Here is a 49,598-nt window from a genome sequence, read left to right on the forward strand (position 1 = left end):
CGGTTCGGATTCACACCGACCCCGGAGCACGTTGATGCTCTGAGTCTACTCAACGCAGCTGTCCGCGTTTCATTCCCCGTCATACGCCGAGACGGGCGGTCATTTGAGGAGGCGGGACAGCCGGCGGTCGGCGAGGGGCTTCCCGCCGGTCTGGCAGGTCGGGCAGTACTCCAGAGAGCGGTCGGCGAAGAAGACGCTGCGGATCGTGTCGCCGCACACCGGGCAGGCCTCGCCGCGGCGCGCATGCACCCGCATCCCGCGGCGCTTCGCGTCCTTGAGATCCGCGGGGGGCTTGCCCGCGGCCTCGGCGATGGCCTCGCGCAGCGTGGTCTGCATCGCCTCGTAGAGCCGGTCGACGTCGGCCTCGCCGAGGTTCGCCGCGGGCGCGTAGGGCGACATCCTCGCCGCATGGAGGATCTCGTCGGAGTAGGCGTTGCCGATCCCCGCGATCAGACCCTGGTCACGGAGCAGGCCCTTGATCTGCGTGCGACGCCCCGCGAGCAGCGCGGCGAGCGCGTCGCGGGTGAACGTCGGATCGAGGGGGTCGGGGCCGAGGCGGGCGATCCCCGGGACGTCCTGCGGATCGCGCACGACGTAGACCGCGAGCGACTTCTTGGTGCCGGCCTCGGTGAGATCGAAGCCGCTGCCGTCGTCGAGCGCGACGCGCAGGGCGATCGGGCTCTTCCCCGGCTTGATGAGGGTGCCGGGCAGCTCGTCGTACCAACGGAGCCACCCCGCCTTCGCGAGGTGGAACACGAGGTGCAGCTCGGCACCGCAGTCGAGCACGATGAACTTCCCCCGCCGGGAGGCGCCGGTGATCACGGCGCCGGTGAGCGCGGTCACCGGTGGATCGAAGGTCTTCAGGGCCGCGATCGCCCCCACCGCCGTGCGGGTGATCGTGCGCCCGACGGCGCGTTCGGCGAGGTGGCCGACGAGCCCCTGCACCTCCGGCATCTCAGGCATGCGTTCATCCTGCCATCGGGCGGGGACATCCGCACTCCCCGGGTGAGCGGGTGGACGACCGAGCCGGTCCTCATGCCTCCGGGTGGAGGACCGGCCAGGCGACCGGGGCGCGGTCGTCGGAGGCGAGGAGCCCGGCGAACCAGCCGTCGTCGCGTCCGCGGGGGCTCGTGAGCGCCAGGCGCGCCTCGCCCTCGTAGCGGAAGCCCAGTGCGCGGGCGGTGCGTGCGGACGGGACGTTGCCGGAGACCGCGCGCCACCCGATGCGCGCGAGTCCCAGCTCCGCGAATCCCCAGTCGACGACCGCGCGCCCGGCCTCGGTCATCAGGCCCTGGCCGCGGAAGTCCGCGACGCCCCAGAAGCCGATCTCCGCGTCCGCGCCGCCGGGGTGGTCGGCGATGTCGTGCAGCCCGATCATCCCGGCGAGCCCGCCGTCGCGCCGGATCGCCCAGACGGTCTCGGCGCGGTCGGCCCACCAGACGGCGACCTTCGCCACGAACTCCTCGGCGTCCTTGCGGGAGTAGGGGCTCGGCACCGTCGTCCAGCGGGGCACCTCGGGGTCCTGGCATGCCGCGGTGATCGCCTCCGCGTCGGCGGAGGTCGGGATGCTGAGGACGAGGCGCTCCGTGCGGAGGGTGACCGGTTCCATCCACCGATCGTAGGGGATCCCGGCGCGCTCATCCCCGGCGCAGACCGCGCAGCCCGAGCGAGATCGTGACGACCCCGACGCCCGCGAGCACCGCGATCCCCGCCGCCATCGTGGCGGACGAGCCCTCCGCGGCGGGGCCGCCCACCGCGACGAGCACGCCGACGAGCGCGGAGGAGATCGAGTTGGCGATGAGCTGCGCCGTGCTCACCCCCGCTGCGGCCTTGGCGCCCTCCGCCGGGTCGTCGGTGCTGCGCATCGCTCCGACGCTGACATGGGGGAACGCGAGCCCGATTCCCGTGCCGGCGAGCACGAGGGCGCCCGCCCAGGCCCAGACGAGGCCGGGCCCGGCGCCGGGCTGCTGGAGCACGGCGAAGAGGACGAGGCCGGCGGCGATGAGCACCGGGCCCAGGCGCATCATCCGCCGCACGACCCGCTCGTCGTCCACGCTCGCGCTGAGGATCTGCGTGCCGCTCCACCCCACCGAGATCGCGGCGCCGAACAGGCCCGCCAGCAGCGGGCCCATCCCGGCGAGCTCCTGACCGAAGCGGGGCAGGAAGATCTCCAGCATCCCTCCGGCGCTGAGGACGCCGATCGTGAGGTAGAACCACTTCAGCGGATTGCCGCGCCGATAGGTGATGTGCGGGAGGACGGACGATCCGGTGCGCCGGTCCACGGCGACGAATCCGGCCACCAAAAGCGTGCCCGCGCCGAGGCCGGCGGCCGTCGCGGGCCCCACCGGCGCGATCGAGGACAGGCTGAAGGCCGCCGCGGCGAGGACGAGCAGCAGGAGCGACCACACCGGGACCCTTCCGAGCGCGTGGTTCTCGCCGTCGTGGGCGGGGAGCCGTCGCACCGACAGCAGGCCGAGGAGCAGGGCGACGACGCCGATGAGCCCGAAGGCCCCGCGCCAGAACTGGAGCTGGGCGAACAGTCCTCCGAGGGCGGGACCGATGAGCGTGCCCACGCCCCACATCGCCGAGATCAGACCGGCGGCCCTCGTCCACAGCCGGACGGGGAGCGCGGTGCGGATCACGGCGTACCCCAGGCCGGCGAGCAGGCCCCCGCCGAGGCCCTGCAGCACCCGGGTCGCCAGCAGCACCTCCATCGAGGGGGCGAACGCGGCGCCGAAGGACCCCAGCGCGAAGACGAGGAAGGCGGAGAGATAGGCGCGTGCGGCGCCGAGCGCGCCGAGGAATCGGGTCACGAGCATCGACGCGAGCACGGAGGCGACGAGGTAGGCCGTGGTGACCCAGGCGTAGTACTGGCCGCCGCCGATGTCGTCGATGGCGGATGGGAGCACCGCGGAGGTGACGAACGTGTTCATCGCGTAGAGGGCGACGCCGCCCGCGAGCACGAGGGCGGCGGCGATGTGCCGGGCGCTGAAGAGCTCGCGCCAGCCGGCGGCGGGCACGGGGACGTCGCCGGTGTCCGGCGCGGAGGGGAGATCGGTCTCAGAGGTCACGTCGATCACCGTAGAACCTCAAGGATGCTTGAGGTCAAGCGCCTCCGTCGAGCCGATGTCGGATGCCCGCCATACAATCGACGGGTGACTGTTCCGGGGATTCTGCGCGCCTTGGAAGAGGCGAACCTGTACCGCGACGTGCTCGGCTGGTCGAGCACCGATGCCGACATCTCGCTCGTCGACGGGCTCGACGCCCCGGCGATCGCCGGACTGCTCGGGCGCCGCGCGTCCGCCGGGCATCCGGCATCCGTGCTGGTGGTGACCCCGACGGGACGCCGCGCCGAGTCGGTGGCTGCGGCTCTCGGCGCGTATCTCGACGACGCCGAGATCCTCACCTTCCCGGCCTGGGAGACGCTGCCGCATGAGCGGCTGAGCCCCAGCCCCGACACCGTGGGCAGACGGCTGGACACCCTGCGCCGGATCACCACCTGGTCGGGGGAGCGGCCCCTCGTCGTCGTGGCATCGGTGCGCGCCGCCCTGCAGCCTCTGGCTGCGAACCTCGGCGACGCCGCGCCCCTCGAACTGCGCGTCGGCGGTCGCGGGCTCGAGCTGGAGAACGCGGTCGAGCAGCTCATCGAGCGCGCCTACTCCCGGGTGGACATGGTCTCCCGGCGCGGAGAGTTCGCGGTGCGCGGCGGCATCCTCGACGTCTTCCCGCCGACCGCCGAGCATCCCTCCCGCGTGGAGTTCTTCGGCGACGAGGTCGACCAGATCCGGGCGTTCTCCGTCGCCGACCAGCGCTCGCTGCCGGGCGACGTGCCGGTGGTCCTGCTGCCGGCCAGCCGCGAGCTGCTGCTCACCGCCGACGTGCGTGAGAAGGCGCGGGGGCTCGTGGGCCAGTACCCGGCGATCTCGGCGATGCTCGAGAAGATGGGCGAGGGCATCCCCGTGGAGGGCATGGAGTCGCTGCTCCCCGCGGTCGCGGGCCCGCTCGTCACCCTCGCCGAGTACCTGCCGGAGGGATCGGCCGCGGCGGTCGTCGACCCCGAGCGGGCGAGCGCGCGGGCGCAGAACCTCGGCGAGACCAACCGGGAGTTCCTCGACGCCGCGTGGAGCGCGGCCACGTCGGGAGCCTCCGCGCCGATCGACCTCGGCGCCGGCGACTTCGTCTCGATCGCCCGGCTGCGCGAGATCGTCCGCGATCGCGGCGGCGTGTGGTGGCGGCTGAGCGCCTTCGCGGGCGACGACGCCGACGCCGCGAACATCGACGCCTCGATCATCCCCTCGTTCCACGGCAACGTCGACGGCGCGATCGCCTTCGTCGGCGATCGCCTGCAGGAGGGGTGGCGCGTGGTCGTCATCGCCTCCGGCCAGGGGCTCGTCGAGCGCGCGCGCGACGTCCTGAGCGACCGCGGCGTCGCCGCCCGCATCGTGGCCGACCTCCCCTCCGAGCCGGAGGCCGGGGTGGCGACGCTGGTGACGGGCGTCGTCGAGTCGGGCTTCCAGGTGCCCGAGGCCCGCATCGCGGTGCTCACCGACAACGAGTTCTACGGTCGCACGATCGGCGGCGACCAGCGCGTGGTGAAGAAGCTCGCCTCCCGACGGAAGAACGTCGTCGACCCGCTGCAGCTCAAGCCGGGCGACCACGTGGTGCACATGACCCACGGCATCGGCCGGTTCGTGGAGATGGCGAAGCGCGAGGTCTCCAGCGGCGGGCGCAACGCCACCAGGACCACTCGCGAGTACCTCGTGCTGGAGTACGCGCCCTCGAAGCGCGGCTTCCCCGGCGACAAGCTCTTCGTGCCGACCGATCAGCTCGATCTGCTCTCGAAGTACGTCGGAGGGGAGGCCCCCGCGCTGTCGAAGATGGGCGGGAGCGACTGGGCGGCCGCGAAGGGCAAGGCCCGCAAGGCCGTGCGCGACATCGCCGTGGAGCTGGTGAAGCTCTACTCCGCGCGGATGAGTGCAAAGGGGCACGCCTTCGCGCCCGACTCGCCGTGGCAGCGCGAGCTGGAGGAGGCGTTCCCGTTCGCGGAGACACCCGACCAGCTGCAGACGATCGATGAGATCAAGGCCGACATGGAGCGCCCGATCCCGATGGACAGGCTGCTGTCCGGCGACGTCGGCTTCGGGAAGACCGAGGTCGCCGTGCGCGCCGCCTTCAAGGCGATCCAGGACGGCAAGCAGGTCGCGATGCTCGTGCCCACGACGCTGCTCGTCAAACAGCACCTGGAGACCTTCGCGGAGCGGTTCGCCGGGTTCCCGGTGAAGGTGCGCCCGCTGTCGCGGTTCCAGACCGACAAAGAGGCCCGCCAGGTCATCGATGGGCTGCTCGACGGCTCGATCGACATGGTGATCGGCACGCACCGCATCCTCACCGAGCAGGTGCGGTTCAAGGACCTCGGACTCATGATCATCGACGAGGAGCAGCGCTTCGGCGTCGAGCACAAGGACGCGCTGAAGAAGCTCAAGACCAATGTCGACATCCTCGCCATGAGCGCGACCCCGATCCCGCGCACGCTGGAGATGGCGGTGACCGGCATCCGGGAGATGTCCACGCTGCAGACGCCGCCGGAGGACAGGCATCCGATCCTCTCGTTCGTCGGCGCCCGCAGCGACAAGCAGATCGCCGCCGCGATCCGCCGGGAGATCCTGCGCGAGGGACAGGTCTTCTTCGTGCACAACCGGGTCCAGTCGATCCAGCGGGTCGCCTCGGAGCTCGCCGAGCTCGTGCCCGAGGCCCGCATCGCGGTCGCGCACGGCAAGATGGGCGAGCACCAGCTGGAGCAGGTGGTCGACGACTTCTGGGAGCGCAAGTACGACGTGCTCGTCTCGACGACCATCATCGAGACCGGCCTCGACATCTCCAACGCGAACACGATCATCATCGACCGCGCCGACAAGTACGGCCTGTCCCAGCTGCACCAGCTGCGAGGGCGGGTCGGTCGCGGCCGCGAACGCGCCTACGCGTACTTCCTCTACGACGACCTGAAACCCCTCAGCGAGACCGCCGCCGACCGCCTGCAGACGATCGCCGTGAACAACGATCTCGGATCGGGCATGCAGGTCGCCCTGAAGGACCTCGAGCTCCGCGGCGCGGGCAATCTGCTCGGCGCGGAGCAGGCGGGGCACATCGCCGGCGTCGGGTTCGACCTCTACCTGCGCATGATCGGCGAGGCGGTCGCGACCTTCCGGGGCGAGGACACCTCGTCGGAGGTGGAACTGCGGCTCGAGCTGCCCGTGGACGCCCGGATCCCCGAGTTCTACATCGACAGCGAGCGGCTGCGGCTCGAGGCCTACCAGAAGCTCTCGGCCGCGGCGTCGGCGACGGCGTCCGACGACGCGATCGACCTGGTCGTGGAGGAGCTCGTCGACCGCTACGGCGCGCTGCCGGATGAGGTCGCCGGTCTCGTGGCCGTCGCCCGTCTGCGCCGCCGCGCCGCCCGCGCCGGTCTCAGCGACGTGGTGGCGATGGGGTCGAACCTGCGGATCGCGCCCGCGCGCCTGCCCGACTCGATGAAGGTGAGGCTGCAGCGGCTGTACCCGAAGGCGAAGCTCGTCGCCGGAGGGGAGGCGCTGCTGGTGCCGATGCCCGATCCCGAGGGGCCGGATCTCATGGAGTGGGTCGGCAGCCTCTTCACCGCGCTGTTCCCGGAGCCGGCCTCCGTCCCCGCTTCTTGACCGGCGCACGCGGTCAGCGCAGAGAGAACCCGCCGTCGGAGCTCAGCACCTGGCCGACCACCCAGGAGCCGGCGTCGGTGCACAGCCATCCGATGAGGCGGGCCGGGTCGTCGGGGCGTCCGAAGCGCCCGAACGGGGTCGATTCGAGGAACGCCGGCAGCCAGCTCAGGTCGCGGTCGGTCGTCTCCGGATCGAGGTAACCGGTGTCCACCGGGCCGGGATTGACCGTGTTGAGCACGATCCCCGCATCGAGCAGCTCGGCGGCGACGGTCTTCGTGACGCCGGCGAGGGCCGCCTTGCTCGTCGCGTAGGCGACCTCCCCGCGCATCGGCCCGTCGGCCTGACCGGAGGTCATCCAGACCACGTGGCCCGTGGGCTCCGCGAACGGGAGGCCCGAGGAGGACCGGTCGCCGGGCCGGGCGGCCGCGCCGCCGATGCCCAGGCCGGTCCGGCGGCGGCGGGCGAACCCCGCGGTGAGGAGCATCGTCGCCCGGGCGTTCGTCTGCCAGTGCGCGTCGAGGCTCTCGGCCGTCATGTCGAAGATGCTGCCGTCCCCGCCGCTCATCGCCTGATTGCACACCAGGATGTCGAGCGTGCCGGTGAGCGCGGCCGCCGCATCGAGCAGGGGCTCGATCGTCGACGGGTCGCGGAGGTCGGCGGCACGGTCGCCGGTCAGCGCCCCGGGGACGAGGGCGGAGGAAATCCCGGCGCGCACGGCGTCGAGGTCGTCTCCGCCCCAGGGCTGGTCGAGGTCATGCGGCCGGTGGTGGTGGAGGAAGACGTGCGCGCCGAGGGCGGCCAGGGTTGTGGCGACGGCGTATCCGATGCCCGCACGGCGCGAGACGCCGGTCACGAGGGCGGTCTTTCCGGAAAGGGGGAAGGTCATGGTGGTCTTTCGGTCGAGAGGGCCGGGGCGCGCTCGGCGGCGGCCGCGCGGCAGGGCGGGGGAAAGACTCACCGGCATTGCATGCCCCCACGGTAGCAGTCCGGGCGTCCGGTCCGAGGTGGGCGGAGGGCGGAGGGCAGGACGACGCGACGCGCCCCGGCGGGGATGCCGCGCGCTCGCGCCCGGGGACGACTAGTCTGACCGCATGATCTACGAGCACCTCGGGGCTCGGCCCCGGATCCACGACACCGCCGTCGTCGCACCCACCGCCGTGATCTCCGGCGATGTGGAGATCGGGCCGAACTGCCAGGTGCTGCACGGCGCCGTGATCACCGCCGAGGGCGGGCCGATCGTGCTCGGCGAGCACGTGATCGTGATGGAGAACGCGCTGATCAGGGCCACCGCCGCCGACGCCGTCCACATCGGCCGGCACACGCTGCTCGGCACCCTGTCCTCGGTGGCGGGCGCCGACATCGGCGCGGAGTCGTTCCTCGCCTCCGGCGCGCGGGTGTTCAACGGAGCGCGCGTCGGCGAGAACTGCGAGATCCGCGTGAACGCGATCGTGCATCGCCGCAGCGTGCTCCCCGAGGGTACCGTCGTGCCGATCGGCTGGGTCGCGGTGGGGGACCCGGCCCAACTGCTCTCGCCCGACCGCGACGTGGAGATCGCGGCGCTGCAGCCCGAGCTCGACTTCCCCGGCTACGTCTTCGGCGTCGACCGTGAGACCCCGGACCTGATGGTCCAGCTCACCGAGCGCTACGCCCGGTCGCTCGCCCGGCACGCCGACGACCTGCCGGCCGGCTGAGGACTCCGCCCGAGGACGCAGGACGGGGCGGGACGGAAGACCCGTCCCGCCCCGTCCTGCGTCTCAGGAGTCGATCAGATGACACCCTGTGCGAGCATCGCGTCGGCGACGCGCTCGAATCCGGCGATGTTGGCGCCCGCGACGTAGTCACCGGGGGTGCCGTAGCGCTCGGCGGCGCGGAACGAGGCGTCGTGGATGTCGGCCATGATGCCGCGCAGGCGCTGCTCGCTGTCGGCGAAGCTCCAGCGCTGACGGGCGGCGTTCTGGCTCATCTCGAGTGCGGAGGTCGCCACGCCGCCGGCGTTCGCGGCCTTGCCCGGCGCGAAGAGCACGCCGGCGTCCTGGAAGACGCCCACGGCCTCGGGGGTGCTCGGCATGTTCGCGCCCTCGGCGACGGCACGCACGCCGTTCGCGACCAGCGCGCGGGCCGAGTCCTCGTCGAGCTCGTTCTGCGTGGCGGACGGCACGGCGATGTCGACCGGGACCTCCCAGACGTTCCCGCCCTCGACGAAGCGTGCACCCGGCCGGCGGTTCGCGTACTCGACGATCCGGCCGCGCTCGACCTCCTTGATCTGGCGCAGCAGCCCGAGGTCGATGCCGGCCTCGTCGACCACGTATCCGGTGGAGTCGGACGCCGTGACCGCACGGGCCCCGAGCTGGGTCGCCTTCTCGATGGCGTAGATCGCGACGTTGCCCGAGCCCGAGACGGCGACGCGCTTGCCCTCGAGGTTCTCGTTGTGCACGGCGAGCATCTCCTGCACGAAGAACACCGCCCCGTAGCCGGTGGCCTCGGTGCGCACCTGCGCGCCGCCCCAGCCGATGCCCTTGCCGGTGAGGATGCCGGACTCGTGACGGTTGGTGATCTTGCGGTACATGCCGAACATGTAGCCGATCTCGCGGCCGCCGACCCCGATGTCGCCCGCGGGCACATCGGTGTGCTCGCCGATGTGGCGGTACAGCTCGCCCATGAACGACTGGCAGAAGCGCATGACCTCGGCGTCGCTCTTGCCGTGCGGGTCGAAGTTCGATCCGCCCTTGCCGCCGCCGATGCCCTGTCCGGTGAGCGCGTTCTTGAAGATCTGCTCGAAGCCCAGGAACTTGATGATCGAGATGTTCACCGACGGGTGGAAGCGCAGCCCGCCCTTGTACGGGCCGAGGGCCGAGGAGTACTGCACGCGGTATCCGCGGTTCACCTGGAGCCTGCCGGCGTCGTCGATCCACGGCACACGGAAGATGATCTGGCGCTCCGGCTCGACGAGACGCTCGAGCACGCCGTTGTCGATGTACTCGGGACGACGCTCGAGCACCGGCCCGATCGAGTGCAGCACCTCGTGGACTGCCTGGTGGAACTCCGGCTCGTTCGGGTTCAGCGTGCGCACCGCGTCGAAGACGGGCTGGGCGGCGGGAGCGAGCGGATGGAAGTCAGCGGCGGTGGTTTCGGTCACGCGGGTGCTTTCTGAAAAGGGATGGGGGATGCGAGCGATCGTGTCGCGTGATGCTTCGCCGGATCAGGCTGAGTTTTCACCTTACAACGCCCACTAGGGCGCCCTATCAACTCGTCCGGAGACCAGGCGTCACCCGGTGTTCTGCAGTCCGGCGGCCACTCCGCTCACCGAGAGCAGCAGCAGGCGCTGCAGATCCGGATCGTGCGGCGCGTTCTGCGGAGCCTCGCGCAGACCGCGCAGGGCGCGCAGCTGCAGCAGCGAGAGCGCGTCGACGTAGGGGCTCCGCAGCTGCACGGCGCGCTGGAGCACGGGCTTGCCGGCCAGCAGGCGCTCGCCGCCGGTCAGCCGGATCACCCAGGCGCGGGTGAGCGTGAGCTCGTCGAGCACCAGGGCCGCGAGGTCGTCGCGGTCGCCGAGGGCGAGGTACTCCCGCGCGATGCGCTCGTCGGTCTTCGCCAGGCTCATGGCGACGTTGTCGACCATGGTGCGCAGAAGCGGCCACTCGCGGTACGCCTCGGCGAGCCGCTCCTCGTCGCCGACGGCCTCGAGGGCCGAACCGAGGCCGAACCATCCGGCGAGGTTGATGCGGGCCTGGGTCCACGCGAACACCCACGGGATCGCCCGGAGGTCTTCGAGCGATTCGACCGAGAGCCCGCGGCGGGCCGGACGCGAGCCGAGCGCCAGCATCCCGATCTCCTCCTGCGGGGTGACCGTCGCGAACCAGGGCGCGAAGCCGTCGGCGGCGACGAGGGAGAAGAAGCGCTCGCGCGAGGCGGTGTCCATCACCGCCGCGACGTCGGCGAACCGGGCGGCGGCGCCGCTGGTGCGCTGCTCGACGGTCGGGGAGGAGGCCAGCAGGGTCGCCGCGGCGACCTGGTCGATGTGGCGCATCGCGATCGCCGGCTCGCCGTAGCGGGCGAAGATCACCTCGCCCTGCTCGGTGAGCTTGAACCTGCCGTCGACGGAGTGCGGCGGCTGGGCGAGGATCGCGGAGTTCGCAGGGCCGCCACCGCGGCCGAGCGCACCGCCCCGGCCGTGGAAGAGAGTGAGCTCGATGCCCTGGCCGAGCGCCCACTGCGCGATCTGCCGCTGCGCCTCGTAGAGCGCGAGGTTCGCGGCGACCGGGCCGACGTCCTTGGACGAGTCGGAGTAGCCGAGCATCACCTCGAGGCGGTTCCCGGTCGCGGCGAGGCGCTCCCGGAACTCCGGGGTCCCGACGGCCTCCGCGAGGATGGCGGGTGCGGCCTGCAGGTCGGCGAAGGTCTCGAAGAGCGGGACCACGTCGAGCACCGGGGCGGCGTCGCCCATCGCATACCGGGCGAGGCGGTGCACGGCCGCGAGGTCGGCGGCGGACTGCGTGAACGAGACGACGTAGCGGCCGGCCGCGCGCAGGCCGTGGCGGCGCTGGATGTCGGCGATCGCGCGGAACACCTCGAGCACCTCCTCGGTCTGCGCGCCGATCGGCTCGCCCGACTCGAGCTCGGCGAGGGCCTGGGCATGCACCTTGGAGTGCTGCCTGACCTCGAGCTCGGTCAGGTGGAAGCCGTAGGTCTCCACCTGCCAGATGAGGTGCTGCACGCCGCCGAAGGCATGGCGCCGGGCGCCGGCGTCCGCGAGGGACCGCTGAACCGCGCGGAGGTCCGTCAGCAGCTCGGCGGGGTCGCGGTATGCGTCCGCCGCATCGTGCCGGGTGGCACGCACTCGCCGCACCATCGCGAGCAGCGCGCGGCGGTGGGGCTCGGAGGGGGAGCGCGTGGCGATCTCGTCCGCGGCGCGGGGCTCGGACTCGGCGAACCGCCGCCAGATCTCCTGCACCTCGGCGCTGGGCGGGGTGTCCTCGGCGTCGAGGGTGAGGGTGCGCCCGATCCGCTCGATCGCGCGTTCCAGGCCGCGGAGCACGTGCTCGGAGGCGATCGCGGACGCCTCGCGGGTGACGCTCGCGGTGACGAAGGGATTGCCGTCGCGATCACCGCCCACCCACGAGCCGATCCGCACGAACGCGGGCACGACCGGGGCGGACGCGCCGGACTCCTCGCCGCGCAGGGCGTCGTCGATCCGGCGGTACACGTGCGGGACGGTGGTGAAGAGCGTCTCGTCGAAGACGCTCATCACGGTGCGCACCTCGTCGGTGGGCGTCGGCTTCTGCGACCGCAGCGGTGCGGTGCGCCAGAGCGTGTCGATCTCCTCCAGCATCCGCCGCAGCGCGCGGCGCTGCTCCGACCCGCCGTCGCTCGACGCGTCGTGCTGCGTGAGCAGCTCGGACAGGCGGCGGATGCTGCTGGAGACGGCGCGGCGGCGCGCCTCGGTCGGGTGCGCGGTGAACACCGGGTGGAAGCGCAGGCCGTCGAGGCGCTGCCGTGCGGCCTCCGCGCCGATCTCCTCGGAGAGCCGGGCGAAGGCGGTGGCGACGGTGTCGGCGGCGTCCTCCCGTCCAGGGCGTCCCGCCCTCTCACGCAGGACGCGCACCCGCTGGTGCTCCTCGGCGAGGTTGACCAGATGGAAGTAGCACGTGAAGGCGCGGGCGACCTCGTCGGCGCGCTCGATCGTGAACGAGTCGGCGATCTCGGCGGCGCGGCGGAAGGAGGCGTCGGTCTCCTCGTCGTAGGCCTGGATCGTCGCGAGGCGGAGGCGCTCGACGTCTTCGAACAGGCCGGGGGAGCCGGACTCCCTCAGCACCTGGCCGAGCAGACCGCCCAGCATGCGCACGTCGGCGCGCATCTCGTCGGGAATGCCGCTGGACGCCTCGAATCGGGAGATGACGCGGATGGCCTCGGTGTTCGTGGGCTCGGGGGACATCCTTCGAGCGTATCCCCGCCCGAGGACGGGTCCCGACCGCATGACGGGCACCCGCGATCGCGGTGCGGGGTGAGAGCATGGACGGGATGCGCATCTCGGTGAAGGCCCTCCGCGGCCAGCAGTTCCCGGCCGTCCTCCTGCTGATCGCGGCCGGTCTCGGTCTCCTGTTCGCGAACCTCCCCGCGCACGACTCGATCGCGGAGGTGCTCGATTTCCGCCTCGGCATCCCGGGCACCGCGGTCGACCATTCGATCGCGGACTGGATCGCCGACGGGCTGCTGGCGGTCTTCTTCCTCATGGTCGCGATCGAGCTGCGTCATGAGCTCACGCACGGCGAGTTGGACAGCCTGCACAAGGCCGCGCAGCCGGCGGTCGCGGCGGCCGGCGGCGTGCTCGTCCCGATCGCGGTGTACCTGCTCATCGCGGGGGGGCCCGAGACGGCCTCCGGGTGGCCGATCCCGACGGCCACCGACATCGCCTTCGCCCTCGGAGTGCTCGCGATGTTCGGGCGGGGACTGCCCTCGACCGTGCGCGTGTTCCTGCTCGCTCTCGCGATCCTCGACGACATCATCGGCATCGTCTTCATCGCGGTCCTGTTCGCCCACGACGTGCAGTGGGGTCTGCTCCTGCTGGCGGTCGTCGCGGTGGGGGCCTTCGCGATCCTGAGCCGGATGCTGGGCCGCAGCGGCCACTGGCTGATCGTCCTGCTCATGATCGTCGCCGGCGTGGCCGCCTGGGTGCTGGTCTCGGAGTCCGGCGTGCACGCCACGATCGCCGGCGTGATGCTGGGGCTCGTGATGTCGCCGGTGCCGGCGGAACGTACCAGGCACGCCCTGGAGCCCTGGGTGAACGGCATCATCCTGCCGATGTTCGCGTTCGCCGCCGCCTTCGTCGTCATCCCGCAGGTCGGCGGGGACGGGCTGTCCCCGGCCTTCTGGGCGATCCTCATCGCGCTGCCGGTGGGCAAGGTCATCGGCATCACTCTGTTCGGCTGGGCCGCGATGCAGGTCCGCCCGAAGGGCCAGCCTCCGGCGCTGGTGCTCCCCGACCTCCTCGCCGCCGGGGTGCTCGGCGGCATCGGGTTCACGGTGTCGCTGCTGCTGGCCAACCTCGCGTTCGACGCCGATCCGGGCATCCGCGACCAGGCGATCCTCGGCGTGCTGGGCGGCTCGCTCATCGCGCTCGCGCTCTCCGCCGTGGTCGTCGGGGCGCGGGCGCGGCACTACCGGTCTCTCGGGAAGGCGGCATCGTGACCGATCCTCTGGACATCGACGATCCGCTGCACGCCGCGGCGGAGACCATGCGCCGGGTGCGGGCGGAGTGCCCGTGGTCGCAGCGGATCTCGCACCGCGATCTCGTGCCGTACCTCATCGAGGAGGCGCACGAGGTCATCGACGCCGTCGAGGGCGGCACGCCGGAGGAGCTGCGTGAGGAGCTCGGCGACCTGCTCTGGCAGGTGCTGTTCCACGCCGCGATCGCGGCCGAGGTCTCCGAGTTCGACGTCGACGACGTCGCGCGCGGGCTCGCCGAGAAGATGGTGCGGCGTCATCCGCACGTGTTCGGCGATGCGGTCGCGACGACGCCGGAGGAGGTGCTCGTGCACTGGAACGCGGCGAAGGCGGCGGAGAAGCGCGAGCGGCGCAGCGTGCTCGACGGCGTCCCCCGCGGGATGCCGGCGCTCGCCCTCGCGCAGAAGATGCTCGGGCGCGCGGCCCCGGTCGTGCCGGCTCCCGGACGGGCGGACCCGGATCAGGGGCCGGCCTCCGAGGCCGAGCTCGGCGACGCCCTGCTCGCCCTCGTGGCGCACGCCCGTGCCAACGGCTGGGATGCGGAACGGGCCCTCCGCGAACGACTTCGCCTGCTCGAGGACGAGGTGCGCGCCGCCGAGCGCGCGTGAGAGCATCCCCGCGGACCTGGGAAGATGGATCCGTGGCAACCGTGAACCCGCCGCGCGGAATGCGCGACTTCCTCCCCGCTGACAAGTCCCGTCGCGAGCGCGTGCTCGCCGTCATCCGCGAGCGCTACCGGGCGCACGGCTTCGACGAGATCGAGACGCCCGTCGTCGAGGAGTACGACCGGCTGCACGCGGGCATCGGCGGCGACAACGAGAAGCTCTCGTACAACATCCTGCGCCGCGGGCTCGACGCCGACGGCATCCGTGCGGCGGCGGACGACCCGGCGGCCCTCTCCGACCTCGGGCTGCGCTATGACCTCACGGTGCCGCTCGCGCGCTTCTACGCGACCAACCGCGGTCAGCTCCCCGGCGTGTTCCGCTCGATCCAGATCGGGCCGGTCTGGCGCGCCGAGCGCCCGCAGAAGGGCCGCTACCGCCAGTTCGTGCAGTGCGACATCGACGTGATCGGCGACGACAGCGCGCGTGCGGAGGCCGAGCTCATCGCGGCGTCCCTCGACACGATCGACGCCCTCGGACTCGACGGGGGCACGGTGCGCGTGAACGACCGCCGCGCACTGGACTGGATGCTCGACTCCTTCGGCTTCGCCGAGGAGGAGCGCCCGGGGGTGCTCATCACGATCGACAAGCTCGACAAGATCGGTCCCGACGGCATCGTCGCCGAGCTGCGCGACCGCGGCGCGAAGGCGTCCGCGGTGGACGCCTTCGACGCGTTCCTCCGGCGCCCGCAGACCATGGAGTACACCCCCTACGGCGAGCGGCAGATCCGCAAGGCCCTCCCGGAGGGCGCCCCGGAGGAGATCGTGGCGCACCTCGTGGGGCTGGGCGAGGCCGTCGCGGCGTCGCGGAGCGCCGAGGGGGAGATCCCGCTGGTCTTCGACCCGTTCCTGGTGCGCGGCATGGGCTACTACACCGGCACGATCATGGAGCTGGCGCACCCCTCGGTGGACTACTCCCTCGGCGGCGGGGGTCGTTACGACGGCATGATCGGGCGCTTCGCCGGTCAGCAGGTGCCCGCCGTCGGCTTCTCGATCGGCTTCGAGCGGATCGTCGACCTCGTCGAGGCGCTGGACGCCGGCGCCGCGGAGGCCGTGGTGCTCGTGCACGACGCGGACGTGCCGCTCGCCGAGCTGCTCGCGCACAAGGCCGCCCTTCTGTCCCGGGCCGGCCGGGTGCGCCTCGAGCGCCGCACGAAGAACCTCAAGGCCCTCCTCGAGCGGGCGTCGGCGGATGGATACACGGGGTTCGCGAGCGTGCGCGCGGGAGAGTCGGCGGGATCCCTCGAGGTCAAGCCGCTCGGCTGACCCCGTTCACGCGGCGTTCACGTCGGCGCGATCGAATCGGGGCATGCACCGAGAGGACGAGCGCCGACGGACCACGGCGGTCGCGGTCGGGGGCGTACTCCTGACCGCGATCGCGCTGGCGATCACCGTGCGGACGGGTCTGTCCCGGCAGGCGGCGATCGCCCGGCGCCGCATCGGCAAACCGCTGGGCGAGGACGCACCGGGCGCGGACCGCGTCTGGCGCCGTCGTCTCGACGGCGAGCCGCTCGAGCTCCTGCTGCTCGGCGACTCCCTCGCCGCGGGGTTGGGGGCGGAACGCCGAAAGGACACCCTGGGCGGGCGTCTCGCGAAGGGGCTCGCCCGGTCGGTCCGCCGTCCGGTGCGTCTCCGCACCGCCGCCGTGGTCGGCTCCGAGTCGCCGGATCTCGATGCCCAGCTCGACGCGCTGCCCGAGGACTACGCCCCGCAGGTGGCCGTCATCGTGGTGGGAGGCAACGACGTGACGCACCGGCTCCCCACCGCCGTGTCCATCGGACATCTGAGCGCGGCGATCGCCCGGCTGCGGCAGCGCGGAGCGTGCGTGGTGGTGGGCACCTGCCCCGACCTCGGCGCGCTCCGGCCGGTGCCGCAACCGCTCCGCACGCTCGCCTCCGGTCTCTCCCGGCGGCTCGCCGAGGCGCAGGCGGCGGCGGCGCGGGACGCCGGGGCGGCTGCGATCGACCTGCGTCGCGCGGTGGGACCGATGTTCCTCGACGAGCCGGAGGAGATGTTCAGCCTCGACCGGTTCCACCCGAGCGCTCTCGGATACCGGCGCACCGCCGACGCGCTGCTGCCCGCGGTGACCGAGGCGGCCGAGGGGGCGCTCCGCGGATCAGCCCTCCGCTGACGCCGGCGGTGCGGAGAAGGAGGCCGCCCACTCGGCCACGCGCTGTGCGCTCTCCTCCTCGCTGAGGTCCTCCACCCGGGTCATGATCGACCAGCGGACGCCGAACGGATCGCGGATGCTGGCGAACCTATCGCCGGAGACGAAGGTCGACGGCGCCTCCCGCACGGTCGCGCCGGCGGCGATCGCCCGCTCGACCAGCGCGTCGACCTCGGGCACGTAGAGGCCGATCGAATAGCAATCGTCCTCGCCGGAGGGCGGCGGGACGAGGTGGTACTCGGCGCTCGGCTCGCCGATCTGGAGGATGCCCGCGCCGAAGTCGAGTCCCGCGTGCACGACCGCGCCGTCGAACTCGGTGGTGTCCGTCACGCGTGCGCCGAACACGTCGCGGTAGAACGTGAGCGCGCCCTTCGCGTCGGGGATCGCGAGGAAGGGCGTGAGCGAGGTGGCGCCGTGCGGGCGCCCGTCCGTGGTGTGCGCGCCGGTCACGCCGACGATGTTCTCGGTGGTCATGGCATCAGGCTAGAGACGGCGGCCGGCCGGCGCTTGTGGATTCGCGACAACCTCCTGAGGGAGGCCGGCGCGCGTACGCTGGGCGGATGGTCGACCCCACCCGCGGCGTGCTCTATCCGGCTCGTCTGCCGGACTTCCACCGGCTCGGCGCACCCGATCCGGAGCTCGCCGCCTGGTTCTGGATCCCCGAATGGGACATCGCACCCGGACGATCCTCCCGGCAGGACATCGTCGCGTACCCGGCCCTCAACCTCGTCGTCGAGCCGGAGGGCGTGATCCTCGCGGGGCCGACCACCCGGGTCTCGCATCGGGATCTGCGGGGATCGGGGTGGGCCGTCGGCGCGCTGCTCCAGCCCGCCGCCGTCGCCGCGCTCGCCGAGGATCCGGCGTCGTTGCGCGATCGGGCGCACCCGCTCGCCGAGCCCGGGCTGCAGCGGGACGTCGCCGCCGCCATGGCGTCGGGGGAGGGGCGCCGGGAGCGGGCCGTGGCGGTGCTCGCCGACTGGCTGTCCGCGAGGGCGGGCGAGATCGGGCCCGCCGCCCGGCAGGCGAACGCGATGTCCGCGCTCCTGATGTCGTCCGGGATCCGCACGCCGGAGGAGGCGGCCGGCCGTCTCGCCGTGTCGGTGCGCACGCTGCAGCGGATGGCGCACCGCTACGTGGGGCTCTCCCCGGCGGCGATGATCCGTCGTCGTCGCCTGCAGGAGGCCGCGGAGCGACTGAGATCCGGCGGTGGCGACCTCGCGGCGGTGGCCGCGGAGTTCGGGTATGCGGATCACGCCCACCTGAGCACGGAGTTCCGCGCGGTGCTGGGCTTCACGCCCTCGTCGTATCGCGCCGCGACCGCCGGGTGACGGCCCGGGTGATCAGACGCAGCAGCACGCCGAGCAGGACGACCGCGGTGCCGAGCAGCGACGCCTCGACGGGCAGGGCGGCGACCAGCACGAGACAGCCCAGCGCGCCGAGCACGGCCAGCAGGCGCGGATACCGGCGGGCCGTCACGGGCTGGCGGAGGGCCGATGCATTGGCGATCAGGTAGTAGAGCAGCACGCCGAAGGACGAGAAGCCGATGGCCCCGCGCAGATCCGCGGACAGCACGATGACCACGACCACCGCGCCGACCAGCAGCTCGGCGTTGCGCGGCACGTGTCGGCGGGGATCGACGCGGGCGAGCAGCCGGGGGAGCTCGCCGTCGCGCGCCATGGCGAACGTCGTGCGTCCGATCCCGGTGATCAGCGCCAGCAGCGCCCCCAGCGAGGCGGCGGCCGCCGCCACCCGGACCACGGGCACCAGCGCCTGCCACCCCGCCGCCGACACCACGTCGGTCAGCGGGGAGGCGGCCCCGGCGGCATCGGCGCCGAGGGTGAGCACCACCGCTCCGCCGATGAGCGCGTAGACGATCACGACGCCGGTCAGAGCGATCACGATCGCACGGGGGATGGTGCGCGCGGGGGCGACGACCTCCTCGCCCATCGTCGCGATGCGGGCGTAGCCGGCGAACGCGAAGAACAGCAGGCCCGCCCCCTGGAGCACCCCGTAGGCGGTGGCGTCGGGGAGCGGCGCGGGGGAGGCCGCGCCGGACGCCGACGCCCCGGCGGCGACCACGACGGCGAGGCCGAGCAGCGAGACGACGACCAGGATGCGGGTGGCGAGCGCCGTGCGGGTCACCCCGAGGCAGTTCACGGCCACGAGCGCGACGACGGCCGCGGCTGCGAGCGGCGTCCGCCACCCGGGAGGCGCCGCGTAGGCGGCGAACGTCATCGCCATCGCCGCGCAGCTCGCGATCTTCCCGACCACGAAGCACCACCCCGCGACGTATCCGGTCCACGGACCGATCTCGGCGCGCGCGTACGCGTAGGTGCCGCCCGCGACGGGATGCGCCGCAGCGAGCTGCGCCGACGAGGTCGCGTTGCAGAACGCGACGAACGCGGCGATGAGGAGCGCCGTCGGAAGGGCGGCGCCGGCGGCGCCGATCGCCGGTCCCCACACGGCGAACACCCCGGCGCCGATCATCGACCCGGCTCCGATCGCGACGGCGTCGGCGAGGGAGAGGCGGCGGCTCAGGGGCATCCGCTCATCGTGCCACCGGAGGGTGAACTCCGGGTGTCTCAGTCCACGACAGGCAGGCGGAGCAGCAGCGGGGCCTCACCGCCCAGGGACACCGTCTGCACGCTCGCGCGCAGACGCCGGAAGTCGCGCACGGGGTCGTCGGTGCCCGGATTGCGCAGCTGCACCGGATGCGCTCCGGACGACACCTGCAGCCGGAGCCGGTGGCCCGCCGCGAAGCGATGCGCGAGCGGGGCGAGGGAGATCCGCACCCGCCCGGTGCCGTCCGGGGCGGTGTCCGGCCCGAGCCGCAGGTAGCCGTCGGTGAGTCCCGTCGACGCCCCCTTCTCATCGACCTCGCACAGCCGCACGAAGACGTCGGCGCGCGGCAGCGACGACGACACGGTGAGCTCGACCTCGGCAGTCCCCATCGCCAGGAGATCCTCGTCCAGACGGGGACCGGTGAACACCAGGACGTCGTCGCGGCGCTCGCGCCGGCGCTGGTCGCGCCTGCCCGCGGTGAACGGGTTGAGGGAGCGCCCACCCGCGGCGGGCGTCGGATCGGCGGGGTCGTAGCGGTAGGTGAGGGCGGCAGCGGCGGTCGTCGACGAGGCGTCGTCGCGTCTCTCGACGAGCCCGCCGCCCGCGGTCGCCTCCCACGTCTGCGGTGCGCTCGGCGGCGGCCAGGCCTCGAGCTCGCGCCACCCGGCCCCGCCGCTGACCTCGACAGAGACGGCCGGGCCCGCGGTGGGGTCGTCGAACCCGCGCAACGCCTCGATCGCGCCCCGGCGGAGCACATCCGGCCCGCCGTGCCCCCAGTCGCCCACCACGAGTCGCACGGGCACCCCCGAGTCGACGAGGAAGCGATGGTCGTCCAGCTGCCCCTCCAGGAAGAAGTCCTGCCAGCCCGCCATGAGCACGGTCGGGGGGATGCGTGCGGGATCGTCGGCGAAGTGGAGCGGCTGCCACCACGGGTCGCCCGCGTCGCTGTGCTCGATCCAGTCCGTCACCCACCGCGGACTCCCGGCGCGGGCCGTGTGCGGCGCGTCGGTCGGCGGCACCGCGAACGACGCCCTCCGCAGACGCCGTGGCGATCGCAGCATCGCCCACAGTCGGGACAGCGGAGTGCGCTCCTGCAGGTCGAGGGCCACGGCCCAGGCCAGCACGGTGTCCATCGAGAACCCGCCGCCGCGGTAGAGGATCGCCTCGTCGAAGCGCCGGGCCGACACCGCGATGCCCATCGCATCGGGCAGCAGGGGGCCCTCGCACAGCGCCCACTGCGTCAGGCCGACGTAGCTGCCGCCCCAGGAGAGCACCGGGCCGGTCGCCCAGGGCTGCGCGCGGAGCCAGGCGAGCGTCGCCTGCCCGTCGGACGCCTCGTCGTGGAGGGGATCGAACGCGCCCTCGGAGCCGAACGTCCCGCGGCAGCTCTGCACCACGACGTGGTGGCCGCGTTCGGCGAAGAAACGGGCGACGCCCTCCATGTTCGCGCGTCCGTACGGTGTGCGCACGAGCAGCGTCGTGCCGCCCGCGCCCTCGGCGCGCCAATGGTCGGTGAGCAGTGCGGCGCCATCGGCCGCGGACACGCGGATGCCGCGTGTCACCCGTCCGCGACGGTGCGTGGCCGGCGGTGCGTCGGGGGCTCCGGACAGCTGCCGGTACTCGCCGCGGGCGGCGCGGTTGAGGCGGATGCGCGAGGTCATCGCACTCCTTTCACGCGGGTCACCGAGACCGCGGCGATGATCGCCATGACCACCGCGGCGATGTACAGGGCGACGAAGTTCTCCCCGGTCGGTGAGCCGATCCGGGTGAGGAAGAAGCCGAACACGGGCACGACGATACCCGGAAGGAGGTAGGCGAGCGCGACGATCCCGAGGTCCTTCCCGGCGTCCTCGGTCGAGGGCAGGCACTCGGTCATCAGCGCCACGTCGGCGGCGATGTAGGCGCCCTGACCCGCGCCCACGACCGCGATGCCCGCGAGGAAGAACCCGACGTCGCCGAACGACACCGCGAGCACCAGGCCCGCCGCGCTCAGCAGCGCCCCGATCACGACCGTCGGCTTCCGGCGCCCGGTCCGGTCGGAGATCACGCCGAAGACGAAGGCCATCAGCAGGTTCATCAGCGTGAAGGCGCCCGTCGCCTGCGTCTGCACGCCGGCGATCTCCGCAGGGTCCTCGAGGCCGAAGCGGCTGGAGATCGTGAGGTACAGATAGCTCGTCACCGTGATGATCGACGCGGTCATGAAGAAGCGGCACGCCCAGGCCCATGCGAAGTCGGGGTAGCGGCGGGGGCTCAGCCAGAAGGTCTCCAGCCAGCCCCTCCAGCGCAGCGGCTCGGCGGGCGCGGTGCGGTGGATGTCGCGGAGCGCGAAGAACAGCGTCAGCGAGAGGGCCACCGACAGACCGCCGGGGATGAGGAACATCCCGGCCTGGCCGAGCGAGGCGATCGCTCCGGTCAGGGCGACGCCGAGCAGCACGCCGATGGTCGAGGCCGCGCCGGTGACCGCGGACATGATCGCGCGGATGCGCCGGCGGATCTGGTCGGCGAAGAGGGTGTGGATCGTCATCGACACCGCGCCCATGCCGATCAGCACGAGGATCACCCCGAGGGCGAGGACCAGCATCGATCCGGCGACGGCCTGCACGAGGTAGCCGGCGAGGGCGATGAGCGAACCCGTGAGGATCCAGGGACGCCGGATCCCCAGGCGCGACATCGACCGGTCGCTGAGGCGACCGAACACCGGTGTGGTCACCAGGATCGCCGCGCCTCCGACCGTGAGGATCACGCTGAGGTTCCCGGTGGCCTGTGCCGGGTCCCACTCCTTGAGGAGCTGGGGCACGGCCACGCTCGCGATGCCCTGGGCGATGCCTCCGCCGAGCCACGTCAGGGTGAAGGCGACCCAGAACCACCAGGTCTGCCTGCTGCCGGGGACGTCGTCGGAGGCGAGGGGCAGGCCGGTGGGGGGAGCGGGTTCGAGGGCGGAAGCAGACATCGTCGTCTCCAGTGTCGGGGCGGAGGGTCAGGGGCGGTGGAGGATGCCGGTGCGGGCGACGTCGCCGAGCCAGCGCGCGCTGGGCTTCGGCGTGCGTGCGAACGTCTCGGGATCCCAGGAGATCAGCCCGAAGGTCGGCCGGTACGATCCCCATTCGTAGTTGTCGATCGCAGACCAGTGCAGGTAGCCGCGAACGTCGACGCCGTCGGACATCGCCGCGTGGAGTCCGCGCAGCGCCTCGTGCGTGTAGTCGATCCGTCGGGCGTCGTCGTCGGTGGCGATGCCGTTCTCGGTGACGAGCAGCGGGGTCCTGCCGCCGACGTACCAGGCGTGCCGGACCGCGATCTCGAGCGCCCGGGGGAAGTACTCCCAGCCCATCAGGGTCTTCTCCACACCGTCGGGAACCGGCACGGGGCCGTGCTCGTCGATGAAGGTGCGCAGATAGGCCTGGACGCCGATGAAGCCGTCCCCCTGAGCGGCCTCGAGGAAGACGTCCTCGCGCGGTCGTCGGTAGGCGATCATCGCGTCCTCGCAGCCGGGCATCGCGTGATATGCCTGCGCCGCGATGCTCCATCCCGTCCGCGTACCCGGCTGCAGGCCGCCGAGCACGTCGCGCGCGCGGCGGTGGGCCTCGATGAGGTGCGCGGTCGCCGCGGGGTCGGGGGCGGCGAGCGAGGGGAGGGCGGCGCCGGTCCGGGGATCGTCCGGGGCGCCGGCGAGCAGGTTGGGCTCGTTGATCGTGCACACCCATTCGACGTCGTCCAGGATCGGCGCGACGAACTCGGCATACCGGGCGAAGAGGTCCGGGGCGCCGGGATCGGACCATCCGCCCCTGCGGGCGAACCAGAGGGGGTTCGTGAAGTGGTGCAGGGTGACCACGGGGCGGAGCCCGAGGTCGAGGCAGGCTTCGATCATCCGGCGGTAGTGCTGCAGCGCCGCCCGCGACGGGTGGCCGGGTTCCGGCTCGATGCGCGCCCACTCCACGCTGAAGCGGTAGGCGCCGAGGCCGAGGTCGGACAGCAGGGTCATCTCGTCCGCGTAGCGGTGCCAGCTGTCGGCGGCGTCACCGCTGCGCTGCGGCACATCGGGGTGCGGCGCGTTCTCCCGCGCCCACCAGTCGGAGCCGGTGTTGTTGCCCTCGGTCTGGTGCGCGGAGGTGGCGGCTCCCCAGAGGAAGCCTCCGGGGAAGGACGGGCGTGCGGGCGGCATGGTGCTCCTTCGCGGCATACGGCGGGTCGCGATCATCGCGACAGCATGAGTGTATGCGCGTACATACCCGCAGTCAAGACGCGGGGCGCCACGACCCGGTGCTCTAGGCTCGACGCGGGAGAACGAGGAGGCGTCGCCGATGACGAGAGCCACGACCGTGTACGACGTCGCCGCGGCCGCGGGCGTGTCCACGGCGACGGTGTCGCGGTACTTCCGCAGCCCGGACAAGCTCAGCCCGGCCGCCCTGACCGCTGTGCAGGCCGCCGTCGAGCGGCTCGGATACCTCCCCAGCGGGATGGCGAGAGGGCTCGCCGAGCGCCGCACCGGCGCGGTCGGCCTCTATTCGTTCAGCGGCCACGAGGCCGACGAGCTGCTGATGCCGGAGGCGGGCGACGCGGATACGGTGACGGTGGTCCGCGACGACGCCGGGGCGACGCGGCCCCGGCTGTTCCCGCTGTTCGCCGACGAGGTGCTGCGCGGGGTGGAGCTGGAGTGCACCCTGCGGCGCCTGCCGCTCGTCGTCGGCTGGCAGCCGCGGGAGGAGGGCGGGATCGCGCTCGACGAGATCGCCCGTCGTGTCGACGGTCTCGTCGTCCTTCCCTCGACTCTCCCCGACGCCCAGCTGAAGCAGCTCGCAAGGGCGAAGGCGATCGTCGTGGTCTCGCAGCCGGCTCCGGGCGGGGTCGACGTCGGGGCCGTGCTGGTCAACAACGAGGGGGGGATGCGTGCCCTCGCGGGACACCTCGCCGACGTCCACGACGTCCGGGAGTTCTGGTTCGCGGGCCCGCAGGAGGGCTTCGAGCACGAAGCCCGCCGCCGCGGGTTCGACGAGGCACTGCGCGAGCGCGGTCTCGTGGAGGTGCCGCCGACCATCGTGGAGACCGGGTCCCGCGTCGATGCCCGCGCCGCGGTCGGTCGCGCCCTGGCGCGATGCCGCCCTCCTCGCGCAATCGTGTGCGCCAGCGATCAGACGGGTCTCGGCGTGATGGAGGCGCTGGCCGATGCGGGATACCGTGTGCCCGACGACGTGATCGTGACCGGGTTCGACGGCATCGACGCCGGCCGGTTCATGCTTCCGGGACTCACCACGGTGCGTCAGCCGATGGAGCTCCTGGGCAGGGTCGCGCTGCAGCTGCTGGCGGAGCGGCTCGACGACGCCGGGGCTCCGACGCGCACGGTGACGCTCCCCGTCGAGGTCGTGCTGCGGGGCTCGTGCGGGTGCGGGGTCAGTCCCGCGCCGCGGTGACCCGCTTCTTCTCCCGGATGTAGACCTCGCGGCGCACCTTCGCGACGACGTCGCCCTCGCGATCTGTGATCACGGTCTCGAACCACTCCCGCACCTTCGCGCCGCCGCGGGCGCGTTCGCGGAGCTCCTCGGCCTTCTGCCGCGACACCTCGAACTCGGCGGTGAGGACCCCTCGTCCCGGCTTGAGGAACTCGATCTCGCCCTTCGTGTCCCAGACCACGTAGTCGCGGCCGAGCTGGTGCATCACGAGCATGAAGAAGTACGGGTCGGTCATCGCCGACATCGATCCGCCGAAGGCGGTCTTCACGTAGTTGCGCGTGAAGAGGTTCACGTGCAGCTCGACGGTGGCGTGGGTCCAGTCGTCGCTGAAACGTCGCACGCGGATGCCGCTGAAGAGATTGGGGATCCACAGGCTCATGCCGGTGGCGAGACGCCGGGGGGTGATGCGCATGACGTCAGTCTGCCGATCCCGGGTCATGGGGCGAAGCCGTGTGGAGGGTGGCCACAATTGTTCTAGTTGACATAGAATTAATCCTGAAAGGAGACGGCGATGCTCATCCGGATCGATGCGAACGCGACGAGGCCCATCTACGATCAGGTCGCCTCCTCCGTCCGTGCCGACATCGTGGCCGGACGGCTCGGGCCGGGCGACCGGCTCCCGCCTGCGCGCGAGGTTGCCGACGCGATCGAGGTCAACGTCCACACGGTGCTCCGCGCCTACCAGCAGCTCCGCGACGAGGGGCTGCTCGACCTGCGGCGGGGCCGGGGCGCCGTGATCTCCGCCTCCGTCGCCCCGCTCGCCGAACTCGCCCAGGACATCCGCGACCTGGTGGCACGCGCCGCCGCGCTGGGCGTCTCGCCCGCCGCTCTCGCCGCTCTCGTGAAGGAGACGACAGAATGACCGACACCGCCCGCCCGCCGCTCCTGCGTCGCGCGAAGGGGATGCTCCTCCTCCTGGGGGTGGTGCTGCCCTTCGTGATCTCCGCGGTCGCCTTCGGCCTGGTGCTCTCCTGGCTGCCGGAGCTCCCCGATCCGGTCGCGACGCACTGGTCGACGGATGCGCCCGACGGGTTCGGCTCGCCGGCCACCTACCTCTGGATGACCGCGGCCATCGGCTTCGCCCTCCCCGCCGTGCTCTCGCTCGTCACCCTCGCCGCCGTCGGGGGCAATTGGGGCGGGGCGGCGCGCTTCATGGGTGCGCTGGCGCTGGGGCTGTCGGGATTCGGCGCGGTCACGAACGCGGGCTCCGTGCTGATCCAGCGGGGACTGGAGGATGCGCGACAGACGACCGGGATCACCGGGGTGCTGCTCGCCTCCTTCGCGACGCTGCTCCTGCTCGGGGCGATCGGCTGGGCGGTGCAGCCGCGCGTCGTCCCGGCGACGGCGGAGGTGCTCCCGGAGAAGGCGATCGCGCTCGACGACGGCGAGCGCGTCGTGTGGATCAAGACCGCCACGATGGCGCGGACGGGGCTGATCGTGCTCGGGGCGGCGGCGCTGCTCGTGCTCGGGCTCACGGTGTTCATGTTCCTACGGGGCAGCGGTGCCGCGTGGATCTCGGGGATCGCGCTGGTCGTCGTCTTCCTGGGCATCGCGACGACCGTGGTGTTCCGGGTGCGGGTGTCGCCGGCCGGGTTCGGCGTCCGTTCGCTGCTCGGCTGGCCGCGGACCCGGGTCGCGATCGACGACGTGGAGTCGGTCCGCGCCGTGGAGGCGAACCCGATCGGCGAGTTCGGGGGCTGGGGCTGGCGGATCGGGCTCGACGGTCGCACCGGCATCGTGCTCCGCAACGGAGCGGCGATCGAGGTGGGACGGCGCGGCAAGCGGCCGCTCGTGGTGACCGTGGACGACGCGCAGCAGGGTGCTGCGCTGCTGCAGGCCTATATGGACCGGCGCGACGCCGCCCGGCGCGACGGCGCGCCGTCGGGGGAGCAGGAGGAAGGAGAGAGTCATGGCTGATCGGGATCCCGTGGTCGCCGGGGGAGCATCGGTGGAGGGAGTGGGGGTCGGGGAGGGGCAGCCGCCACGGGTGGGTCTCGGCGCGATCGTCGCCTTCGTCCTGATCGCCTGCGGCCTCGCCTGGATCGTGGCCCTGCCGCTGTGGCTCGGCGACGGCCTCCGGGAGCCGTTCGCGACCCCGCTGCTGCCGGTGATGATGTACACGCCTGCCGCGGCCGTCCTCGCGGTCATGCTCGTGCTGCGCCCCGTCCCGCGCGGGCAGCGGCTGCGCTTCCTCGGGATGTGGCCGCTGCGTCCGGCGAAGCGCGTGGTGTGGATGAGCGTGCTCGGGCTGCTCGCACCGATCCTGCTCGTGTTCCTCTCCTTGCTGGTCGCCGCCGCGTTCGGATGGGTGCAGCTCGATCTGCTCGGCCTCTCCGGCTTCCAGCAGGTGCTGGCGCTCCAGGCCCCGGCCGGCACGCCCCTGCCGCCCGTCGGCGTGCTGCTGGCGACCCAGCTCGTGACCATTCCGATCGCCGCGGCGACGGTCAACGCGCTCGCCGCCTTCGGGGAGGAGGTCGGCTGGCGCGGATTCCTCGTGCCGGCGCTGCGCCGGTACGGCACCTGGCCCGCCCTGCTCATCAGCGGCGTCGTCTGGGGCCTCTGGCACGCGCCGATCGTCCTGCTCGGCTACAACTTCAACCGCCCCGACCTCACCGGCGTGCTCCTCATGGTGGGCGGTGCGGTGGCCTGGGGCGTCCTGCTCGGCTGGCTGCGGCTGAGGTCGGCGTCGGTGTGGCCGGCGGTGTTCGCGCACGGCGCCCTGAACGGGGCCGCGGGGATGTTCGTGCTGTTCTTCGCGGCCGGGACGACGACCGATCTGGCGTTCTCCGGGCCGCTCGGGGTCGCGATGTGGATCGTCGCCGCGGTCGTCGTGCTCGTCCTGCTGATCACGGGGCAGTTCCGGAAGCAGCCCTCGCTCGCTGCGTCCCGGCCGACCGCGGCGGGGCAGGTCGCACCGGTCGCGCCGGAGGCCTGACGCGCGGAGAGGTCCCTCCCGGGGGTTGCCCCGGGAGGGCGCCTCGCGGTTGGCTGAGGGCATGGAACCCTCTCCCGATGCCTGGCGCGCCGCCGACGACTACCTCGCCGAGACCCTGATCGGCCATGACCCCGCGCTCGAGGCCGCCCTCGCCGCCCAGCACGAGGCGGGGATGCCCGCGATCGAGGTCGCTCCGGTGTCGGGCAAGCTGCTCAATCTGCTCGTGCGGATGAGCGGCGCCCGGCGCGTGCTCGAGATCGGCACCCTCGGCGGGTACTCGACGATCTGGATGGCCCGCGCGGTGGGCGAGGACGGCCTCGTCGTGACCATCGAGGCGGAGCCGGCCAACGCCGCCGTCGCCCGGGCCAGCATCGACGCCGCCGGAGTGGGCGACCGCGTGGACGTCCGGATCGGACGCGGGGCCGACGTGCTGCCGGAGCTCGCGGGAGGGGAGCCCTTCGACCTCGTCTTCATCGACGCCGACAAGGAGTCCAACACGATCTACCTCGACTGGGCGGCCCGTCTCGGACGGCCCGGCGGCGTCGTGATCGTCGACAACATCGGTCGCGACGGGGAGATCGTCGACGCCGGGTCGGCGGATCCCAAGGTGGTCGGCACACGGGAGGGGCTCCGGATGCTGGGGGAGGATCCTCGTTTCGACGCCACCGCGCTGCAGACGGTCGGGCTCAAGGGGTGGGACGGCGTCGCGGTCGCCCTGCTCGTCTGACGAGGTTCCCGTCCCGTCGTCGGTTGCCAACGGGAAGTATGGCTAATACTATTAGCTTCATGATCCCGCGCATCCTCTGGGCCGTCGCCGCGACCGCCCTGCTCGCCTTCCTGATCTTCGAGTCGGCCGTGTACGGCTGGATGGCCGGGGGCGTCATCCTCGTCTTCGCGGTGATGCCCGACGTCGCCCTCATCGGCGCCTTCGACCCGCAGCATCAGGGGCGGCTGCTCCCGGGGCGCGTGGCGTTCTACAACGCGCTGCACCGCCCGTGGGCGCCCGTCGCCCTCGTCGTCCTCGGTGCGGTGGTCCCCGCGCCGCTCCTCGGTGGCGTCGACGGCGGCAAGCTCATCGCGTTCGCCGGGCTCGCCTGGCTGCTGCACATCGCGGCGGACCGCGCCTCGGGATACGGTCTGCGGCGGTCGGACGGCTCCATCCGCCCCGTCGGCCGTTCGCGCACCGCCGCGCCGTGCCAGGCATGAGCACCCGGGCCGAGGAGATCCTCGACGTCGCCGAGGAGGTCCTCGAGCGCGTCGGGGCGGACGCGTTCGGCGTCGGTGAGCTGGCGCGCGCCCTCGGCATCAAGCCGCCGAGCCTCTACAAGCACTTCGACGGCGTCGACGGCATCGTCCACGCGCTGATCTCCCGCGGTCTCCGCCGGCTGGGGTCGGCGCTCGGCGGGGCCACCGACCTCGCCGGGTTCGTGCGGGCGTACCGGAGTCACGCGCTCGCCGCGCCGCAGCTCTACCGGCTGTCGACCGATCGGCCGATCGACCGCGACCGCCTGGAGCCGGGCGCGGAGCTCGCCGGCATGCGAGCGCTGCTCGACCTCTTCGGCGAGGACGCCGCGGACCATCCTCGCGCGAGGGCGGCCTGGGCGTGGGCGCACGGCCTCGTCTCGCTCGAGATCGCCGGACGCTTCCCCGACGGCGCCGACCTGCAGTCGTCCTGGGACGTGCTCGTGGCCGTGCTGGCCACGGAAACCACCGGCGGCGCTCCGGGATAGATCGGATCCTCCCGGCGGCGGTCGGGCTCCCCGGATAAGATGGGCGCGGATCGACGTCGCTCCACAATCCCATCCCTCCCTGAGCAAGGAGCACACCCGTGGCATTGATCGAGGCTGTAGGCGCACGCGAGATTCTCGACTCGCGCGGAAACCCGACTGTCGAGGTGGAGGTGCTCCTCGACGACGGCATCGTGCAGCGCGCCGCCGTCCCCTCCGGTGCGTCGACCGGCGCCTTCGAGGCGTACGAGCTGCGCGACGGCGACAAGAGCCGCTACGGCGGGAAGGGCGTCCTGAAGGCGGTCGAGGCCGTCATCGACGAGCTCGGACCGGCGATCGAGGGCGTGGAGGCGAGCGAGCAGCGCGTCATCGACGAGATCCTCATCGAGGTCGACGGCACCGACAACAAGAGCCGTGTGGGTGCGAACGCCATCCTGGGCGTCAGCCTCGCCGCGGCGAAGGCCGCCGCCGACTCGGCCGACCTGCCGCTGTTCCGCTACCTCGGCGGGCCGAACGCGCACCTGCTGCCCGTTCCGCTGTTCAACGTCATCAACGGCGGTTCCCACGCCGACAACGGCATCGACATGCAGGAGTTCTTCCTCGCGCCGATCGGCGCCGAGAGCTTCTCCGAGGCGCTCCGCTGGGGCACCGAGGTGTACCACGTCCTCAAGGGCGAGCTGAAGGCCGCCGGGTTCGCCACCGGCCTCGGCGACGAGGGCGGGTTCGCCCCCGACCTGCCCAGCAACCGCGAGGGCCTGGAGTTCCTCGTCAAGGCGATCGAGAAGGCCGGCTTCACCCCGGGCGCGGACATCGCCCTCGGCCTGGACGCCGCTGCCACCGAGTTCTACTCCGACGGCGTGTACCGCCTCGACCAGAAGGACTGGGACGCGGCCGCGCTCACCGAGTACTACGTGGGCCTGGTGAAGGACTTCCCGATCGTCACGATCGAGGATGCGCTGGCCGAGGACGACTGGGACGGGTGGAAGGCCCTCACCGAGAAGCTCGGGTCGTCGATCCAGCTCGTCGGCGACGACCTCTTCGTCACCAACCCGGAGCGTCTGCAGAAGGGCATCGACCTGGGCGTCGCCAACTCGCTGCTCGTCAAGGTCAACCAGATCGGCACCCTCTCCGAGACCCTGGATGCCATCAGCCTGGCGCACCGCAGCGGCTACACCACGATGCTCTCGCACCGTTCGGGCGAGACCGAGGACACCACGATCGCCGACCTCGTCGTCGCGGTGAACTCGGGCCAGATCAAGAGCGGCGCGCCCGCCAGGTCCGAGCGGGTCGCGAAGTACAATCAGCTTCTGCGCATCGAAGAGGAGCTCGGCGACGCCGCGGTCTTCGCCGGCCGCTCCGCCTTCCCGCGCTTCAAGGGCTGAGCAGGGTTCTCCGACCCGGAGACCCGGACGAGACGTCGGCCGCATCAGCGGCACGGCAGGAGGGGGAGCCATGGCACGACGACCGGCTCCCCCTTCGCCGTCCCCGGCGCGTCCCGCCGAGGCGGCGCAGGGCGCTCCGCGCACCCGGCGTCGTGAGCGCGGCGCCGACGCGCGTCGTGTCGACGTGCGTGAGTGGACCAGCGGGATCCGCCTCTCGGCGTTCTCGGTGATCATGCTCTCCCTGGTGGTGCTCGGCACCTGGGTGCTGGTCCCCACGATCGGGACCTATCTGAGCCAGAAGCAGAAGATCGCCGCGGTCCAGGCCTCGGTGCAGGTCACCAAGGAGCAGATCGCGGCCCTGCAGCTCGAGCGGGAGCGCTGGAACGACCCGGCCTACATCAGCACGCAGGCGCGGGAGCGGCTCTACTACGTCAAGCCGGGCTCCGTGCCCTTCCTCGTCGACAACGACCTCGACCCCGCGGCGCTGCCGAAGGAGCCCGAGCCGGTGAGCGACGAGATCGTCGAGCGCAAGAACGACTGGATGCCCCAGCTGCTGCGCAGCATCACCGCATCCGGCCTGGCCAAGAACGCGGTCGAGGCTCCCGCGCGCTGAGGGTTCCCACAGCCGGTCTCACGTACGCTGGTCGGGTGACGACTCCGCCCTTCGCCGCCCCGACCGATGCCGAGATCGCCGTGGTCTCGGCCCAGCTCGGACGCGCCGCCCGCGGGGTCGTCGGGATCGCGGCGCGCTGCGTCTGCGGCAACCCCACCGTCGTCGCCACCACCCCCCGGCTGGACGACGGCTCGCCGTTCCCCACCTTCTACTACCTCACGCATCCGGTCGCCGCGGCGGCGATGTCCACGCTCGAGGCCAACCACGTGATGCCCGAGCTCGCCGCGCTGCTGGACGACGAGGACGTCGCGGCCGCATACCGCACCGCGCACGAGGCCTACCTCGCCGACCGTGCGCAGTTCGGCGACGTTCCCGAGATCGCCGGCGTCTCGGCGGGGGGGATGCCCACGCGGGTGAAGTGCCTGCACGCCCTGGCCGGGCACGCCCTCGCCGCGGGGCCGGGTGTGAACCCGGTCGGCGATGCGGCGCTCGCCCGGGCCTCCTGGTCTCCCGAACGGTGTGTCTGCGCCGAGCCCGGCGCGGCGCGCGGAGAGACCGCCGGATGACCGCCGTCCGGGTGCTGCGCAGCATCGCCGCGACGGCGGCGGTGGCGGCATCCCTCATCCTCACCGCGGCCGCGGCGCCGGCCGTCGGCGTGCCGGCGGCGCCCTCGGCGTCACCGTCTCCCACGCCGACCCCTCCCGTCGCCGACGACCCGAGCGATCTGGTCCGCGCCTCGGAGTACTGGCTCGACGGCGCGCGGATCCGGGAGGCCTGGCAGACCACGCGAGGCAAGGGCACCACGATCGCGATCATCGACACCGGCATCGGGAAGCCCCCCGTGGCGTTCGACGGTGCGGTCGCCGACGGCACCGACGAATCGGGCAACGGCACCCCCGACGGGCGCACTCCGGTGGGCGCGGTCGATGCGAACCATGGGACGTGGGTGGCGTCGATGGCCGCGGCCAGGGGCAACCCCGACGGCACCGGCATGATCGGCGTCGCTCCCGAGGCCAACCTGCTCTCCATCTCGATCGGGTTCGGGGCGTCCGCCGCCGTGCCCTTCAACGAGCAGGTCGCGAAGGCGATGCGCTGGGCGGTCGACCACGGCGCCGACGTGATCAACCTCTCCTTCACGACGAACACGCTCGACTGGGACGAGAGCTGGGACGACGCCTTCCTCTACGCCTTCCAGCACGACGTGGTGGTCGTCGTGGCCGCGGGCAACCGCGGAAACGGGACCTCGATCGTCGGGGCGCCGGCGACGATCCCCGGCGTGCTCACCGTCGGCGGGGTCGACCAGCACGGCAACGCCAGCGAGGAGGCGTCGACCCAGGGCATCGTGATCGGGATCTCCGCGCCGAGCGAGGGACTCCGCGGCATCTCGCCCGACGGCTCGGTCATCGACTGGAACGGCACGAGCGGCGCGGCGCCGATCGTCGCGGGGGTGGCGGCGCTCATCCGCTCGGCGCACCCCGACCTCGACGCGGCGAATGTGATCAACCGCATCATCAAGACGGCGATCCCCGTCCCAGGCGTGACGCGCACGCCCGACCCGCTGTACGGCTACGGGCTGCTCGATGCGGCCGCCGCGGTGGGTGACATCGTGCAGACGGTCGACAAGAACCCGATGGGCGACCTGGCCGAGTGGATCCGCCTCTACCGGCGCGCGCCGTCCGATCCTCAGCCGAATCCCGACCTGACGCCGGTCGCGGTTCCGCCTCTCCCCGCGGCGGATCAGCCGTCGAAACCGGATTCCCCCCTCCTTCCGAGCTCCGATTCACTGCGATACGGTACCCTGCCGCTTCTTGCGCTCACAGTCCCTGGTATCCTGATCGGGCTCGGCGTCACCGCAGCTGCCCGGCGCATCCGTTCGGCACGCGATCGACGCGCGCCTTCCCCGAATTCCTGAGGAGTCCTCTTCCTGTGCCTGAGAATCGCACCGTTCCCAAGATTCTGATCGTCGGCGGCGGCTATGCGGGGTTCTACACTGCGTGGAAGCTCGAGAAGCACCTCCGCAAGGGGGAGGCGGATGTGACCATGGTCGACCCGCTCCCGTACATGACCTACCAGCCGTTCCTGCCCGAGGTCGCGGCTGGATCGATCGAGCCGCGTCACGCGGTCGTCGCGCACCGTCGGCACCTGAAGCGCACCAATGTGCTGACGGCGAAGGTCACGAAGATCGATCACGCGAACAAGGTCGCCACGATCACGCCGCCGGTCGGCGAGCCCTACGAGTTCGCGTACGACCAGATCGTCGTCACCGCCGGCGCGGTGTCGCGCACCTTCCCGATCCCCGGCATCGCCGACAACGCGATCGGACTGAAGACCATCGAGGAGGCCGTCGCGGTGCGCGACCGCCTGCTGTCGAACTTCGACAAGGCGGCGTCGGTGCCGGCCGGTCCCGAGCGCGACCGTCTGCTGACCGTCGTCGTGGTCGGCGGCGGATTCGCCGGCATCGAGGCCTTCGCCGAGCTGCGATCGCTGGCCTCGGCGCTGATCTCGAAGTACCCGCAGCTCAGCTTCGAGGACACCCACTTCCACCTCATCGAGGCGATGGGCCGCATCATGCCCGAGGTCTCGCTGAAGACCAGCGAGTGGGTGCTGCGCGACCTCGCGAAGCGCGGCGCCAACGTGCACCTCGACACCCAGGTCACCGGCGCGGTCGACGGCAACGTGGAGCTGTCCACCGGCGAGGTGATCCCGACCGACCTCATCATCTGGACCGCCGGCGTGATGGCCAACCCGACGGTGGTGCGCGGCGGTGACCTCCTCGTCGAGGAGCGCGGCCGCATCCAGACCCGGGCCGACCTGCGCGTGGGCACCAAGGAGGAGCCCGTCGAGGGCGCCTGGGCCGCCGGCGATGTCTCGGCCGTGCCCGACCTGTCGGGCGGCGGTGTGGGCGGGTACTGCGTGCCGAACGCCCAGCACGCCGTGCGCCAGGCGAAGCTCCTCGCGAAGAACCTGGTCGCGGTGCTCCGCGGCGAGGAGCCGAAGGAGTACTTCCACAAGAACATGGGCGCCGTCGCGGGCCTGGGCCTGTACAACGGGGTGTTCCAGTCGGGCGGCCTCGCCCTCAAGGGGTTCGTCGCCTGGGTCGCGCACCGCGGCTACCACGGTCTCGCGATGCCGTCGTGGGAGCGCAAGTGGCGCGTGCTGTGGGGCTGGTGGCACAACCTGTGGCTCGGCCGCGACATCGTGAACCTGCAGGCGGTGCAGAACCCCCGCTACGTCTTCGAGGAGTTCGCGTCCCGTCCGCGCCCGGCCGCGGACGCCGCTCCGGCGAAGCCCGCCGAGGCCGCGCCCGCCGCGAAGAAGGCGGAGGAGAAGCCTGCTGCCGCTGCGGCGCCGAAGGCAGAGGCTGCTGCGAAGCCCGCCGCGAAGAAGACCCCGGCGAAGAAGGCTCCCGCCAAGAAGCCCGTGAAGGCCGACGCCTGACGCCGTCCTCTCCTCGCGCAGAACACCCCGGTCCTCGTGGCCGGGGTGTTCTGCGTCCGGGCGGCCTCCCATGCCACTGTCCGCCGACCCGGTGTGATCTCGTCCGCCCGGTGTCTTCCGTGCGCAGATTTCCATCCGTCTCGGCGGCGGGGCACCGGGAGAACGTGGAGAGGAAGGTGTCTCGGTCGTCACCGTCAGATCTTGGGGACGATTCCCGTGACGGACATCGAGTGGTCCCAGAGGCGAGAGGCCTGTTCGGGGTCGAGTGCCCACGGCTTGACCCCGCCCAGGACCATGTCCATGCCGGTCGCGACCTCCGCGACGTCGTTGTCCTGGGTGTAGACGCCTGACAAGCCCGCGAGTGCGGGCGCGGTGAGCGCCCAGACCGCTGTGGAGGCGCCCTGTTGCGGGGTCTTGAGGTTCAGAGAGTCGTTCGGTCTCCCGGACGCGTCGACCCAGCCGAGCGCGATCTGGTCCTCCATGGAGAGATGACGTTGCAGCGGCGTCATGATGTTGCCGGGATGCACCGAGTACGCGTGCAGGCCCATGTCGCGTCCGCGTTCGGCGAGCTCCGCTGCGAACAGGGCGTTCGCCGTCTTTGACTGTCCGTAGGCCAGCCAGGGATCGTATGGGGTATCGGCGAAGTCGATGTCGTCCCAGCGAATGCCGGACGCGAAGTGTCCCGCTGAGGAGAGCATCACCACCCGCGACTCCGTAGGGGTGAGGAGAGGCAGGATCCCGCCGATCAACGCGAAATGCCCCAGATGATTGACGGCGAACTGGTACTCCGTCCCCCTGACCGTGCGGCGGTCGGGTGTGGCCATGACCCCTGCGCTGGCGATCACCCCGTCGAAGCGCTTCCCCTCTGTGAGCAGATGCCTCGTCAGCTGCGCGACCGCGCCCAGATCTGCCAGGTCGACTTCGAGGACGCTGACGCGCTCGATGTTCGACAGGGCCTCTTCGGCGAGTTCCGCCCGTCGGGCAGGGACAACGAGCGTCGCGCCGGCGCGGGCCAGCGCGCGTGTCATCTCCCGTCCGATTCCGGAGTAGCCGCCGGTGATGAGATACCGGCGGCCGGTCAGCTCCAGTCCGGCGAGAGCGTCGTCGGCAGTGCTCGCCCGGGTGAATCCGGACGGAATGGGTCGTTGACGTTCCAGACGCTGTTCGAGTGTGATCATGGTGCGACCCTAGGAGCTAGAGTCAACTCAAGGTCAAGCGACCCGTGAGGACCGGAGGGATGCATGGAGGCCCAACACAAGCGGTACGCGATCGGAGAGGTCTCGCACATCACCGGGGTGAGTGTGCATGCCTTGCGCTGGTTCGAACGGGAGGGTCTCATTCCGATCGAGATCCCGCGAACGCCCGGCGGCCAGCGCGTCTTTGACGAGGACATCGTCTACTGGATCACTCTGTGCACCAGCTTGCGCGACACCGGGATGCCGATCGTGGGCATCAAGCAGTTCGCAGATCTCGTGGCGGCAGGTCCGGGGAACGAAGCGGCACGGCTTGCGCTTCTCGAAGCGCACGAAAAGGCCGTTCGTGAGAAGATCGCAAGCCTCGAGGAGTCGTTGAGCACGATCATCACCAAGAGTGCGACGTATCGGGCCCATGTCGAGGAGGGGACGGCGCGAGGGGTATGGGACCCGGTCGCCTTGCGTGCACAGGGCTGATGGCCCCTCGGGGTGCCCCCGCTGGGATTCGAACCCAGACTGAAGCGAGTTTAAGTCGCCTGCCTCTGCCGTTGGGCTACGGGGGCGCGCACGCGACGCGTGGCTGGGGTCAGCCTATCCGTGCGGTCGGGGACGGGCATTCGTCGTAGGGTGGGGGAGTGCTCGACCTCATCGACGAACAGAGCCCGGACCGTCCCGCATGGCAGGACCCGGCCCGCTATTGGCGCGGTCTGAGCGAGGCCACCGCGCACCTCCCCGCGCCCGTCGCCGTCATCGAACGCGACGCGCTCCGCCACAACGCGATGGACCTGCTCGTGCGATCGGGCGGGATCCCCATCCGCGTCGCATCGAAGTCGGTGCGCGTCCGCGCCGTGCTCGACGCGGTGCTGCGCATCCCCGGCTTCCGCGGCATCCTCGCGTTCACGCTCGCCGAGGCGCTCTGGCTCGCCGAGACCCATGACGACATCGTCGTCGGCTATCCCACCGTCGACCGGGCCGCGCTGCAGCGCCTGCTGGCCGACGAGAGGCTCGCGTCCCGCGTAGCCCTCATGGTCGACTCGACCGAGCATCTCGACCTCATCGACAGCGTCGTCCCGGCGGGTTCCCGGCCCGAGGTGCGAGTCGTGATCGACGTCGACGCGTCCTATCGTGCGCCGGGCCTCGGTCACCTCGGGGTCCGCCGTTCGCCGCTGTTCACCGCCGCGGACGTCGCCGGGTTCGCGGCCGAGGTCGTCGAGCGCCCCGGGTTCCGCCTGATCGGGCTGCAGATGTACGAGGCGCAGATCGCCGGGCAGCCGGATGCCGCGGGTCCGGACGCGCCGGTCATCCGGATCGTCCAGGCCCGTTCGCGAGACGAACTGCGGGTGCGTCGGGCGCAGATCTCCACCGCTGTGCTCGAGATCGCCCCGCTCGAGTTCATCAACGGCGGCGGCACGGGATCCCTGGAGTTCACGGGCAGCGATGAGGCGATCACCGAGGCGACGGCGGGCAGCGGGCTGCTCGCCGGTCATCTGTTCGACGGGTACCGGTCGTTCCGCCCGGCCCCGGCGACCGCGATCGCCTTCGACGTGGTGCGCAAGCCGACCGCCGACATCGCCACGGTGCTCGGCGGGGGATGGATCGCGTCCGGCCCCGCGCTCGCGTCGCGGCAGCCGCTCCCGTCCTGGCCCGCGGGACTGCGCACCCTGCCGCGCGAGGCCGCGGGCGAGGTGCAGACCCCGCTCCAGGGAGAGGCCGCACGGGCTCTCGCCGTCGGCGACCGCGTGTGGTTCCGGCATTCGAAGAGCGGCGAGCCCGCCGAGCGGGTCGAGAGCTACCATCTCGTCCGCGACGGCGTCGTCGTCGACGAGCTGCCCACCTACCGAGGCGAAGGAAAGGCCTTCCTGTGACCAGACCCGGCGGAACCTGGCAGAACTGGGGACGGTCCGCGACGATCCGTCCGGCGCGCGTCGAGCGCCCCCGCACGCCGGAGGGCGTGCAGCGGGCCGTGAAGGCCGCTCTCTCCCAGGGGCTGACCGTCAAGGCGGTGGGCGCCGGGCACAGCTTCACAGGGATCGCCGTGGCGCCCGGGGTGCTGCTCGAGCTCGACGACATGCAGGGGCTGGTCTCCGCCGATCGTGAGACCGGGCTGGTGACGTTGCTCGCCGGCACCCGCCTGCACCGCATCCCGGGGCTCCTGGCCCCTTACGGGTTGGCGATGGAGAACCTCGGCGACATCGACCGCCAGTCGATCTCGGGCGCGATCTCCACGGGCACCCACGGCACCGGTGCGCGTTTCGGCGGCATCGCGACGCAGGTGCGCGGCGTGACCCTCATCACGGCCGCGGGGGAGTTCCTCCGCATCGACGCCGAGCACGAGCCGGAGCTGCTCCCCGGAGTCGCGCTCGGGCTCGGAGCCCTGGGCATCGTCGTCGAGGTCACGCTGCAGTGCGTGCCGGCCTTCGTGCTGGAGGCGGTCGACGCCCCGCTCCCGCTGGACGAGTTCCTCGACACGGTCCACGAGCGCGTCGAGGCCGCCGACCATCTGGAGTTCTACTGGCATCCGCACACCGACGTCGCGCTCACCAAGACGCAGACCCGCCTGCCGGAGTCCACGCGCCGAAGTCCCCGCCCCGCATTCGGGCACTGGGTGGACGAGACCGTGCTCACCAACGGGGTCTTCCGGGCGTTCTGCGCGACGAGCCGGATCGCGCCGGGCATCATCCCGCCCTTCAACCGCCTCGCGGTGAAGCTGACCGGCGATGCGCAGTACTCGGACCGGTCGCATCGGGTGCTCATCCACCGCAGGACGGTCCGCTTCCGCGAGATGGAGTACGCCGTCCCCGCCGAGCACGTGGTCCCCGCCTTCCGCGCCGTGCAGCAGCTGATCGCTGAGCGCGGATGGAAGATCGAGTTCCCGATCGAGGTGCGGTTCGCGCGCGAGGACGACCTCTGGCTCTCCACCGCCTCGGGCCGCGCGACGGCCTACATCGCGGTGCACCGCTATTGGAAGGTCGACCCGAAGGAGTACTTCGGCGCGGTAGAGCAGATCATGCTCGACCACGGCGGGCGGCCTCACTGGGGCAAGCTGCACTCGCTCACCGCGACGCAGCTGGAGGAGCGCTATCCGCGCTTCGGGGACTTCATCGCGCTGCGCGATCGGCTCGACCCCGAGCGTCTGTTCGGCAACCGCCATCTCGAGCGCATTCTCGGCGCGTGAGGGCGTCGCCCAGCGGTCGCGCAGACGCGGCGCATAGGATGGGGTCACATACGGGAAAGGGCGGGATCCTATGGAATGGCTAGTGCCGGTACTCATCGTGGTCGGAGTGCTCGTACTCATCGGCATCTACCTCTGGTCGACGTACAACTCGTTGGTGCAGCTGAACGTCCGCGTCGACGAGGCGTGGAGCGACATCACCGTCCAGCTCAAGCGGCGTGCCGACCTGATCCCCAACCTCATCGAGACGGTCAAGGGATATGCCGCACATGAGAAGGCGGTCTTCGAGAGCGTGACCCGCGCGCGCGCCGAGACGCTCTCGGCGTCCGGCCCGGCCGACGCCGGAGTGGCCGAGGGGCACCTGCAGCAGGCGCTGCGCAGCCTGTTCGCGGTCGCGGAGGCCTATCCGCAGCTGCAGGCCAGCCAGAACTTCCTGCAGCTCCAGCAGGCGCTCGTCGACACCGAGGACAAGGTCCAGGCCTCGCGGCGCTTCTACAACGGCGGGGTGCGCGAGCTGAACACGAAGATCAAGGTCTTCCCGAACAACATGTTCGCCCGCAACCTCGGCTTCACCGAGCGTGAGTTCTTCGAGGTCGCCGACGCCGGCGCCATCTCCGAACCGCCTCGCGTGCAGTTCTGACATCCGGAAAGGGTCCGATGCCTCCGAGCGTCGGGCCCTTTCCCGTGCCTGAGGAGATGAGGGTCGCCCCTCACCTCTCTCGGGGATGCCGATGCCGTGTCGTGCTCGCGGTCGCGCCGGCGACGGCCTCCGCGGCATCGCCCCACCCCGACACACTGACCCTCTCGAGCCCCTGCCAGGATGCCGCCCGGGCGATCTCCGTGGCGATCGACGCCGCGTCCTCGGGGCGCCCCTGCGGTTCCCACCACGCCGACTGCACGAGCAGGGTCGAGCCCGGCCGGTCGGCCTTGAGATCGACCCGCGCGGCGATCCGGTCGCCTACGAGCACCGGCAGCGAGTAGTAGCCGTAGCGCCGCTTCTCGGCGGGGACGTAGATCTCGATGCGGTAGTCGAGGTCGAAGGTGCGCAGCGCCCGGTCGCGGAACCACACCACGGGGTCGAAAGGGCTCAGCAGCGCCGCGCCGTCGATCCGGCGGGGGAGGCCCGAGTCCCGGTGTCTCCAGGCGGCGATCGCCCGCCCGCCGCGCTCCCACCCCCGCACGGCGACCCGTTCGAGCTCGCCCTCCTCGACGAGGTCGTCGATCGACTGCTGCACCGCGCTGCGGTCGCGGATGCGGTAGTAGTCGGCGAGATCGGCGGCGGTCGCGACGCCGTGCGAGCGGGCAGCGCGGCGCATGAGCTCCCGGATCGCGTCGGCGCGGGAGACCTCCTGCTCCAGATCGGCGGCGGGGATCACGTCCTCGGCCAGCGCATAGGTGCGCTCGAACCCGCGGCGTCCGGCGACCGCGACGTCTCCGAGGCGCCAGAGGTGTTCGAGCGCCATCTTCACGTCGTCCCAGGCCCACCAGCCGCCGCGCTCCCGTGGCGCGTCGTCGCGGAGATCCGCGGGCCGCAGGGCCCCTCGGTCGCGCAGCTCATCGCGCACCCAGGCGATCGTGCGGGCGTTGCCCCGCAGCCAGGAGTCGTCGTCGCGCTCCCACCGCCGCCGGAAGTCGTCCATCCGGAACCGCCAGAGCGCCCAGTCCGCGACCGGCATCAGCGCCGCCTCATGGGCGAGGTACTCCACATAGTGCGTCGTGCGTGAGAGCAGCATCCGGTCGAGCAGCGCCGGGTCGTATCCGCCGATCCGTGCGAAGGGCGGCATGTAGTGCGCCCGGGCGAAGACGTTCACCGAGTCGATCTGCAGCACGCCGAGCCGCTCCATCACGCGGTGCAGGTGGCGTCCCGCGGGGGCGTCGGGCCGTCGGCGGGAGAAGCCCTGCGCGCCCAGTGCGATGCGTCGGGCCTCGGCAGCGCTGAGTGTCGCGGTCATCCGGACAGCGTAGCCGCGGGCGCCGACATCCGGTCGGAGGCCTACGGCACCCCGCCGTAGACTTGGACGATGAACGACGAGCGACGGCCGAGGTTCCGCAACCCGTTCCGCGTCGCGCCGCCGCCGTCGACCGATCGGACGGTGTCCACGCCCGCCGACGAGCACGTCCCGATGCCCCTGCGGATCACCGCGGCCTACGGGTGGCGGCTGCTGGTCATCGCCGCCGTGATCGCGGTGTTCATCTGGCTCGTCATCACGCTGAAGCTGCTCGTCGTCCCCCTCATGGTGGGCATCCTCGTCACGGCGCTGCTCTGGCCCGCCTTCGACTGGCTGATCCGTCATCGCGTGCCGCGCTGGCTCGCCGTCGCGATCTCGCTCCTCGGCACCCTGGCCATCGTCGCGGGCCTGCTCTGGCTGGTGGTCTGGCAGATCCGGGAGCAGCTGCCCGAGGTGAAGGCGCGCACGGAGGCGTCGCTCGCCCAGCTCCAGCAGTTCCTGCTGGACGGGCCGCTGAAGCTCACCGAAGCGGACATCCAGGAGTACCTCAAGAAGGGACAGGACCTCCTGGAGGGCCAGGCGTCGTTCCTCGCCCAGGGCGCGCTCGGGGTCGCGGGCACCACGGCGCACGTCGTCACGGGCGCCGTGCTGTCGCTGTTCATCCTCATCTGCCTGCTCGCCGACGGCGGGGGGATCTGGCGGTGGACGCTGCGGCTGTTCCCGCGGGCGACGCGCCCCGCGGCGGCCGGCGCCGCGCAGAACGGCTGGAAGACGATCGTCAACTACACGCGCACCCAGCTGCTGGTCGCCGCGATCGACGCCGTCGGCATCGGAGTCGGCGCCGCCCTCCTGCAGGTGCCGCTCGCGATCCCGGTCGCGGTGCTGGTGTTCCTCGGCTCGTTCGTCCCGATCGTCGGCGCCGTCCTGACCGGGGCCATCGCGGTGTTCCTCGCCCTCGTCTACAACGGCGTCTGGGTCGCCGTCGCGATGCTCGGGATCGTCCTGCTCGTGCAGCAGGTGGAGGGGCACATCCTGCAGCCGATCCTGATGGGCTCCGCGGTGAAGGTGCATCCCCTCGCCGTGGTGCTCGTCGTCGCGGGCGGCGCGATGATCGCCGGGATCCCCGGCGCCCTCTTCGCCGTGCCGCTCGCGGCGTTCGTGAACGTCGTCGCCGTGACGCTCGGCACGGGCTCGTGGCGCACCGGCGAGCAACCCGAAGCAGACCTGATCTGGAGCACAGTGCCGCGTGAGCGGCGACGGAGGAATCGATGAGCGCAGTCCCCACCCTGGCGGAGTTCGAGAACGCGGCACGGAGCCTGGCGGGGGTGATCTCCCACACGCCCGCGATTCCGTCGCGCGCGGTGGGCGACGTCCTCGGCGCCCCGGTGACGCTGAAGATGGAGAACCTGCAGCGGACGGGGTCGTTCAAGATCCGGGGCGCGACCTATCGCCTCGCCCAGCTCACCCCGGAGGAGCGATCCCGGGGAGTGGTGGCGGCATCCGCGGGCAACCATGCGCAGGGCGTCGCGCTCGCCGCGCAGGCGCTCGGCATCCCCGCGACGATCTTCATGCCCCTCGGCGTGCCCGTGCCGAAGCTGCTGGCCACGCGCGGATACGGCGCCGAGGTCGTGCTCGAGGGGGAGACGGTCGCCACCTCGCTGCGGCTCGCCGCCGAGTTCTCCGAGCGCACCGGAGCGGTGCTGATCCATCCGTTCGACCACCGCGACGTGGTGATCGGGCAGGGCACGCTGGGCCTCGAGGTCTACGAGGACGTCCCCGATGTCGACACGGTCGTGATGGGCATCGGCGGCGGCGGGCTCATCGCCGGCGTCGCGGCCGCGATCAAGGCGGCGGCGGCCCGTGACGGCAGGGCGGTGCGGATCATCGGCGTGCAGGCCGAGAACGCCGCCGCCGTGCCCCCGTCCCTGGAGGCGGGACGTCCGGTCGAGATCGTCACGAAGCCGACGATCGCCGACGGCATCCTCGTGGCGCAGCCCGGCGCGGTGCCGTTCGAGATCATCGGCGACCTGGTCGACGAGGTGGTCACGGTCTCGGACGATGACATCGCCCGCGCGATCCTCGTGCTGCTGGAGCAGGCGAAGGTCGTCGTGGAACCCGCCGGCGCCGTCGGCGTCGCCGCCATCCTCTCCGGCAAGATCGTCGCCCAGGGGCCGACGGTCTCGATCCTGTCCGGCGGGAACATCGACCCGCTGCTGCTGCAGCGCGTCGTCGCGCACGGCCTCGCGGCATCCGGCCGTTACCTGACGGTGCGCATCCCGCTGCCGGATCGCCCCGGGCAGCTGGCCCGCGTGTCGGAGCTGATCGCCGAGGCGGGTGCGAACGTCATCGAGGCGATGCACACCCGGCACGGTCACGGCCTGCAGATCAGCGAGGTGATCCTCGAGCTCAGCGTGGAGACACGCGGCCCCGAGCACTCCGAATTCACGCTCGACACGCTGCGCCGCGAGGGCTTCGAGCCGATCGTCGTCGAGGACTGAGACGCGGAACGGGGCCCCGGCGATGCCGGGACCCCGTTCGCGGAAGGACGCCGGCGCTCAGCCGGTGAAGGTCTCGACCCCGGTCACCTCGACCGAGATCGCGCGGCCGTTGGGCGCCTCGTAGGTCGCCTTGTCGCCGACCTTGAGCCCGAGGATCGCCTGCCCGAGCGGGCTGGCCTCGCTGTAGACGTCGAGGTCGGTGCCGCCGGCGATCTCGCGGCTGCCGAGCAGGAACGTCTCCTCGCCGCCCGCGACGACCGCGGTGACGACGGTGCCCGGCTCGACGACGCCACGGCTCTCCGGCGCCTCGCCCACCTTCGCGGTCTTCAGCAGCTGCTGGAGGGTTCGGATGCGGGCCTCCTGCTTGCCCTGCTCGTCCTTCGCCGCGTGGTAGCCGCCGTTCTCCTTGAGATCGCCCTCTTCGCGGGCTGCTTCGATGCGCTTGGCGATCTCGTCCCGACCGAAGGTCGAGAGGTGCTCCAGCTCGGCGACGAGCCGGTCGTAGGCCTCCTGCGTGAGGAAGGGTACCTGAGCGTCTGCGGACACAGCGTGCTCCTTTGTGCGGGCCCCGTGCGGGGCGGACGATGACGATCCCCGTGAGGACCGGGCGATATGCCAAGACGCCCCGGCACGGGCCGGGGCGTCGTTTGTCTGCGACCGATATTAGGCCACCCGGCAGGACTTCACCAAACCCGTCGTCGCCTCCGAGACGGTGGGGACGACGGTCTCGTGCGAGCGCGTGTGCGCCTCCGAGGCGGAGAACTTCACGGTCTTCCAGCCGACGATGCCGAATTCCTTGTCGAGGGCCTCCACGAAGCACACCACGTCGCGCCCGCGCGGTGCGGTGAACTGGTAGCGCACGGCCACGGTGTGGGAGTCGACGACGTCGAAGCCGAGGTCGTCGGCATCGACCGAGTTCATCGATCCGGCGACGGTCATCCAGCCGAAGGCGCCGACGACGAGCACGGCGACGGCGCCCGCGATGATCCAGGGCAGGCGTCTGCGCGGCGTGCGCCCGTAGCGCTCGTCGAGTTCCTGTGCGGTGGTCACTGCTCTCCTGGACCCGGTCGCGGCGACGTGGTCTGCCGGACCGCAGCCGGTCGTTAGGCTGGTGTCACCAGGATATTCGACCTGCCTATGAAAGGCGGACACATGCTCCCGTTCGCGGACCCGACGCCGATGCCGACTCCGACATCGACCGTGGACCCCGCCCTCGTCACGCCCGGCGTGGTCGGTTTCGTCGCCGTCGTGCTGCTGGTCGTCGTCGTCGTGCTGCTGATCTGGGACATGAACCGGCGGATCCGTCGCGTGCGCTACCGCTCCGAGGTGCGCGAGGAGCTCGATGCCGAGGAGGCCGCCCGCGAGGCGGGCGACCAGGAGGACTGACCCCGGTCAGACGCCGACGCGCTCGAAGGCGTCGAGGCTGATCCCGCGCTCGAGGATGAGCCGTGACCACTCGCGGGCGCTGTGCAGGCTGTGGTCGCGGTAGTTGCCGCACTCCACGGCCGAGACCCCGGGCACGTCCGACCACTCCGCAGTCTCCGCGATGAACCGCAGGCTCTCGCGGATCCCCGCGACGACCTCGGCGACCGCCGGCTCGCCCCACATGATCAGGTGGAAGCCGGTACGGCATCCGAAGGGCGAGATGTCGATCACGCCGTCGACGTGGTCGCGCAGCTGCCCGGCGAGGACGTGCTCGATCGTGTGCAGGCCCGCGGTGGGGATCTCGCCCTCGTTCGGCTGCACGAAGCGGACGTCGAAGTTCGAGATCGCGTCGCCCCTCGGTCCGTGCTCGACGGCGATCAGCCGCACGTAGGGGGCCTTGACGGCGGTGTGATCCAGCGTGAAGCTCTCGACCTCGGCCATGGGGTTCCTTTCGGGGTCAGCCGGGAAGGCCCAGCGACGGCATGTGGGGCTGCAGCGAGATGAGCAGGCACGCGGTCCAGTGGCAGAGGAATGCGAGCACCGTGCAGACGTGGAAGATCTCGTGGAAGCCGAAGTGCCCGGGCCACGGGTTCGGCCGCTTCAGCGCGTAGACGACGGCACCGGCGCTGTACAGCACACCACCCACGCAGACGAGCACCATCATCGCGACGTTCGCCTGCACCAGGTCGACGATGTACATCACCGCGGCCCAGCCGAGCAGGAGGTAGAGGGCGACGTACAGCCAGCGCGGGGCGTTGATCCAGAACACCCGGAACAGGATGCCGAGGATGGCGCCGCTCCACACCAGGCAGAGCAGCAGGACACCCTTCTGGGGCTCCAGGGCGAGGGTCGCGATCGGGGTGTAGGTCCCCGCGATCAGCAGCAGGATGTTGGCGTGGTCGATGCGCTTGAGCACCAGCTTGGTCTTCGGGCCCCAGTTGAAGCGGTGATACACCGCGGAGTTGCCGAAGAGCATCAGCGAGGTCGCCATGAAGACCGCGGCGGCCGCCTTCGCGACGCCCCCCTGGGCGAGGACGATCAGCACGACGCCGGCCGCGATCGCGACCGGGAACGTGGCGGCGTGGATCCAGCCGCGCCAGGTCGGCTTGATCTCGACGGCGGCGTCCTGCGCCGCGGCATCCAGCAGCGGAAGCTGGGGGACCTCGGGGCCCTTCGCGGTGCGTGTGCTCACGTGCTCACTCTAAGCCGCCGCGCATTCCGGTTCCGGCACATAACGCCCCGTCGGGGTGACCCTCAGGCGCGGGCGGTAGCGTAGGGACGTGAACGTGCGCACGAGTTCGGGCAGGGGCCCTCTCTACCGGCTGTACGGCAACCGGCTGCGCCGGCAGCTGGACGCCGCGTCGGTGCCCCATCACGTCGCGATGATGATCGACGGCAACCGGCGCTGGGCGCGGCAGCTGGGCTACGACTCTCCGGCGGAAGGGCATCGCGCGGGGGCGGCGAAGATGCGCGAGTTCCTGGGCTGGTGCGACGAGCTCGGCATCAAGGTGGCGTCGCTGTACCTGCTCTCCAGCGACAACCTGCGCAAGCGCGACTCGAAGGAGATCGAGGATCTCATCGAGATCATCGCCGAGCTCGCGGACTCGCTCTCCCGTGACCTGGGGTGGCGCGTGCAGCACGTCGGGCGGTCGGATCTGCTTCCGGATGAGCTCGCCCGTGTGCTCGACGACGTGCAGGAGCGCACTCGCAGCAACACCGGGATGCACGTGAACCTCGCCGTCGGCTACGGCGGCCGCAACGAGATCGTCGACGCAGTGCGCAGCATCATCGCCAAGCACAACGAGTCGGGCGGCGGGCTGCAGGACCTCGCGGAGCAGCTCACCCCCGAGATGATCGGCGAGCATCTCTACACGGGCGGGCAGCCGGATCCCGATCTCGTGATCCGCACCAGCGGCGAGCAGCGGCTCAGCGACTTCCTGCTCTGGCAGAGCGCGCACAGCGAGTTCTATTTCGTCGAGGCGCTCGGCCCGGATCTACGTCGGGTCGACTTCCTCCGCGCCATCCGCGACTACGCCGACCGGGACCGCCGCTTCGGACGCTGACGGACCGTCCCGGCACGGGGCGGACGATGCCAGACTGGTCGGGTGACTGCGTTCGACGACTACCTGGACACCTTCGCCGGGGACCCCGGCTACCTCAACTGGGCCGCCTTCGGCCCGCTGTCCCCGGGGGTGCGTGCCGAGGCGTTCGCCGACGCCGACCTGCTCGCCAGCATGCGCCCGGCGTCGCACGCGCTCGTGTTCGACCGCGCGGCGCAGGCCCGTGAGGTGATCGCGGGGATGCTCGGCGCAGACGTCGACGAGGTCACCGTGCAGCCGTCTTCCACGCACGGCCTCGCGCACGCGCTGTACGGTCTGCAGGGTGCCGTGATCGCCTCCTCCGCAGAGTTCCCGAGCGTGAGCATCACCCTCGAGAGGGCCGTGCAGACGGCGCAAGGCGGCATCTCCGCACGGTGGATCGCACCGGGTGACGGTCGCGTGACGCCCGACGCGGTCTCCGAGGCGCTCGATGACGAGGTGACCGCGCTCGTGGTCAGCCACGTCGACTTCCGCACCGGATACCGCGCCGACCTCGCCGCGCTGCGCGAGCTGATCGGCCCCGACCGGCTGCTCATCGTCGACGCCGTGCAGTCGTTCGGCATCGTCGACGAGGACTTCTCGGCCGCCGACGTCGTCGCCGGGCACGGGTACAAGTGGCTGCGCGCGGGACGCGGCTCGGGGTTCGCCCGCTACTCGGCGTTCGCCCGCGAGCGCATCCGCCCGGTGCTCAGCGGTGTCGCCGGCACGACGTCCGAAGGGCTTCCGGTGGACGCCCTGCCTCCCGCGGCGGCATCGGCGCGTGCCTTCACGGTCAGCGCTCCCGACCACCTCGCGGCCGCGCGACTCACCGTCGGCGCCGCAGAGGTCCGGGACGCCGGAGTCGCACGCATCGAGGAGCGGATCTCCGCGCACGTGGACGAGATCCTCGAGATCGCCGACCGGCACGGCATCCCGGTGTCCTCGCCCCGCGAGCCGGCGCGGCGCGCAGGGATCGTGGCCCTGGCCCCCGCCGAGCTGGGTCGTCTCGCGGCGGCCCTCGCGAACGCCGACGTGAGCGTGACCGCCCGGGGCGACACCGTGCGTCTCGCGCCCCATGCGGGCACCGGATCCGAGACGATCCGGATGCTCGACGACGCACTGTCCGGATTCGGAAACGAGACGTTCATCGGGGCGTAACCGATCGCTGGCGTGTCTTCGCGCGGTTGTCCTCTCCGGAGTCGTACCTTCTAGGCATCGGGCACCGTGCCCGGTCGGGTCGGCCTTCCGGATCGCGACTCGTGGCCCCTGGTCGACTCGCAGCAGAGCCGGGATCATCCCGGGTCGGGAGTGGATCGTGACCACACGTACAGCGCAGCAGCAGTCCACCCGCGAGGCGACATCGCAGATCGAGGACACGGTGCTCCGCACCTACATCCTCGACACCTCGGTGCTGCTGAGCGACCCGCAGGCCCTGTTCCGCTTCGCGGAGCACTCGATCGTCCTGCCGGTCGTCGTCATCAGCGAGCTCGAGGCCAAGCGGCACGACCCCGAGCTCGGATACTTCGCGCGCAGGGCTCTGCGGCACCTCGACGAGCTGCGGGTCGAGCACGGACGGCTGGACTTCCCCGTCGAGGTCGGCGAGGGCGGCACGCTGCGGGTAGAGCTGGGCAACGCCGACATGTCGGTGCTCCCGGCGGGCATCCGGCTCAGCGACAACGACAGCCGCATCCTCGCGACCGCCGCGAACCTCGCGCAGGACGGGCAAGACGTCACGATCGTCTCCAAGGACCTGCCGATGCGGGTCAAGGCGGCCTCGCTGGGCCTGCGCGCCGAGGAGTACCTCGCCGAGCAGGCCGTGGACTCCGGGTGGACGGGCGTCGCGACGCTCGACCTCTCCGGCGACGAGATCAGCGACCTGTACGAGAGCGAGGTGGGGATCAGCGAGGAGGCCCGCGGGCTGCCGGTGAACACCGGTCTCATCATCCACTCCGAGCGCGGATCGGCCCTCGGACGGGTGACCGGCGACGGAGAGTATCGTCTGGTGCGCGGCGACCGCGAGGTCTTCGGAATGCACGGACGCTCCGCCGAGCAGCGCATCGCGATCGACCTGCTGCTCGACCCCGAGGTGGGCATCGTCTCCCTCGGCGGGCGGGCCGGCACCGGCAAGTCGGCGCTCGCGCTGTGCGCGGGTCTCGAGGCCGTGCTCGAACGGCAGCAGCAGAAGAAGATCATCGTCTTCCGTCCGCTGTTCGCCGTCGGCGGCCAGGAACTCGGATACCTCCCCGGTGATCAGGGAGAGAAGATGAACCCCTGGGGGCAGGCGGTCTACGACACGCTCGGCTCCGTCGTCTCCGGCAACGTCATCGACGAGGTGATCGAGCGGGGGATGCTGGAGGTGCTTCCGCTCACGCACATCCGCGGAAGATCGCTGCACGACGCCTTCGTGATCGTCGACGAGGCGCAGTCGCTCGAGCGCAACG

The 49,598-nt window shown here is 71.7% G+C and carries 47 protein-coding genes and 1 tRNA gene; 29 read left to right on the top strand and 19 right to left on the bottom strand.

Features of this window, described 5'->3' with window-relative positions; translation table 11 throughout:
• Positions 1-99: 99 nt before the first annotated feature.
• From ABWO84_RS14005 to ABWO84_RS14015, 3 genes are all read right to left on the bottom strand, one after another.
• Positions 100-963, bottom strand: coding sequence for an Fpg/Nei family DNA glycosylase (locus ABWO84_RS14005; RefSeq protein ID WP_353115592.1), 864 nt, complete (start codon positions 961-963; stop codon positions 100-102).
• A gap of 70 nt (positions 964-1,033) precedes the next feature.
• Entirely contained in the window at positions 1,034-1,609 is a 576-nt protein-coding gene (locus ABWO84_RS14010) for a GNAT family N-acetyltransferase (protein WP_353115594.1), read from the bottom strand.
• A gap of 28 nt (positions 1,610-1,637) precedes the next feature.
• The gene (locus tag ABWO84_RS14015; RefSeq protein ID WP_353115596.1) at positions 1,638-3,071 is read right to left on the bottom strand and encodes an MFS transporter; all 1,434 of its coding nucleotides are present in this window, start codon (positions 3,069-3,071) and stop codon (positions 1,638-1,640) included.
• A gap of 84 nt (positions 3,072-3,155) precedes the next feature.
• Here ABWO84_RS14015 and mfd point away from each other — a divergent pair, with 84 nt between their 5' ends.
• Complete coding sequence (gene mfd, locus ABWO84_RS14020) at positions 3,156-6,692, top strand: transcription-repair coupling factor (protein ID WP_353115598.1); 3,537 nt, start codon at positions 3,156-3,158, stop codon at positions 6,690-6,692.
• A 13-nt stretch (positions 6,693-6,705) separates the two neighbouring features.
• Here the strand turns inward: mfd and ABWO84_RS14025 are convergent, their stop codons facing one another.
• On the bottom strand, positions 6,706-7,578 hold the full coding sequence (locus ABWO84_RS14025) for an SDR family oxidoreductase (RefSeq protein WP_353115600.1): 873 nt from the start codon (positions 7,576-7,578) through the stop codon (positions 6,706-6,708).
• A gap of 205 nt (positions 7,579-7,783) precedes the next feature.
• Here ABWO84_RS14025 and ABWO84_RS14030 point away from each other — a divergent pair, with 205 nt between their 5' ends.
• A complete protein-coding gene (locus tag ABWO84_RS14030; RefSeq protein WP_353115602.1) occupies positions 7,784-8,383 on the top strand; it encodes a gamma carbonic anhydrase family protein in 600 nt (199 codons plus the stop codon).
• Positions 8,384-8,457: 74 nt separating this feature from the next.
• Here ABWO84_RS14030 and gdhA read toward each other — a convergent pair whose 3' ends face one another.
• Complete coding sequence (gene gdhA, locus ABWO84_RS14035; RefSeq protein ID WP_353115604.1) at positions 8,458-9,828, bottom strand: NADP-specific glutamate dehydrogenase; 1,371 nt, start codon at positions 9,826-9,828, stop codon at positions 8,458-8,460.
• A 129-nt stretch (positions 9,829-9,957) separates the two neighbouring features.
• Positions 9,958-12,624 (bottom strand): phosphoenolpyruvate carboxylase, encoded by a 2,667-nt coding sequence (locus ABWO84_RS14040; protein WP_353115606.1) that lies wholly within the window; start codon positions 12,622-12,624, stop codon positions 9,958-9,960.
• Positions 12,625-12,710: 86 nt separating this feature from the next.
• On the opposite strand from ABWO84_RS14040, the gene nhaA reads away from it, so the two are divergent.
• From nhaA to ABWO84_RS14060, 4 genes are read left to right on the top strand one after another with little or no spacing between them, the layout of a single operon-like run.
• Positions 12,711-13,877, top strand: coding sequence for a Na+/H+ antiporter NhaA (gene nhaA, locus ABWO84_RS14045; protein WP_353115608.1), 1,167 nt, complete (start codon positions 12,711-12,713; stop codon positions 13,875-13,877).
• Between the two features lie 47 nt (positions 13,878-13,924).
• Entirely contained in the window at positions 13,925-14,521 is a 597-nt protein-coding gene (locus tag ABWO84_RS14050) for a MazG nucleotide pyrophosphohydrolase domain-containing protein (RefSeq protein WP_353115678.1), read from the top strand.
• A gap of 59 nt (positions 14,522-14,580) precedes the next feature.
• A complete protein-coding gene (locus ABWO84_RS14055; protein ID WP_353115680.1) occupies positions 14,581-15,840 on the top strand; it encodes a histidine--tRNA ligase in 1,260 nt (419 codons plus the stop codon).
• A gap of 43 nt (positions 15,841-15,883) precedes the next feature.
• The gene (locus ABWO84_RS14060; RefSeq protein WP_353115610.1) at positions 15,884-16,705 is read left to right on the top strand and encodes an SGNH/GDSL hydrolase family protein; all 822 of its coding nucleotides are present in this window, start codon (positions 15,884-15,886) and stop codon (positions 16,703-16,705) included.
• On the opposite strand, the gene ABWO84_RS14065 is transcribed toward ABWO84_RS14060, so the two are convergent.
• Entirely contained in the window at positions 16,691-17,215 is a 525-nt protein-coding gene (locus ABWO84_RS14065) for a VOC family protein (RefSeq protein WP_353115612.1), read from the bottom strand. The genes ABWO84_RS14060 and ABWO84_RS14065 overlap by 15 nt on opposite strands.
• 86 nt (positions 17,216-17,301) lie before the next feature.
• Here ABWO84_RS14065 and ABWO84_RS14070 point away from each other — a divergent pair, with 86 nt between their 5' ends.
• Entirely contained in the window at positions 17,302-18,069 is a 768-nt protein-coding gene (locus tag ABWO84_RS14070) for a helix-turn-helix domain-containing protein (protein WP_353115614.1), read from the top strand.
• On the opposite strand, the gene ABWO84_RS14075 is transcribed toward ABWO84_RS14070, so the two are convergent.
• Genes ABWO84_RS14075 through ABWO84_RS14090 form a run of 4 tightly spaced genes read right to left on the bottom strand, consistent with a single transcriptional unit; the run spans position 18,032 to position 23,462 of the window.
• Entirely contained in the window at positions 18,032-19,285 is a 1,254-nt protein-coding gene (locus ABWO84_RS14075; protein ID WP_353115616.1) for an APC family permease, read from the bottom strand. The genes ABWO84_RS14070 and ABWO84_RS14075 overlap by 38 nt on opposite strands.
• Before the next feature lie 38 nt (positions 19,286-19,323).
• The gene (locus ABWO84_RS14080; protein WP_353115618.1) at positions 19,324-20,964 is read right to left on the bottom strand and encodes a CocE/NonD family hydrolase; all 1,641 of its coding nucleotides are present in this window, start codon (positions 20,962-20,964) and stop codon (positions 19,324-19,326) included.
• Positions 20,961-22,253, bottom strand: coding sequence for an MFS transporter (locus ABWO84_RS14085; protein WP_353115620.1), 1,293 nt, complete (start codon positions 22,251-22,253; stop codon positions 20,961-20,963). The genes ABWO84_RS14080 and ABWO84_RS14085 overlap by 4 nt, the downstream gene beginning before the upstream one ends.
• Before the next feature lie 27 nt (positions 22,254-22,280).
• Entirely contained in the window at positions 22,281-23,462 is a 1,182-nt protein-coding gene (locus ABWO84_RS14090) for a glycoside hydrolase family 1 protein (protein WP_353115622.1), read from the bottom strand.
• 139 nt (positions 23,463-23,601) lie between these two features.
• Between ABWO84_RS14090 and ABWO84_RS14095 the strand changes: the two genes are divergently transcribed.
• On the top strand, positions 23,602-24,708 hold the full coding sequence (locus ABWO84_RS14095; RefSeq protein WP_353115624.1) for a LacI family DNA-binding transcriptional regulator: 1,107 nt from the start codon (positions 23,602-23,604) through the stop codon (positions 24,706-24,708).
• Here the strand turns inward: ABWO84_RS14095 and ABWO84_RS14100 are convergent.
• Positions 24,689-25,159: a PaaI family thioesterase gene (locus ABWO84_RS14100; protein WP_353115626.1), complete on the bottom strand. Its 471-nt coding sequence runs from the start codon at positions 25,157-25,159 to the stop codon at positions 24,689-24,691. The two genes, ABWO84_RS14095 and ABWO84_RS14100, sit on opposite strands and share 20 nt — an antisense overlap.
• Before the next feature lie 99 nt (positions 25,160-25,258).
• On the opposite strand from ABWO84_RS14100, the gene ABWO84_RS14105 reads away from it, so the two are divergent.
• The 11 genes from ABWO84_RS14105 (at position 25,259) to ABWO84_RS14155 (ending at position 34,842) form a co-directional block, all read left to right on the top strand.
• Positions 25,259-25,609 carry a GntR family transcriptional regulator gene (locus tag ABWO84_RS14105; protein WP_353115628.1) on the top strand — a complete coding sequence of 117 codons (351 nt, stop codon included), beginning with the start codon at positions 25,259-25,261 and terminating at the stop codon, positions 25,607-25,609.
• The gene (locus ABWO84_RS14110) at positions 25,606-26,664 is read left to right on the top strand and encodes an SdpI family protein (RefSeq protein ID WP_353115630.1); all 1,059 of its coding nucleotides are present in this window, start codon (positions 25,606-25,608) and stop codon (positions 26,662-26,664) included. Before ABWO84_RS14105 ends, ABWO84_RS14110 begins: the two co-directional genes overlap by 4 nt.
• On the top strand, positions 26,657-27,682 hold the full coding sequence (locus tag ABWO84_RS14115; protein ID WP_353115632.1) for a CPBP family intramembrane glutamic endopeptidase: 1,026 nt from the start codon (positions 26,657-26,659) through the stop codon (positions 27,680-27,682). The genes ABWO84_RS14110 and ABWO84_RS14115 overlap by 8 nt, the downstream gene beginning before the upstream one ends.
• A gap of 61 nt (positions 27,683-27,743) precedes the next feature.
• Positions 27,744-28,409 carry an O-methyltransferase gene (locus ABWO84_RS14120; RefSeq protein ID WP_353115634.1) on the top strand — a complete coding sequence of 222 codons (666 nt, stop codon included), beginning with the start codon at positions 27,744-27,746 and terminating at the stop codon, positions 28,407-28,409.
• Positions 28,410-28,468: 59 nt separating this feature from the next.
• A complete protein-coding gene (locus ABWO84_RS14125) occupies positions 28,469-28,888 on the top strand; it encodes a DUF4260 family protein (RefSeq protein ID WP_353115636.1) in 420 nt (139 codons plus the stop codon).
• The gene (locus ABWO84_RS14130; protein ID WP_353115638.1) at positions 28,885-29,412 is read left to right on the top strand and encodes a TetR/AcrR family transcriptional regulator; all 528 of its coding nucleotides are present in this window, start codon (positions 28,885-28,887) and stop codon (positions 29,410-29,412) included. The genes ABWO84_RS14125 and ABWO84_RS14130 overlap by 4 nt, the downstream gene beginning before the upstream one ends.
• 98 nt (positions 29,413-29,510) lie before the next feature.
• Complete coding sequence (gene eno, locus ABWO84_RS14135; RefSeq protein WP_353115640.1) at positions 29,511-30,791, top strand: phosphopyruvate hydratase; 1,281 nt, start codon at positions 29,511-29,513, stop codon at positions 30,789-30,791.
• A 70-nt stretch (positions 30,792-30,861) separates the two neighbouring features.
• Positions 30,862-31,404, top strand: a complete 543-nt coding sequence (locus ABWO84_RS14140) for an FtsB family cell division protein (RefSeq protein WP_353115642.1) — start codon at positions 30,862-30,864, stop codon at positions 31,402-31,404.
• A gap of 35 nt (positions 31,405-31,439) precedes the next feature.
• On the top strand, positions 31,440-31,970 hold the full coding sequence (locus ABWO84_RS14145) for a DUF501 domain-containing protein (RefSeq protein WP_353115644.1): 531 nt from the start codon (positions 31,440-31,442) through the stop codon (positions 31,968-31,970).
• Positions 31,967-33,316: a S8 family serine peptidase gene (locus ABWO84_RS14150; RefSeq protein WP_353115646.1), complete on the top strand. Its 1,350-nt coding sequence runs from the start codon at positions 31,967-31,969 to the stop codon at positions 33,314-33,316. The genes ABWO84_RS14145 and ABWO84_RS14150 overlap by 4 nt, the downstream gene beginning before the upstream one ends.
• A 14-nt stretch (positions 33,317-33,330) precedes the next feature.
• Positions 33,331-34,842, top strand: a complete 1,512-nt coding sequence (locus tag ABWO84_RS14155; protein ID WP_353115648.1) for an NAD(P)/FAD-dependent oxidoreductase — start codon at positions 33,331-33,333, stop codon at positions 34,840-34,842.
• A gap of 194 nt (positions 34,843-35,036) precedes the next feature.
• Here ABWO84_RS14155 and ABWO84_RS14160 read toward each other — a convergent pair whose 3' ends face one another.
• Positions 35,037-36,020, bottom strand: coding sequence for an oxidoreductase (locus ABWO84_RS14160; RefSeq protein ID WP_353115650.1), 984 nt, complete (start codon positions 36,018-36,020; stop codon positions 35,037-35,039).
• A gap of 63 nt (positions 36,021-36,083) precedes the next feature.
• On the opposite strand from ABWO84_RS14160, the gene ABWO84_RS14165 reads away from it, so the two are divergent.
• The gene (locus ABWO84_RS14165) at positions 36,084-36,512 is read left to right on the top strand and encodes a MerR family transcriptional regulator (RefSeq protein ID WP_353115652.1); all 429 of its coding nucleotides are present in this window, start codon (positions 36,084-36,086) and stop codon (positions 36,510-36,512) included.
• Positions 36,513-36,525: 13 nt separating this feature from the next.
• Here ABWO84_RS14165 and ABWO84_RS14170 read toward each other — a convergent pair.
• A tRNA-Leu gene (locus ABWO84_RS14170) sits at positions 36,526-36,598 on the bottom strand.
• A gap of 72 nt (positions 36,599-36,670) precedes the next feature.
• Between ABWO84_RS14170 and ABWO84_RS14175 the strand changes: the two genes are divergently transcribed.
• From ABWO84_RS14175 to ABWO84_RS14185, 3 genes are all read left to right on the top strand, one after another.
• Positions 36,671-37,900, top strand: a complete 1,230-nt coding sequence (locus ABWO84_RS14175) for a type III PLP-dependent enzyme domain-containing protein (RefSeq protein ID WP_353115654.1) — start codon at positions 36,671-36,673, stop codon at positions 37,898-37,900.
• A complete protein-coding gene (locus tag ABWO84_RS14180) occupies positions 37,897-39,210 on the top strand; it encodes a D-arabinono-1,4-lactone oxidase (RefSeq protein WP_353115656.1) in 1,314 nt (437 codons plus the stop codon). The genes ABWO84_RS14175 and ABWO84_RS14180 overlap by 4 nt, the downstream gene beginning before the upstream one ends.
• Positions 39,211-39,280: 70 nt before the next feature.
• On the top strand, positions 39,281-39,847 hold the full coding sequence (locus ABWO84_RS14185) for a LemA family protein (protein ID WP_353115658.1): 567 nt from the start codon (positions 39,281-39,283) through the stop codon (positions 39,845-39,847).
• 70 nt (positions 39,848-39,917) lie between these two features.
• Here the strand turns inward: ABWO84_RS14185 and ABWO84_RS14190 are convergent, their stop codons facing one another.
• On the bottom strand, positions 39,918-41,159 hold the full coding sequence (locus tag ABWO84_RS14190; protein WP_353115660.1) for a winged helix-turn-helix domain-containing protein: 1,242 nt from the start codon (positions 41,157-41,159) through the stop codon (positions 39,918-39,920).
• A gap of 69 nt (positions 41,160-41,228) precedes the next feature.
• Between ABWO84_RS14190 and ABWO84_RS14195 the strand changes: the two genes are divergently transcribed.
• Both ABWO84_RS14195 and ilvA read left to right on the top strand, forming a co-directional pair.
• Positions 41,229-42,428 (top strand): AI-2E family transporter, encoded by a 1,200-nt coding sequence (locus ABWO84_RS14195; protein ID WP_353115662.1) that lies wholly within the window; start codon positions 41,229-41,231, stop codon positions 42,426-42,428.
• Positions 42,425-43,654 (top strand): threonine ammonia-lyase, encoded by a 1,230-nt coding sequence (gene ilvA / locus ABWO84_RS14200; protein WP_353115664.1) that lies wholly within the window; start codon positions 42,425-42,427, stop codon positions 43,652-43,654. The genes ABWO84_RS14195 and ilvA overlap by 4 nt, the downstream gene beginning before the upstream one ends.
• A gap of 57 nt (positions 43,655-43,711) precedes the next feature.
• Here ilvA and greA read toward each other — a convergent pair whose 3' ends face one another.
• Together greA and ABWO84_RS14210 are read right to left on the bottom strand one after the other, a co-directional pair.
• Entirely contained in the window at positions 43,712-44,200 is a 489-nt protein-coding gene (gene greA / locus ABWO84_RS14205) for a transcription elongation factor GreA (protein WP_353115666.1), read from the bottom strand.
• Positions 44,201-44,317: 117 nt separating this feature from the next.
• Positions 44,318-44,704 (bottom strand): DUF4307 domain-containing protein, encoded by a 387-nt coding sequence (locus ABWO84_RS14210; protein WP_353115668.1) that lies wholly within the window; start codon positions 44,702-44,704, stop codon positions 44,318-44,320.
• A gap of 102 nt (positions 44,705-44,806) precedes the next feature.
• On the opposite strand from ABWO84_RS14210, the gene ABWO84_RS14215 reads away from it, so the two are divergent.
• Positions 44,807-45,040, top strand: a complete 234-nt coding sequence (locus ABWO84_RS14215) for a hypothetical protein (protein ID WP_353115670.1) — start codon at positions 44,807-44,809, stop codon at positions 45,038-45,040.
• A gap of 6 nt (positions 45,041-45,046) precedes the next feature.
• On the opposite strand, the gene ABWO84_RS14220 is transcribed toward ABWO84_RS14215, so the two are convergent.
• Positions 45,047-45,520, bottom strand: coding sequence for an S-ribosylhomocysteine lyase (locus tag ABWO84_RS14220; RefSeq protein ID WP_353115672.1), 474 nt, complete (start codon positions 45,518-45,520; stop codon positions 45,047-45,049).
• Positions 45,521-45,536: 16 nt separating this feature from the next.
• On the bottom strand, positions 45,537-46,271 hold the full coding sequence (trhA, locus tag ABWO84_RS14225; protein WP_353115674.1) for a PAQR family membrane homeostasis protein TrhA: 735 nt from the start codon (positions 46,269-46,271) through the stop codon (positions 45,537-45,539).
• 94 nt (positions 46,272-46,365) lie between these two features.
• Between trhA and ABWO84_RS14230 the strand changes: the two genes are divergently transcribed.
• The 3 genes from ABWO84_RS14230 to ABWO84_RS14240 form a co-directional block, all read left to right on the top strand.
• The gene (locus ABWO84_RS14230; protein WP_353115682.1) at positions 46,366-47,142 is read left to right on the top strand and encodes an isoprenyl transferase; all 777 of its coding nucleotides are present in this window, start codon (positions 46,366-46,368) and stop codon (positions 47,140-47,142) included.
• 42 nt (positions 47,143-47,184) lie between these two features.
• On the top strand, positions 47,185-48,315 hold the full coding sequence (locus tag ABWO84_RS14235; RefSeq protein WP_353115676.1) for an aminotransferase class V-fold PLP-dependent enzyme: 1,131 nt from the start codon (positions 47,185-47,187) through the stop codon (positions 48,313-48,315).
• Positions 48,316-48,472: 157 nt separating this feature from the next.
• On the top strand, positions 48,473-49,598 hold a 1,126-nt coding region (locus ABWO84_RS14240; RefSeq protein ID WP_502915420.1), incomplete at its 3' end, for a PhoH family protein.

Source organism: Microbacterium sp. (assembly GCF_040394595.1).
Taxonomy (GTDB): Bacteria; Actinomycetota; Actinomycetes; order Actinomycetales; family Microbacteriaceae; genus Microbacterium.

Excerpts from the sequence above, each read along its gene's own strand:
- ABWO84_RS14075 (WP_353115616.1), bottom strand. The coding sequence starts at position 19,285 with ATGCCCCTGAGCCGCCGCCTCTCCCTCGCCGACGCCGTCGCGATCGGA.
- ABWO84_RS14025 (WP_353115600.1), bottom strand. The coding sequence starts at position 7,578 with ATGACCTTCCCCCTTTCCGGAAAGACCGCCCTCGTGACCGGCGTCTCG.
- ABWO84_RS14105 (WP_353115628.1), top strand. The coding sequence starts at position 25,259 with ATGCTCATCCGGATCGATGCGAACGCGACGAGGCCCATCTACGATCAG.
- ABWO84_RS14150 (WP_353115646.1), top strand. The coding sequence starts at position 31,967 with ATGACCGCCGTCCGGGTGCTGCGCAGCATCGCCGCGACGGCGGCGGTG.
- ABWO84_RS14165 (WP_353115652.1), top strand. The coding sequence starts at position 36,084 with ATGGAGGCCCAACACAAGCGGTACGCGATCGGAGAGGTCTCGCACATC.
- ABWO84_RS14030 (WP_353115602.1), top strand. The coding sequence starts at position 7,784 with ATGATCTACGAGCACCTCGGGGCTCGGCCCCGGATCCACGACACCGCC.
- ilvA (WP_353115664.1), top strand. The coding sequence starts at position 42,425 with ATGAGCGCAGTCCCCACCCTGGCGGAGTTCGAGAACGCGGCACGGAGC.
- ABWO84_RS14095 (WP_353115624.1), top strand. The coding sequence starts at position 23,602 with ATGACGAGAGCCACGACCGTGTACGACGTCGCCGCGGCCGCGGGCGTG.
- ABWO84_RS14215 (WP_353115670.1), top strand. The coding sequence starts at position 44,807 with ATGCTCCCGTTCGCGGACCCGACGCCGATGCCGACTCCGACATCGACC.
- ABWO84_RS14115 (WP_353115632.1), top strand. The coding sequence starts at position 26,657 with ATGGCTGATCGGGATCCCGTGGTCGCCGGGGGAGCATCGGTGGAGGGA.
- ABWO84_RS14060 (WP_353115610.1), top strand. The coding sequence starts at position 15,884 with ATGCACCGAGAGGACGAGCGCCGACGGACCACGGCGGTCGCGGTCGGG.
- ABWO84_RS14085 (WP_353115620.1), bottom strand. The coding sequence starts at position 22,253 with ATGTCTGCTTCCGCCCTCGAACCCGCTCCCCCCACCGGCCTGCCCCTC.
- ABWO84_RS14040 (WP_353115606.1), bottom strand. The coding sequence starts at position 12,624 with ATGTCCCCCGAGCCCACGAACACCGAGGCCATCCGCGTCATCTCCCGA.
- ABWO84_RS14185 (WP_353115658.1), top strand. The coding sequence starts at position 39,281 with ATGGAATGGCTAGTGCCGGTACTCATCGTGGTCGGAGTGCTCGTACTC.
- ABWO84_RS14080 (WP_353115618.1), bottom strand. The coding sequence starts at position 20,964 with ATGACCTCGCGCATCCGCCTCAACCGCGCCGCCCGCGGCGAGTACCGG.
- ABWO84_RS14110 (WP_353115630.1), top strand. The coding sequence starts at position 25,606 with ATGACCGACACCGCCCGCCCGCCGCTCCTGCGTCGCGCGAAGGGGATG.
- ABWO84_RS14130 (WP_353115638.1), top strand. The coding sequence starts at position 28,885 with ATGAGCACCCGGGCCGAGGAGATCCTCGACGTCGCCGAGGAGGTCCTC.
- ABWO84_RS14055 (WP_353115680.1), top strand. The coding sequence starts at position 14,581 with ATGCGCGACTTCCTCCCCGCTGACAAGTCCCGTCGCGAGCGCGTGCTC.
- ABWO84_RS14100 (WP_353115626.1), bottom strand. The coding sequence starts at position 25,159 with ATGCGCATCACCCCCCGGCGTCTCGCCACCGGCATGAGCCTGTGGATC.
- ABWO84_RS14050 (WP_353115678.1), top strand. The coding sequence starts at position 13,925 with ATGCGCCGGGTGCGGGCGGAGTGCCCGTGGTCGCAGCGGATCTCGCAC.
- ABWO84_RS14160 (WP_353115650.1), bottom strand. The coding sequence starts at position 36,020 with ATGATCACACTCGAACAGCGTCTGGAACGTCAACGACCCATTCCGTCC.
- ABWO84_RS14195 (WP_353115662.1), top strand. The coding sequence starts at position 41,229 with ATGAACGACGAGCGACGGCCGAGGTTCCGCAACCCGTTCCGCGTCGCG.
- ABWO84_RS14140 (WP_353115642.1), top strand. The coding sequence starts at position 30,862 with ATGGCACGACGACCGGCTCCCCCTTCGCCGTCCCCGGCGCGTCCCGCC.
- ABWO84_RS14125 (WP_353115636.1), top strand. The coding sequence starts at position 28,469 with ATGATCCCGCGCATCCTCTGGGCCGTCGCCGCGACCGCCCTGCTCGCC.
- ABWO84_RS14090 (WP_353115622.1), bottom strand. The coding sequence starts at position 23,462 with ATGCCGCCCGCACGCCCGTCCTTCCCCGGAGGCTTCCTCTGGGGAGCC.
- ABWO84_RS14010 (WP_353115594.1), bottom strand. The coding sequence starts at position 1,609 with ATGGAACCGGTCACCCTCCGCACGGAGCGCCTCGTCCTCAGCATCCCG.
- nhaA (WP_353115608.1), top strand. The coding sequence starts at position 12,711 with ATGCGCATCTCGGTGAAGGCCCTCCGCGGCCAGCAGTTCCCGGCCGTC.
- ABWO84_RS14220 (WP_353115672.1), bottom strand. The coding sequence starts at position 45,520 with ATGGCCGAGGTCGAGAGCTTCACGCTGGATCACACCGCCGTCAAGGCC.
- ABWO84_RS14120 (WP_353115634.1), top strand. The coding sequence starts at position 27,744 with ATGGAACCCTCTCCCGATGCCTGGCGCGCCGCCGACGACTACCTCGCC.
- ABWO84_RS14005 (WP_353115592.1), bottom strand. The coding sequence starts at position 963 with ATGCCTGAGATGCCGGAGGTGCAGGGGCTCGTCGGCCACCTCGCCGAA.
- ABWO84_RS14065 (WP_353115612.1), bottom strand. The coding sequence starts at position 17,215 with ATGACCACCGAGAACATCGTCGGCGTGACCGGCGCGCACACCACGGAC.
- ABWO84_RS14070 (WP_353115614.1), top strand. The coding sequence starts at position 17,302 with ATGGTCGACCCCACCCGCGGCGTGCTCTATCCGGCTCGTCTGCCGGAC.
- ABWO84_RS14190 (WP_353115660.1), bottom strand. The coding sequence starts at position 41,159 with ATGACCGCGACACTCAGCGCTGCCGAGGCCCGACGCATCGCACTGGGC.